Origin of the sequence: Marivirga sericea (assembly GCF_900177665.1) — a bacterium.
Taxonomy (GTDB): Bacteria; Bacteroidota; Bacteroidia; order Cytophagales; family Cyclobacteriaceae; genus Marivirga; species Marivirga sericea.
Map to the genome: position 1 here is coordinate 461,371 of NZ_FXAW01000002.1, position 57,671 is coordinate 519,041.

Annotated in this window: 45 protein-coding genes and 1 tRNA gene (2 of these 46 only partly in view); 25 read left to right on the plus strand and 21 right to left on the minus strand. The window is 35.7% G+C overall.

Annotation, left to right across the window (positions count from 1 at the left end; all coding sequences use genetic code 11):
- On the minus strand, nucleotides 1–492 hold the 5' portion of the coding sequence (locus B9Y84_RS07345) for a HupE/UreJ family protein (RefSeq protein WP_085516431.1). It extends 96 nt beyond the left edge of the window; only the first 492 of its 588 coding nucleotides appear in the window; its start codon is at nucleotides 490–492; its stop codon lies off the left edge, out of view.
- Nucleotides 493–577: 85 nt separating this feature from the next.
- On the opposite strand from B9Y84_RS07345, the gene B9Y84_RS07350 reads away from it, so the two are divergent.
- Nucleotides 578–1,078: a DUF6702 family protein gene (locus B9Y84_RS07350; RefSeq protein WP_085516432.1), complete on the plus strand. Its 501-nt coding sequence runs from the start codon at nucleotides 578–580 to the stop codon at nucleotides 1,076–1,078.
- A 54-nt stretch (nucleotides 1,079–1,132) separates the two neighbouring features.
- Here the strand turns inward: B9Y84_RS07350 and B9Y84_RS07355 are convergent, their stop codons facing one another.
- From B9Y84_RS07355 to B9Y84_RS07365, 3 genes are all read right to left on the minus strand, one after another.
- Nucleotides 1,133–2,011 (minus strand): YicC/YloC family endoribonuclease, encoded by an 879-nt coding sequence (locus B9Y84_RS07355; RefSeq protein WP_085516433.1) that lies wholly within the window; start codon nucleotides 2,009–2,011, stop codon nucleotides 1,133–1,135.
- Nucleotides 2,012–2,100: 89 nt separating this feature from the next.
- The gene (locus tag B9Y84_RS07360; protein WP_085516434.1) at nucleotides 2,101–5,361 is read right to left on the minus strand and encodes a PD40 domain-containing protein; all 3,261 of its coding nucleotides are present in this window, start codon (nucleotides 5,359–5,361) and stop codon (nucleotides 2,101–2,103) included.
- A gap of 1 nt (nucleotide 5,362) precedes the next feature.
- Nucleotides 5,363–6,421 (minus strand): NAD(P)/FAD-dependent oxidoreductase, encoded by a 1,059-nt coding sequence (locus B9Y84_RS07365; protein ID WP_085516435.1) that lies wholly within the window; start codon nucleotides 6,419–6,421, stop codon nucleotides 5,363–5,365.
- 166 nt (nucleotides 6,422–6,587) lie between these two features.
- On the opposite strand from B9Y84_RS07365, the gene B9Y84_RS07370 reads away from it, so the two are divergent.
- From B9Y84_RS07370 to B9Y84_RS07395, 6 genes are all read left to right on the plus strand, one after another.
- Complete coding sequence (locus B9Y84_RS07370; RefSeq protein WP_085516436.1) at nucleotides 6,588–7,232, plus strand: MBL fold metallo-hydrolase; 645 nt, start codon at nucleotides 6,588–6,590, stop codon at nucleotides 7,230–7,232.
- A gap of 7 nt (nucleotides 7,233–7,239) precedes the next feature.
- Nucleotides 7,240–7,935 (plus strand): CDP-diacylglycerol--serine O-phosphatidyltransferase, encoded by a 696-nt coding sequence (gene pssA, locus B9Y84_RS07375; RefSeq protein WP_085516437.1) that lies wholly within the window; start codon nucleotides 7,240–7,242, stop codon nucleotides 7,933–7,935.
- Nucleotides 7,936–8,079: 144 nt separating this feature from the next.
- Nucleotides 8,080–11,457, plus strand: coding sequence for a type IX secretion system sortase PorU (gene porU / locus B9Y84_RS07380; protein WP_085516438.1), 3,378 nt, complete (start codon nucleotides 8,080–8,082; stop codon nucleotides 11,455–11,457).
- A 26-nt stretch (nucleotides 11,458–11,483) separates the two neighbouring features.
- The gene (gene porV, locus B9Y84_RS07385; protein WP_085516439.1) at nucleotides 11,484–12,656 is read left to right on the plus strand and encodes a type IX secretion system outer membrane channel protein PorV; all 1,173 of its coding nucleotides are present in this window, start codon (nucleotides 11,484–11,486) and stop codon (nucleotides 12,654–12,656) included.
- 41 nt (nucleotides 12,657–12,697) lie between these two features.
- A complete protein-coding gene (locus B9Y84_RS07390; protein ID WP_085516440.1) occupies nucleotides 12,698–13,957 on the plus strand; it encodes a M16 family metallopeptidase in 1,260 nt (419 codons plus the stop codon).
- Between the two features lie 84 nt (nucleotides 13,958–14,041).
- Nucleotides 14,042–14,647, plus strand: coding sequence for a YkgJ family cysteine cluster protein (locus tag B9Y84_RS07395; RefSeq protein WP_085516441.1), 606 nt, complete (start codon nucleotides 14,042–14,044; stop codon nucleotides 14,645–14,647).
- Between the two features lie 82 nt (nucleotides 14,648–14,729).
- On the opposite strand, the gene lpdA is transcribed toward B9Y84_RS07395, so the two are convergent.
- The 3 genes from lpdA to B9Y84_RS07410 all read right to left on the minus strand — a co-directional run bounded on the left by lpdA (nucleotide 14,730) and on the right by B9Y84_RS07410 (nucleotide 20,555).
- Nucleotides 14,730–16,133: a dihydrolipoyl dehydrogenase gene (lpdA, locus tag B9Y84_RS07400; protein WP_085516442.1), complete on the minus strand. Its 1,404-nt coding sequence runs from the start codon at nucleotides 16,131–16,133 to the stop codon at nucleotides 14,730–14,732.
- 68 nt (nucleotides 16,134–16,201) lie between these two features.
- Nucleotides 16,202–17,794, minus strand: a complete 1,593-nt coding sequence (gene odhB, locus B9Y84_RS07405; RefSeq protein ID WP_085516443.1) for a 2-oxoglutarate dehydrogenase complex dihydrolipoyllysine-residue succinyltransferase — start codon at nucleotides 17,792–17,794, stop codon at nucleotides 16,202–16,204.
- A gap of 28 nt (nucleotides 17,795–17,822) precedes the next feature.
- Nucleotides 17,823–20,555, minus strand: a complete 2,733-nt coding sequence (locus B9Y84_RS07410) for a 2-oxoglutarate dehydrogenase E1 component (RefSeq protein WP_085516444.1) — start codon at nucleotides 20,553–20,555, stop codon at nucleotides 17,823–17,825.
- A gap of 374 nt (nucleotides 20,556–20,929) precedes the next feature.
- On the opposite strand from B9Y84_RS07410, the gene B9Y84_RS07415 reads away from it, so the two are divergent.
- From B9Y84_RS07415 to B9Y84_RS07455, 9 genes are all read left to right on the plus strand, one after another.
- Nucleotides 20,930–21,547, plus strand: coding sequence for a 30S ribosomal protein S16 (locus B9Y84_RS07415; RefSeq protein ID WP_085516445.1), 618 nt, complete (start codon nucleotides 20,930–20,932; stop codon nucleotides 21,545–21,547).
- A 12-nt stretch (nucleotides 21,548–21,559) separates the two neighbouring features.
- Entirely contained in the window at nucleotides 21,560–22,105 is a 546-nt protein-coding gene (rimM, locus tag B9Y84_RS07420) for a ribosome maturation factor RimM (RefSeq protein ID WP_085516446.1), read from the plus strand.
- Complete coding sequence (gene trmD / locus B9Y84_RS07425) at nucleotides 22,095–22,775, plus strand: tRNA (guanosine(37)-N1)-methyltransferase TrmD (RefSeq protein ID WP_085516505.1); 681 nt, start codon at nucleotides 22,095–22,097, stop codon at nucleotides 22,773–22,775. Before rimM ends, trmD begins: the two co-directional genes overlap by 11 nt.
- A 101-nt stretch (nucleotides 22,776–22,876) precedes the next feature.
- A complete protein-coding gene (gene rplS / locus B9Y84_RS07430) occupies nucleotides 22,877–23,227 on the plus strand; it encodes a 50S ribosomal protein L19 (protein ID WP_085516447.1) in 351 nt (116 codons plus the stop codon).
- Between the two features lie 124 nt (nucleotides 23,228–23,351).
- Nucleotides 23,352–24,191: a UbiA prenyltransferase family protein gene (locus tag B9Y84_RS07435; protein WP_085516448.1), complete on the plus strand. Its 840-nt coding sequence runs from the start codon at nucleotides 23,352–23,354 to the stop codon at nucleotides 24,189–24,191.
- The gene (locus B9Y84_RS07440; RefSeq protein WP_085516449.1) at nucleotides 24,184–24,786 is read left to right on the plus strand and encodes a class I SAM-dependent methyltransferase; all 603 of its coding nucleotides are present in this window, start codon (nucleotides 24,184–24,186) and stop codon (nucleotides 24,784–24,786) included. The genes B9Y84_RS07435 and B9Y84_RS07440 overlap by 8 nt, the downstream gene beginning before the upstream one ends.
- Before the next feature lie 75 nt (nucleotides 24,787–24,861).
- Complete coding sequence (carB, locus tag B9Y84_RS07445; RefSeq protein WP_085516450.1) at nucleotides 24,862–27,675, plus strand: carbamoyl-phosphate synthase large subunit; 2,814 nt, start codon at nucleotides 24,862–24,864, stop codon at nucleotides 27,673–27,675.
- A 65-nt stretch (nucleotides 27,676–27,740) separates the two neighbouring features.
- Nucleotides 27,741–29,156 carry a Kelch repeat-containing protein gene (locus B9Y84_RS07450; protein WP_085516451.1) on the plus strand — a complete coding sequence of 472 codons (1,416 nt, stop codon included), beginning with the start codon at nucleotides 27,741–27,743 and terminating at the stop codon, nucleotides 29,154–29,156.
- Between the two features lie 213 nt (nucleotides 29,157–29,369).
- Nucleotides 29,370–29,612, plus strand: a complete 243-nt coding sequence (locus B9Y84_RS07455) for a hypothetical protein (protein ID WP_085516452.1) — start codon at nucleotides 29,370–29,372, stop codon at nucleotides 29,610–29,612.
- Nucleotides 29,613–29,617: 5 nt separating this feature from the next.
- Here B9Y84_RS07455 and B9Y84_RS07460 read toward each other — a convergent pair whose 3' ends face one another.
- From B9Y84_RS07460 to B9Y84_RS07500, 9 genes are all read right to left on the minus strand, one after another.
- Entirely contained in the window at nucleotides 29,618–30,517 is a 900-nt protein-coding gene (locus tag B9Y84_RS07460) for a bile acid:sodium symporter family protein (RefSeq protein ID WP_085516453.1), read from the minus strand.
- Between the two features lie 113 nt (nucleotides 30,518–30,630).
- Nucleotides 30,631–33,495 carry an excinuclease ABC subunit UvrA gene (uvrA, locus tag B9Y84_RS07465; RefSeq protein ID WP_085516454.1) on the minus strand — a complete coding sequence of 955 codons (2,865 nt, stop codon included), beginning with the start codon at nucleotides 33,493–33,495 and terminating at the stop codon, nucleotides 30,631–30,633.
- A gap of 197 nt (nucleotides 33,496–33,692) precedes the next feature.
- Entirely contained in the window at nucleotides 33,693–34,499 is an 807-nt protein-coding gene (gene lgt / locus B9Y84_RS07470; RefSeq protein WP_085516455.1) for a prolipoprotein diacylglyceryl transferase, read from the minus strand.
- Between the two features lie 26 nt (nucleotides 34,500–34,525).
- Nucleotides 34,526–35,962, minus strand: a complete 1,437-nt coding sequence (locus B9Y84_RS07475) for a TlpA family protein disulfide reductase (RefSeq protein WP_085516456.1) — start codon at nucleotides 35,960–35,962, stop codon at nucleotides 34,526–34,528.
- A 12-nt stretch (nucleotides 35,963–35,974) separates the two neighbouring features.
- On the minus strand, nucleotides 35,975–36,445 hold the full coding sequence (locus B9Y84_RS07480) for an Lrp/AsnC ligand binding domain-containing protein (RefSeq protein ID WP_085516457.1): 471 nt from the start codon (nucleotides 36,443–36,445) through the stop codon (nucleotides 35,975–35,977).
- 810 nt (nucleotides 36,446–37,255) lie between these two features.
- Complete coding sequence (locus tag B9Y84_RS07485; RefSeq protein ID WP_139827976.1) at nucleotides 37,256–37,519, minus strand: hypothetical protein; 264 nt, start codon at nucleotides 37,517–37,519, stop codon at nucleotides 37,256–37,258.
- Between the two features lie 414 nt (nucleotides 37,520–37,933).
- Nucleotides 37,934–40,528: an ATP-dependent Clp protease ATP-binding subunit gene (locus B9Y84_RS07490; protein WP_085516459.1), complete on the minus strand. Its 2,595-nt coding sequence runs from the start codon at nucleotides 40,526–40,528 to the stop codon at nucleotides 37,934–37,936.
- A gap of 90 nt (nucleotides 40,529–40,618) precedes the next feature.
- The gene (locus B9Y84_RS07495) at nucleotides 40,619–41,248 is read right to left on the minus strand and encodes a WbqC family protein (protein ID WP_085516460.1); all 630 of its coding nucleotides are present in this window, start codon (nucleotides 41,246–41,248) and stop codon (nucleotides 40,619–40,621) included.
- A gap of 18 nt (nucleotides 41,249–41,266) precedes the next feature.
- Nucleotides 41,267–41,890: an L-threonylcarbamoyladenylate synthase gene (locus tag B9Y84_RS07500; RefSeq protein WP_085516461.1), complete on the minus strand. Its 624-nt coding sequence runs from the start codon at nucleotides 41,888–41,890 to the stop codon at nucleotides 41,267–41,269.
- Nucleotides 41,891–41,983: 93 nt separating this feature from the next.
- On the opposite strand from B9Y84_RS07500, the gene mltG reads away from it, so the two are divergent.
- The 9 genes from mltG to B9Y84_RS07545 all read left to right on the plus strand — a co-directional run bounded on the left by mltG (nucleotide 41,984) and on the right by B9Y84_RS07545 (nucleotide 53,460).
- Nucleotides 41,984–43,018: an endolytic transglycosylase MltG gene (mltG, locus tag B9Y84_RS07505; protein WP_085516462.1), complete on the plus strand. Its 1,035-nt coding sequence runs from the start codon at nucleotides 41,984–41,986 to the stop codon at nucleotides 43,016–43,018.
- A 2-nt stretch (nucleotides 43,019–43,020) separates the two neighbouring features.
- Nucleotides 43,021–43,425, plus strand: coding sequence for an acyl-CoA thioesterase (locus B9Y84_RS07510; RefSeq protein WP_085516463.1), 405 nt, complete (start codon nucleotides 43,021–43,023; stop codon nucleotides 43,423–43,425).
- On the plus strand, nucleotides 43,422–44,354 hold the full coding sequence (locus B9Y84_RS07515) for a YihY/virulence factor BrkB family protein (protein ID WP_085516464.1): 933 nt from the start codon (nucleotides 43,422–43,424) through the stop codon (nucleotides 44,352–44,354). Before B9Y84_RS07510 ends, B9Y84_RS07515 begins: the two co-directional genes overlap by 4 nt.
- 85 nt (nucleotides 44,355–44,439) lie before the next feature.
- Nucleotides 44,440–44,524, plus strand: a tRNA-Ser gene (locus B9Y84_RS07520).
- 163 nt (nucleotides 44,525–44,687) lie between these two features.
- Nucleotides 44,688–45,998, plus strand: coding sequence for an AAA family ATPase (locus B9Y84_RS07525; protein WP_085516465.1), 1,311 nt, complete (start codon nucleotides 44,688–44,690; stop codon nucleotides 45,996–45,998).
- A gap of 10 nt (nucleotides 45,999–46,008) precedes the next feature.
- Complete coding sequence (locus tag B9Y84_RS07530; protein WP_085516466.1) at nucleotides 46,009–46,695, plus strand: RloB family protein; 687 nt, start codon at nucleotides 46,009–46,011, stop codon at nucleotides 46,693–46,695.
- A gap of 404 nt (nucleotides 46,696–47,099) precedes the next feature.
- Complete coding sequence (locus tag B9Y84_RS07535; protein ID WP_139827977.1) at nucleotides 47,100–47,831, plus strand: hypothetical protein; 732 nt, start codon at nucleotides 47,100–47,102, stop codon at nucleotides 47,829–47,831.
- A 12-nt stretch (nucleotides 47,832–47,843) separates the two neighbouring features.
- Nucleotides 47,844–52,223 carry a cadherin repeat domain-containing protein gene (locus tag B9Y84_RS07540; RefSeq protein ID WP_085516468.1) on the plus strand — a complete coding sequence of 1,460 codons (4,380 nt, stop codon included), beginning with the start codon at nucleotides 47,844–47,846 and terminating at the stop codon, nucleotides 52,221–52,223.
- A 1-nt stretch (nucleotide 52,224) separates the two neighbouring features.
- The gene (locus tag B9Y84_RS07545) at nucleotides 52,225–53,460 is read left to right on the plus strand and encodes a caspase family protein (protein ID WP_085516469.1); all 1,236 of its coding nucleotides are present in this window, start codon (nucleotides 52,225–52,227) and stop codon (nucleotides 53,458–53,460) included.
- A 251-nt stretch (nucleotides 53,461–53,711) separates the two neighbouring features.
- Here the strand turns inward: B9Y84_RS07545 and B9Y84_RS07550 are convergent, their stop codons facing one another.
- From B9Y84_RS07550 to pheT, 5 genes are all read right to left on the minus strand, one after another.
- Complete coding sequence (locus B9Y84_RS07550; protein ID WP_085516470.1) at nucleotides 53,712–54,413, minus strand: energy transducer TonB; 702 nt, start codon at nucleotides 54,411–54,413, stop codon at nucleotides 53,712–53,714.
- A gap of 374 nt (nucleotides 54,414–54,787) precedes the next feature.
- Nucleotides 54,788–56,350: a ribonuclease Y gene (gene rny / locus B9Y84_RS07555; RefSeq protein ID WP_085516471.1), complete on the minus strand. Its 1,563-nt coding sequence runs from the start codon at nucleotides 56,348–56,350 to the stop codon at nucleotides 54,788–54,790.
- Between the two features lie 53 nt (nucleotides 56,351–56,403).
- Nucleotides 56,404–56,688, minus strand: a complete 285-nt coding sequence (locus B9Y84_RS07560) for a cell division protein ZapA (protein ID WP_085516472.1) — start codon at nucleotides 56,686–56,688, stop codon at nucleotides 56,404–56,406.
- Nucleotides 56,689–56,702: 14 nt separating this feature from the next.
- Nucleotides 56,703–56,999, minus strand: a complete 297-nt coding sequence (locus B9Y84_RS07565) for a hypothetical protein (protein WP_085516473.1) — start codon at nucleotides 56,997–56,999, stop codon at nucleotides 56,703–56,705.
- Nucleotides 57,000–57,001: 2 nt separating this feature from the next.
- A protein-coding gene (gene pheT, locus B9Y84_RS07570; RefSeq protein ID WP_085516474.1) for a phenylalanine--tRNA ligase subunit beta crosses the window boundary here: on the minus strand, nucleotides 57,002–57,671 show its final stretch. 1,748 nt of this gene lie beyond the right edge of the window; the window shows 670 of its 2,418 coding nt (coding positions 1,749–2,418); the start codon falls outside the window, past its right edge — the gene reads right to left on this strand; the stop codon is at nucleotides 57,002–57,004.

The following is a 57,671-nucleotide window of genomic DNA, read 5'->3' on the forward strand; positions in this document are numbered from 1 at the left end:
GTCTATAAAGATAAAAGATAAAATTAAAAAGCATACGACAATGATGATTTGCCCTATTTCCAGACCTACGTTAAAGGCTAATAACTCCATTACAATTGAACTGTTTTTACCTAGGATGGCTTTGAGATAATTGCTGAACCCCAATCCATGGATAAGTCCAAAAAGCAAGGCAAATATGTAGTTTAATTGCATGCTTCCTGTGCTTTTCAAATCCCGTTCTTTTTTGAACAGATTTGCAAATGCTGTAATGAAAATGGTGACAGGAATTAAAAACTCTATTAGCTCTGGTTTAATCACTACATAATTTAGTGTGGAAAGGGCTAGCGTAATAGAGTGGCCAATTGTAAAGGCAGTTATTAAAATCAAAACCTTTCTCCAGTCTCGTATCAAATATATTGCAGCAAGTGCCAACACGAATAAAATATGATCATATCCGTTAATATCCAGTATATGGTCAAGTCCTTCTAGAAAGTAGGCTTTAAAAGTTGACATATTCTTTTATGTAAAATTTAGAATTTTATAGTAACAAACCATAATATTACCATAATTTTGCAAAACAGTCACTAGACTTTTAGAAATGTTATATAGCAATTTTATTATCGGTTTTTTATGGGTGTTTAGCGGAATGCTTCATCCCTTTTACGTTTCCATCACTGATCTGGTGTATAAGGAAGATACTAAATCCGTTCAGATTATGCATAAAGTATTTGTGGACGATTTTGAGCAAACGTTGAACAAACATTATAAAGTAAATCTGGATATTCTAGCTATGGAAAGCACTGCTGAAATTGATGAGATGGTGAAGGACTACTTCTCAAAGCGCTTTGCTGTAGAAATTGATGGAAAACAAGAAGAAATTATTTATATCGGAAGCGAATTGGAAGAAAACGTACTATGGATATATCAGGAGATCTATAAAGTGAGAAAACCCAAGAGTTTCAAAATCACAAATACGGTTCTATTTGATGAATTTGATACGCAATCTAATTTGGTTCATACCGATCTAGGTGGGAAAATCAAGACTTTGAGACTGACAGAAGGTGATGGTACGCAGCTGGTGGAGTTCGAGGTCTACTGAAAATGGAAATTGGTAAGAAGAAGTATACGACTCTTCTTCTTACCAAAAAATCCCTTATAGGACATTCAATGTCTGCTCCTTAATTTTCTCTAGTTCTTCCTTCATTTGAATAACCTGCTCCTGCAAATCAGAATCATTGGCTTTAGAACCTAAAGTGTTGATTTCTCTCCCTATCTCTTGGCTGATAAAGCCTAGTTTTTTACCGTGCGACTCGGCTTTGCTTTTTAATGTATCTAAGAAATATTTTAGATGAATTGATAATCGCTCCACTTCTTCATTTACATCTAATTTTTCTGAATAGTAGATTAACTCCTGCTCCAATCTTTCCTGGTCATAATCTACAGATTGAGTCAGTTCTTTAATATTATTTTGCAGTCGTAATCGAATTTTTTCCATTCTCTTTGGTTCGATTTCCTTGGCTTTTTCCAGTTTATCAGAAATAGCAGTAATGTAGCCGGCTAAAATATCGCTCACTGTCTTGCCTTCCGCTTCTCTAAACTCACTGCAACTATCTAAGGCATCTTTCAGGGTATTAATTATCAATATTTGATCTTCCTCCTTTAGTTGATCATCTTCATATTTAACGATTTCTGGTGCTTCTAATGACATTTTCATAATGTCATGGAATTTTCTGCCATTCATTTCCTCTAACTCGGAAAGTTTTTCCAAATAAGCGGAGAAAAGCTCCTGATCTATATTCGGTAGCGCCAACTGTTTGTTTTTCTCAGAGACTTTAAGAGACACTGATGCTTTTCCTCTTATCAGCTTTGTGGTAATTAGGTTTCTGACCTCAATTTCTTTTGCATTTAAAACCTTTGGAAGTTTTAAGGATAAGTCTAAAAATTTTGAATTGAGTGTTTTGACTTCTACCTCAACTGAAATGTTATCGTTTTGTGCTTCAGCAATGCCAAAGCCAGTCATTGATTTGATCATGAAATTCTAATGTGTGTTTTTATATTTTCACCTAAAAATGTATGTATTGATTACCAGTCTAGTCTATTATGTTTCCTGAATAAATTCTTTTAAAAATCATATCCAATACTTAGACTTAATTTGGGGTCCTGAACAATGTAATCTTCTATAGGATATGCGTAATCAAGTCTAACATAATAGCCTAAGATAGTGGTGCGTAAACCTAAGCCAAGCGAAGATAGCCAAGGGTTTTTGTAATTTCTAATGACAGCCTTAAAATTATCAGTTTCTATGTTCTGGCGGTTGATGCTATTGTCTTGATCCCAGGGGCTTCCTCCTAACCAAGCTGTCCCTATATCATAGAATCCGATCAGTTGAAAATTTCTAGCAAAGTTTGAACTCATTGCATTATTACTCAATACTCTGAAGATTGGGAATCTTAATTCATTACTTAATAGGACTACGTTTTTACCACTAAATTCATTTAGTTGAAAGCCTCTTAGGCCCGTAACAAATTCATGAAAAAGAATATTAGAATTAGTTATTGGACTTTCTGCAGATGTTAATGCCAGGGGATTTTCCTCAGGTGTAAGTTCAGCGCCAGGCGCAGGGTCGTTCACTCTTCTAAACACCCAATTATCAACTCCGCCCAACATATAGTAAGGAGAGTTTTGGCCAAAAAAGCCACCTGCATAAAGTCTACTGGCAAACGTGATCTCACGAAATACTTTTTGATAATTCCTTATATCAACATACAGTTTGCTAAAAGATTCACCGGCATTAAAACCCCCTGTGTAGTTCTCGAACGCAATTTTACCCCTTAGCCCCTGTCTCATATTTAAACCTAGTGGCTCAGAGTTATCATAGATATATTCTATTTTACCACCAAATAACCAGTCATTTTGAAGTGGGTTTTTAGCTAAGTTATTGCTTTGCGTTAGAACGTTAAAACTACTCTCTACATATTGTTGATAGATAATATGGGGCTTTACACTGATTCTGCTGTTGTTCGAGAATGGAAAAGCACCTCCAAAACTAAAATTATTAAGTGCATAAGTTTGATCCGTAAATCTATCGTCTAACTTCGTAGCGTATACTTCTCTTTCAAATCTAACACTATAATCCACCAATCGCTCAAGATATTGATACTCTCCAAAAATGGAACCACTCTTGAAATCTTGCAAAGAAACATCGAACCCACCATAGAATTTATTGTTTTCTCTGAGATCATTCATTTGGTATCTTGAATACATTGAAAGCCCAATTAGTGGATCTATTTTCCAAGATGCTGTAACATTATTAGTGGTGAAAGCAGGTTCATAATCAAAAGGACCCATAAGACTAGCCGTGTTTCGAAGTTTGCTTAAGTTCTTAAGAAGGGAGCTTTCTTCTTTTTCTTGAGCAAATTGTTGCTCTTCAAATTCAAAATTATCAGCATCGAGTTTTGTGGTTGATAGATCCTCTTCATTTAATTTCTTTTGAAGACTAGAGATCGAAGAATCTTGTTTGAAATTCTTATTCGGATTATCTAGGTCAACTTGATTACTTCTACCCGTACTCTGTTTCTTAATGGGTGCAATATTATTTAGTTTTCTACTAAGCTGTACTTGTTTCCTAAGCGTTGAAGGCAAAAATTTAGCCTCATTTGCATCAAAATCCTTTCTGAAGTAAAAATTTTGATCTCCATTTTGGTCTAATACTACTGAAAAGTAATTCAATTCAGGTCTAATATCAAAATTGTGAATTCCACTACCGTAGGAAGTAATTTGCTTTGACGTCTTCTTTTGAAGGTCAAAACGGTAGAGGTTGAAAATCCCAGACTTATCACTCACATAAAATATTGTTGTGCTATCAGGAATTACAAGCTTAGAGCTATGTCCAAAATCTTTGGTTAATTGATTTAGTATATCTGGTTGATCAATATCAAGCTCAAAGAGATTGAAATTCTTAGCTATATCTTCGTAGGTATATTCGGTGGATATGCTATCCTGGTTTCTATTGGAGGAAAATACAATTCGCTTAGTTTCTGGGATGAATGCAGGATGTAGGTCATCAAAAACATCATTTGTTAAGCGCCTGATATTGGGTCTTCCAGTACTAATTAAAAACAAATCAGATTGGGCGTTAATATTGGCACTAACTACAGCAGTTTTACCGTTTGGGTAGATGTCTATTTGATTTACTTGATCAAATCTTCTTAAATCTCTTTTTTGAAATTTATTAGTGTAAGGATCATATAAATATAGAAAATTGACGCCTCGCTCATAGCTTACAATTCCCAAAGTAGTACTATCTCCCCAGTCCATGGCAGGGGCAAAAGTGTCTTCAAATTCTTCTAGACGCCTTTGGCCGCCTTTAAAGATAGTCTTTTCTTTTCCAGTGCTAATTTCACGTAGCTTTATTTTAAACCTCCCTCTATTATTGATAGAGTATGCTAGAAAATCACCGTTCGGACTTATCTTGGAAAAATAATCTAATCCGCTTTGCCAAGGCTTTGATAACTGATTTTTCTTAGAAGGTTCCTCTGTCTTCATATCAGTGTAATCATTGATATAAAAATATCTGTACTCACTTAGAAAAGCTTTAAAAGGAATTCCCAGCGTGTTGGTGATACTTTTTTCCTCGTTTCGAATAATCCTTGTCAAATTCAAGGTGTTGGATATATTTATACGACCGTATTTTTCGGATATAAAATTCCAGATAGATTGCCCTGCTAATTCGGCTTCTTTTCCTTCAAGCTTATCAATGTTTTTTGCAGTATTGTCTACTAAGAAATTCCTAACGAAATCATCCATTTCAGCACTCCATCCATAAGCAATGTAGGCTGCCACTCCACTGATAAACCAATCAGGAACTGTGAATAAAGAGTTGGATTGAAAAACTTCAGACACCAAACCTCCACCAAAAAGCATGTCTTTAACGTAGAGCTTAGATATTTTGTAAATTAGTTCTTCTTTGAAATCTTGATATGACCCAGAGAATGCCAATTCTACATGAGTTTTGAGGAAATTTGTTTGACCACTAATGTCAAATTGAGCCTCGTTTAGGCCAACATTACTTTGGTTATAGTCAATATTACTATTAAACAAAAAGACTTTCGTCTTATTATATGGGGCATAACCCATTATGTCCGTGATGCGCAGGAAGTCTTCCTCTATGTTTTCGGCGAGCTGTTTCGCTAATTTTTGACCACCATAGTAATAATAGATATCAAAATGTGGTGTGCTATAATATTTCCACTCAAAATAGCGGTATTGAATTCTACTTTTACCGTAATTTTCCTCACTATTTTGAGCAAATGTCGAGTAAGGCGTAATCATAAAGATTATACCTGCAATAACTACAAGGCTTTTGAAAAACTTCCAATTCATACTAATTTGAATATAATGGATAATAACGATTTATGTTTACTTCATCGTTCAATTTTTTTGAATTAATTATATATTCAACGAATTGTAAAGCAAAATATGGGGCTAATGATACTCCTTTGGTGCCTAAACCATTGAAAATAAATACGTTCTTCCATTCAGGATGTTTTCCTATTAGAGGTCTTCTATCCTTTGAAGCAGGTCTAATGCCTGCCACTTGATCAATAATCTGATATTTTACCTGAAGCAGTTCATCTAATTTTTCCGTTAATTGTTGTTTCGCTTTTTCTGTGGGTTGGTAATCTAGATTTTTCCATTCGTAGGTGGCTCCTACTCTATAATACTCTTGTTGTGGATTTTTCACAATAAAAACTCCCCTATTAAATATAATATCGTCAGGAAGTGGTTTTTCAGTTTTGATATGAAGAATTTCTCCCTTAACCGGTGCAGTTGGTAGCCAATCGAAAAATGGATTCTGACTTAACGGGCCATCGCAAAATATAATGTTTTCGCTTTCAACATCCCCATAAAGAACGTGGCTGTCATTCCGAACTAATTTTTCATAGTTAAAGTCTTCAATAATAAATTGATTTTTTTCGATCAATTTGTTTTTATGATGATGAAGCATCTCTTTCACATCCAAGAAACCACTTTTATCAAGTAGAATTCCACCAAAGTCATCATTAATGAATGCTTTGAAATTAGTATTTGTGAATGTCTCTTTGATAAACATTTTGTTTTTGTGCTCTCTTATCATCCAATCATTTTGATCTTCTAAAGATAAGAAAGGCCTATAGATTGATTTTTTATACAAAAAAGTAGCATTCAAATTTTTTTCTAAATCACTATAGAATGCTTCTAGATAACTAAAAAGGTGTTCAGCCATCCATGTTTGCTTCATTTTCCTGCCGGTAATGGGATTATATAATCCTGCAGCTACCTTAGAACTTGAATTCGGATTTTCATTTGAAAAAACGATAAATGATTTATTGAATCTTCTTAAATGTTCAGTGACTGCAACTGATGCCAAACCATGGCCAACTATGATAAAATCAACTTTCATAAGTCCTTTCGATTCCTAATGTAAATAATGCTGTAATCATAAGTGATGATGACTTGTTGTTTTGAATCAATAATTATGTGGTATTCACCTTAGATTACGTATTTAGTAATCCTTATTTTAGGCAAACAGTTTTAATTTCAGCAAATTTGCATCAAACTTTAATGATATGATAAACATAAAGCAATTTGTTTTTAATCCATTTATGGAAAACTCTTATGTGGTTTATGATGATGATAAAAATGCTGCCATAATTGATCCTGGATGTTATGAAGGTTATGAGCAAGACGAGCTAGTGAAATTTATTAAAGCTGAAGGCTTAAATGTTCAGCAATTGATAAATACGCACTGTCACATTGATCATGTTTTAGGCAATGCTTTTGTGAAGGATACATTCGGTGTTGAATTATATATGCACGAAAAGGATTTACCCATTTTGGAAGCAGTTCCAAGCTATTCTTCTGCCTATGGTTTTGCTAATTATCAGCCGACACAGCCGAATCATTTTATAAAGGAGGGAGATATTCATAAAATAGGAAATATTGAATTTGAGGTGCTGTTCTTGCCAGGGCATGCTCCAGGCCATATCGGATTTATGAATGAAGACGAAAGGATTTTTATCGGTGGCGATGTTTTGTTTGATGGTAGTATTGGTAGGACCGATCTTCCTGGGGGTGATCATGATACTCTTATTAGCAGCATTCAAAATAAGCTCTTTAAATATCATGACGATGTAAAAGTCTATTGTGGTCATGGGCCAGAAACTACATTAGGTAAAGAAAAGGCAAGCAATCCATTTTGCGCTATAAAATAAGGGAGGTATGATCAAAAAGAACATTCCAAATATCATTACTGCTGCGAATCTTTTCACTGGTGCAGTGGGTGTTTATTTTGCTAGTCAATTCAATTTTGAAGCCGTAGCAATCTGTATTGTGCTAGCGGCTTTTTTCGACTTTTTAGATGGAATGCTCGCACGGCTATTAAAAGTCCATTCAGAAATTGGAAAGCAGCTCGATTCTTTGGCTGATATGGTGACTTTTGGCTTTTTACCTTCTTATATACTTTTCCAACTTCTGGAAATGAATGACGCAGGTGTTTTAAGTTTTGTAGCCTTTTTAATTGCAGTTTTTTCAGCTTTTAGGCTGGCGAAATTTAATATTGATACTCGCCAATCAGAGGAATTTATAGGATTGCCAACACCTGCTAATGCCTTATTTATAGGTTTTTTATTCTCCCTAGAAGAAATTGAAATGCTAAGTTTTTTATTTTCAACTCCAACTTTACTAATTATTTCAATAGTGTTTTCTTTATTGCTGGTTGCTGAATTGCCCATGATTGCTTTAAAGTTCAAGAATTTCAATTTTAAGGAAAATCTTTTCAGATACTTAACAATTATAATGGCTATCATTTTAATTAGTATATTTCAATTTTCTGCAGTACCAGTCGTTATCCTCCTTTACTTATTATTGTCGATGATTAAATTTGCGTTTTTCTCAAAAAATGAAGTCCAAGTTTAGTCCATATATGTTGTATAAAGCCCAAGAGGATGGTAATAAACTAGCTAAATGGAAATCAGTGATAAATAATATTTATTAAACTATACTCGTAATTAGAAATTAATTTGAATAAAAAGCTGTTAGGTCAGTTATCTATATTATTTAATGAAGTACTTCCTTAGTATTATATTGTCCATTTTTGCTTATCATTTCCTCTACAGTCAATCTATTTTTGAAAATGGGGGAATTTTCAAGGTAGCGACTGTCCATGAGGGAGTACATAAGATCGATTTATCTTTAATAGAATCCATCGGTCTTAATGCCCAAAATATCAATCCTAATCAAATTCAGGTTTACGGAATAGCAGGTGGTCACATCCCTCAAACTAATGCCATTGATTACCCTTATGATCCTAGCCCCATTCCAGTAAAAATAGATGCAAATCAAAACAATAGTTTTGAAGCTGGAGAATCTGTTTTTTTTTACGCTGATGCTGTCCAAAATATTGATTTTAATTTTGAAGATGAAGCGTATCAATACAGCAATAATCTGTACAGTGATTCTTTATATTTCTTTATTGATTTTAATGCAGCAAGCGTAAAACCGATAGTACCTATAGCTTCAAATCAAAACCAAGCTGATAGAGTAATTGATTACTTTGAGGCAGTTTTTTCCCATGAAATTGATGAAACTAATCTCCTTCGTTCAGGTCGGGAGTGGTATGGAGAGTCATTTAGTATCAATAAATCGCAAACCTTTGGGTTCGAACTTACTGGTGAATTAGCACAGTCAAGAGAGATTTCTCTATCGACTCGATACATGGCGCAAACTTATGATCCAGCCAACTTGCATATTGCATTAAATGATTTTGATTTAGCTTCTGAAGAATTAAAAACGGTATCTGATTTCACCATTTTTCCATACAGGCAAAAAGGGGAGATTCTAAAAAATCGGTCAACAATTTCAACTTCACTTTTAACAAGTAGAAGTCTTGATATTCGAATCAGTCACGAAGCATTGGGTGCTGGTCGCTCTGACGGGTATTTGGATTATCTTTTTCTCACTGTTCCGCATTCTCTGAAGTTATCAAATGAACAAATTGTAATTAGAAATTCGGAGTTCCAAACTGCTGGGAATTATCAATTGAAACTAGAGGGACTGAAGGCTTCTCATAACCTATGGGATGTGAGTGATTTATTGGACTACAAAGAGGTAATCTTACAAGATCAAACCTATAATTTCTCCCAGTTAGAGGATTTAGGGGAGCGAAAGTTTGTGGTTTTTGAAGCGTCCACAGCTCATGAAGTTTTTTTTATGAATGAGGTTCAGCCCCAAGTCGTTAAAAGGAATAATAGTCCTGATTACCTGATCATAGCCTACGATGATTTTTACCAAGTAGCCAATCAATTAGCTGATTTTAGAAGAAATCATAACGGATATCAAGTTGAAGTAGCTCGAATAAGTGAACTTTTTAATGAGTTCGGTTCCGGTCGCAGGGACGTATCAGCAATTCGCAATTATATAAAATACTATTATGAAAAAAATCCCGATAAATTAAAATATGTTTTGCTGTTAGGAGCTTCATCCTATGACTACAAAGACCGTGTAGCCAATAATACTAATTTAGTTCCTGTTTATCAGTCCAGAAATTCATTACATCCTGTGTTTACCTATGCTTCTGATGACTTTTTCGGTTTCATGGATGAATCTGAAGGTGTGTGGGAGGAGGAGTTTAGCAATATTGATGATGTTGACATTGGTATTGGAAGGATTCCGGCAAGAACCGTCAAACAGGCAAAGGACGCTGTTGACAAAATTATTCATTACGAAAGTAGTCCTCAGGTTTTCAATAAATGGAGGAATGATTTGTACTTTATAGCAGATGATGAGGATGGCAATTTGCACCATCGAGATTCAGAAGTATTAAGTAAATATGTGATTGATAATTTTGGTTTCTATAACATCAATAAGCTTTATCTCGGAGCCTTTGAACAAGAGGTATTTGCAAGTACGCAGCGATCGCCAAAGATGCGGGATGCATTAAATGAAATGGTTGAAAAAGGGGCCCTAATTGTGAACTATGTTGGACATGGTTCAGAAAATAGTTGGACTAATGAAGCTATTCTTACCAAAAGTATGGTAGATGAATGGAATAATTTAGATCGATTGCCGTTGTTTGTTACCGCCACTTGCGAATATGGAAGATTTGATAACCCAAACCTGGTATCAGGAGCTCAGGAAATGTTGTTGAATCCAAATGGCGGAGCTATAGCTTTATTGACTACCTCTCGTCCTGTAGAGTCAAGCTCGAATGCTACGCTCAACCGTTCGTTTTTTGAACATGTGTTTAAACCAGAGGGTGGAAGTCCTCAAAAATTAGGAGATATTATCAAGAACACTAAGAATTCGGGTATAGTGGGAGTGAAGAATAGAAATTTTATTCTCTTGGGTGATCCAGCAGTCACTTTGGCGGAGCCTAGAAATAGTTTAAGAATAGAGGAGGTGGTAAATGAAAATGGTGATACAGATACTGTGAACAGTATGTCAAAAATTACAGTAAGCGGGATAGTGGAGAGTCCTTTCGGACAGAAACTAAATGATTTTAGTGGAGAATTAACGGCCGAGTTTTATGATAAGGCAGTAGAGAGTGGGACAATCGACCCTGCTGAAAATACCTTTAACTTTTTGACTTATGATCAGATCATTTATAGAGGTAAGTCTTCGATCAACAAAGGAGAGTTTAGTTTTACTTTTTATGTCCCTAAAGAAATTGATTATAGAATGGACAATGGGAAATTCAGCTTATATGGAAGTAGGGACAAAAGACTTAGTGATGCAAGCGGATTTAATAATAGTTTTGTGATTGGAGGCAGTAGCGAATTAAGTAGTCAAGATAATGTGGGGCCTGATATTACAATATTTTTGAATGATCGCAGTTTCGAAGCAGGTGATAGAACTGGAAGTAATATCGAATTAATTGTAGATCTTTTTGATGAACATGGCATCAGCATTTCAAATAGTAATGTGAACCCGGGAGTTACATTTTCCCTTGATGGCCAAGAGTCAGTTAAGTTGAATGATTTTTTCTATTACAACTTAGATTCCTACCAGGAAGGTTCAATTAGCTATGATATAGCTAATTTAGACGAGGGGCGACATTATCTTACTATTACTGCTTTTGATGTGTTCAATAATAAATCAACATCTACTTTAGAATTTGAAGTAGTAGGAGAAGAGAAATTATCTATTTTAGATTTTGTAATGTTTCCTAATCCTGCAAATTCAGAAGTACATTTTAGGTTACGGCAAAACAGAAAAAATGAAGTGATGGAATTTAGTTATCATGTACTCAATAACCAAGGCCAAACGATTTACACTCACAGCTATCAGTCGCAGGAAGACTTCCGAGAAGACGTTTGGAATTTAAGAGATAAAAACGGAAGAAAACTTTCTCCTGGAATATATTTTGTCAGGGTTTTCCTTCGTTCTGTAGAAGATAATGCAAAAACTAGCCAATTTGAAAAGCTAATTGTAATCAATTAAGTATATTTGAAGTAAACCAAGATAAAATGCGAGCAGCAAGATTAATATTTATTACCGCTATAACATTTTTTTCAAGTGCGGCTATTGGACAAATCACTGGTCCTCCGTCTACAGTTTCAGGACAGGACGCTGAAAGAAATGTAATTACAACCGCAATGCCTTTTCTTTTAATTTCCCCTGATTCGCGATCAGCAGGAATGGGTGATGTCGGGGTAGCGCTTTCACCAGATGCCAATGCCATGCAGTGGAATGCAGCACGTTTGGCATTTGTAGAAAATGAAATAGGTGCTTCTATTTCATACTCTCCATGGCTAATGAGTATTGGAGTGACAGACATGTCCATATCCTACTTAAGTGGTTATTATCGATTAGATAAACAGCAGGTGGTGGGAATTTCCATGAAGTATTTCGATCTAGGAAATATCTTTTTCACTGATGATGGAAGTTCCGGCACTGATTTTTCTCCAAAGGATTTTTCAATTTCGGCCGCTTATTCAAGAAAACTGAGCGATAACCTTAGTGCTTCGTTAACTGGTAAATTTGCGAGATCAAATTTATTTGGAAACTATACCAATAATAATCAATCAAACCCCAGCCCAGCTACTGCTCTGGGGGTCGATTTAGGTTTATTTTACACAAAAGAGTTGCTTTTTAATGGGAAAGAATCCGATTTTTCATCAGGACTGCAAATCGCAAATATCTCAAATAAAGTTTCATATAGCGGTGATGACAATGAGCAGTTTTTACCTATTAATCTGAAGGTAGGATCAGCTTTTACAACAAATTTAGATCCTTATAACAAACTAACAGTCTCTCTTGATTTCAATAAACTAATGGTGCCAACACCTAGTGAAGGCGACAGTATTCCGGCAACTTTGCTTGAAGGTATGTTTGGTTCTTTTGGTGACGCCCCTGGCGGTTTTCAAGAAGAAATTAGAGAAATCACAATTTCTTCTGGTGTAGAGTATTGGTATAATAACGTATTTGCTGTACGTACCGGTTACTTTTATGAGCATTTAACGAAAGGTGGTCGTCAATACTTTACTGCAGGTTTAGGCTTTCGCTATCAAATACTCGGCTTAGATTTTTCTTATTTAATTCCTACAAAACGAAACAATCCGTTAGCAGAAACACTTAGATTCACGGCTGTTTTTAAGTTTGAAAGCCTTGGGCTAGCCAAAGCTTCTGTAGCAGAATAAATAATACTAAATCTTTTAATTTTTTAATTTTTTACCAACATATGCCAAATAGACAAGTAGCTCCTGATTCTTTTATGTTAAAAGATTTGTCCTTGACAAAACCGAAAGTAAAAGAATTGTCAAATGGATTGTCTGTCCATATTCTTCAGGATGATACCAATCCGGTGCTGAAAATTGATGTGCTATTCCCTTCTGGTAAGGTGAATGACGAGAAATCAGGTCAGTCCTTGATTTGTGCAAAAGTAATGGTAGAAGGAACAAGAAGTTATCCTGGTAGTGAATTGCAAGAGCTATTAGATCATTATGGTGCTCATTTAGATGTTTCTGTAGATTATGATCATTCTACTGTAAGTTTATTGTGTTTGAAGGAGCACATTCATTCTTTATTACCTGTTTTAAAAAGTGCTATTACAGAGCCTTTGTTTGACGAGAAAGATTTTGAAAAAATCAAGCTGCAGCAGCTCCAGAAAATCCAAGTAAATAACCAGAAGAATGCATTAATAGCAACAAAGAATTTAAGGAAGAATCTTTTAAACGGCACTCCTTATGCTAATACTTTAGAGGAGGAGTACATTAAACAAATTAGTATAGAAGATGTGAAATCCTATTTCCATCAATTTTTCACAGTGGCTCCTGACTTTATCGTGGCTGGCGATTTTGATGATGGAATTTTTGACTTTTTTGAAGAGCATTTTGGAATGCTTGAATATTCTGTACTTAATGAGGATTACAAGAGCGAATTGTCTCCTATAATCGATGATAATCTGATAAAAAGAGAAGGGTCGGTACAAGCCTCAGTGAGAATGGGCTGTATTTCTATTCCGCGAACCCATCCGGATTATTTTGATCTATCCATTACAAATGAGATTTTTGGAGGTTATTTTGGTTCTCGATTGATGAAAAATATCCGAGAGGACAAAGGCTATACGTATGGTATTTATTCGGTTTTGATTAACTATAAGCATTTAGACTACCAAATTATAGGGGCGGATGTTAAAATTGATCACGTTGAAGATACAGTTCGTGAAGTTTATAGGGAAATGGAGGAATTAAAAGTAAATCCTGTTCCTGAAGCAGAAATTGAAACCATCAAAAACTATATGCTAGGTAAAATTGCAAGTAGTCTTGATACAGTTTTTCACCAATCGGAAAATTATAAATCTAAGCTAGTTGAAGGAGCTGACTATTTAGATTATTTTGACGATTATATAAATAGTATTCGAAGTATAACAGCGCAGCGAGTTCTGGAAATAAGTAATAAGTACTTTTCTGAAAGCTATTGTGTAGTGAAAGTAGCTTAGGTTAGGCGTATTGATTATGTTAAAAATTATTATTGCAGAATTGAAATCAGTGATGGGTATTCCAGCTACATTTGTAGCAGAAATATGACAATCAAACAGAAGGTTCTGGCAGTTGAAAAATTATTCAAAGGCTTAGATGATGAGATTACTGAATTCAGGAAAGAGTCAGGTATATATTGCTTTACTGGTTGTGGCAAATGCTGCAATAAACCAGATATTGAAGCTTCCCCTCTCGAGTTTTTACCATTAGCTTATCACTGGTTTTCCCAAGGAAGGGCAGAAGCAATGTATCTGAAATTAGAAACAAATTCGTCTCTCAATTGCCTAGTTTACCAACCACTTTCTGTAAATGACAAGAATCATGGACATTGCAGTGAATATGAACATCGAGGCCTGATTTGCAGGTTATTTGGATATGGCGCTGGTAAAGATAAATATGGTCAGCTTAGAATGGTCACCTGTAAGTTGATAAAAGAGCAGCAAGTCGACAATTACGAAAAAGCAGTGGAAATGCTTAAATCTAAATCGACCGTTCCGGTTTTTGCTGATTATTATCAAAAATTAATGCAAATTGATTTTAGGTTGGCAAAGGATATGTTGCCTATTAATGAAGCTATTCAAGCTGCCTTAGAAGCAGTAATGCAGTATTATTCTTATAGACCTTTTCCAGTTGTTAAAGGGGCAGCATAATTTGAGCTTGCTGATAATAAAAAAAGCCCGAAAGGGTCAGCTTTCGGGCTATGTATTATAATTGAGTTACTTTTCTATTTGATTACATGTGAATAGGTCTATTATCCGTAGCTGCTAAACATGCTTCTTTAACAGCTTCCATATAAGTAGGATGAGCATGAGACATTCTCGAAACATCCTCTGCAGAGGCGCGGTATTCCATAGCAGTAACACCAGCAGCAATCATATCAGCTGCTCTTGCACCGATAATATGAATGCCTAGGATCTCGTCCGTCTTTTTATCAGCAATTACTTTTACTAGCCCTTCAAGATCACCACTTGCTCTAGCTCTACCTAAGGCTTTGTAAGGGAAGGAACCGGTTTTTATTTCTTTACCCTGTTCTTTAAGCTCTTCCTCAGTGTGTCCTACTCCTGCAACTTCCGGCCATGTGTATACTACATTTGGAATGAGTTTATAGTGGATATGAGGTTTCTGACCTGCCATAGTCTCAGCAACAAAAGTACCTTCCTCTTCCGCTTTATGAGCTAACATTGCACCTCTCACTACATCACCTATAGCATAAATACTGTCAACTTCTGTCTGTAAATGTTCATTAACATCAACTTTACCTTTGTCATCAGTTTTTAAGCCTGCGGCTTCGAGATTTAAGCCCTCCGTATAAGGTTTTCTGCCGACAGCAACTAAGCAATAATCTCCGGTGATAGTTTCTTCTTTACCTTTGTCGGTTTCAAAGGTAACTTCTACTTCTTTTCCCTTATTTTCGACTTTCGTTACTTTATGTTTTAGTTTAACATCCATTCCGAGCTTTTTCATGCTCTTTTTCATTTCTTTGCCCATAGAGCCATCCATTGTTGGGATAAGGCTGTCAGCAAATTCTAAGACAGTAACTTTAGCACCTATTCTTTTATAGACAGATCCCAATTCGAGTCCAATAACACCACCACCAATCAAAATCATGTGTTTTGGTACTTCCTTTAATTCTAAAGCTTCAGTACTACTGATAATTCTTTTCTTATCAAATTTTGCAAATGGTAATTCAATAGGTTTTGAGCCAGTTGCAATAATCACTTTATCAGTATTTAGTTCTTCCTTCTTGCCGTCAGACTTCGTTACAACTACCGTATTTTTGTCTTTGAATGACCCAACTCCAGTATGTACATCAATCTTGTTTTTCTTCATTAGAAAAGCTATGCCATCTACGTTTTGCTTTACTACATCTGACTTTCTAGTGATCATCTGCTTGATATCTACTTTTAAGTTGCTTAGGTTAATACCATGCTCTTTAAAAGTAGTTTCTGCATTATGGTAATGTTCAGAAGAATCTAACAAGGCTTTTGAAGGGATACATCCAACATTTAGACAAGTGCCACCTAATGTGTCATATTTTTCAATGATGGCTGTTTTCATACCTAATTGCGCACATCTAATTGCAGCAACATATCCGCCAGGCCCCGAACCAATCACCGTTACATCGTATTTGCTCATTTTTTTATTTTTTATTTTTCAATACTGACTCAATCAGTGCATACTCTTAATTTAAAAAGTAATTTCAATTAAATGCCCAAAAGAAGTCTGGTAGGATCTTCAAGTAGTTCTTTTACTCTAACCAAGAAGCTTACAGACTCTTTTCCGTCAATTATTCTGTGGTCATAGCTAAGGGCAACATACATTATAGGTCTGATTTGTACTTCGCCATTGATCGCTACTGGGCGCTCCACTATATTATGCATGCCTAAAATGGCAGATTGTGGAGCGTTGATAATTGGAGTAGAAAGCATAGAGCCAAATATCCCGCCATTTGTGATAGTGAAAGTTCCTCCACTCATTTCATCAATGCTCAGTTTACCATCTCTTGCCTTCTTCGCCAGCCTAATAACTTCCGATTCAACTTCGTTGAATGAGAGCTTTTCAGCATTTCTAATTACTGGTACAACCAATCCTTTTGGAGAAGATACGGCAATAGACATGTCCACATAGTCGCTGTATACCATCTGATTTTCATCAATTTGAGCGTTCACAGCTGGGAATTCCTTTAAAGCCATGGTACATGCTTTTGTAAAGAATGACATAAATCCTAATCCAACTTCATATTTCTCTTTGAATTGCTCCTTATATTTTTTTCGTAAATCCATGATAGGCTTCATGTCCACTTCATTGAAAGTGGTCAACATTGCCGTTTCGTTTTTCACGCTTACCAGCCTTCTTGCTACTGTTTTCCTCAAGCTGGACATTTTTTCTTTGCGCTGCTCACGATCGTTGCTAGGTGCAGGGATTGATTTAGTTTCTATACCAGAATCCGATGGTTTGCTTTCTTGCTCTGCCGATTTAGAAGATTGTTGCTTCTCAGCCTTTTCAGCATCTTCTTTGGTGATTCTGCCATCCTTACCGCTTCCTTTTACATTGGAAGCGTCAATTCCTTTTTCTTTCAAAATTTTGGCTGCAGCCGGAGAAGCATGACCCGTTGCATAAGTTTCTTTGTCTTCATTCTGAGATTCAGAGCTAGATTTACTTTCTGATGAACTTTTCTCTGATGAGGATTCAGAAGGTGCACCACCTTCAGTAACTTCAATTTTACAGATAGTAGCGCCAATTTCTATTGTATCATCTTCCTGCGCAATGATTTGTAGGAATCCGTTCGCTTCTGCTGGTAATTCAAAAGTAGCTTTATCAGATTCAACCTCTGCTATAACTTCATCCATTTCCACATAGTCGCCATCAGATTTCAACCAAGAGCTAATGGTCACTTCGGTAATAGATTCGCCAACGGTAGGAACCACCATTTCATGAATTTCACCTGTCTTTTTTGGGCCACTGTTGGAGGAAGATTCTTCTTTCTTTTCGGTTTTTGGTTCAGAAGATTCTTCTTTCTTTTGTTCTGATTTCTCCTCTGCTTTAGAATTACCACTTTTGGCATCTTCATCTATCTCACAAATGACTGCACCAACTTCAATAGTTTCGTCTTCTTGAGCTCTTATTTTTAATACACCGGAAGCCTCTGCAGGCAATTCAAATGTTGCTTTGTCTGATTCCAGTTCTGCGATTATTTCATCTTGTTCTACAAAATCGCCATCTTTTTTTAACCATGAGGCTATGGTCACTTCAGTAATTGATTCGCCTACTTCCGGTACTTTTATTTCTAAACTCATGTTTCTCTGAATTCTGTCTTAAAAAATTTTATTTCTTGGTGTCAAAAGCTTTTTCTACTAAAGCTTCTTGTTCTGCTTTATGTACTTTGGCATAACCCGTAGCTGGCGAAGCGCTTGATTTTCTTGAAATCAATTGCAATCCTGCTTTATTGGCGATAGTCCTCAGCATAAAGGTCCAGTAACCCATGTTTGATGGCTCTTCTTGTACCCAAAATATTTCCGGGTCTTTAAATTTCTTCAAAGCCTCATCTACCTGCGTCATCGGGAAAGGATGTAATTGTTCGATTCTTATGATGGCAACATCTTTTCTTTTGTCAGCTTGCTGCTTTTCCAGTAAATCGTAGAATACTTTTCCAGTACACATTAAGACTCTTTTCACGTTTTTATTTGTCACGTAATCATCTTCGTATATTTCTTTGAATTTGCCTTCGGTAAAATCTTTTACAGGGGAAATTACCTTCGGGTGGCGAAGTAATGATTTAGGGGCAAACTGCACTAGTGGCTTTCTGAATTCCCATTTCACTTGTCTTCTAAACATATGGAATAGATTCGCCGGTGTAGTAATATTAGTTACAACTAAATTTTCTTCTGCAGCCAACTGTAAAAATCTTTCTGGTCTCGCATTGGAGTGTTCTGGGCCTTGGCCTTCATATCCATGAGGAAGTAACATTACAAGTCCATTCATTCTTTGCCACTTACTTTCTGCCGAAGTTATAAACTGATCAATCATAACTTGAGCTCCGTTGGCGAAGTCACCAAATTGTGCTTCCCAAACAACTAATGCATTTGGAGTTGCCATGGCGTAACCATATTCAAAACCCAAAACTCCAAATTCCGATAAAAGTGAGTTGAAAATTCTAAATCTCTCTTTTTGACCGTCTTCAATGTGATCCAGATTGCAATAAGGCTCATTTGTCTCTGCATCAAATAAATATGAGTGTCGGTGGGAGAAAGTCCCTCGCTTCACATCTTGGCCTGACATTCTAACAATATTACCGTCATACAGTAGAGATCCGTAAGCTAATAACTCGGCATCTGCCCAATTAAGCATTTTTTCATCAAAGAAATTCTTCTTTCGTTCTTTAAGAAGTTTATCAATTTGCTTAAGTGGCTTAAACCCTTTCGGAAGAGTTATTAACGCTTCCCCAACTTTCTCAACCAAATTTTGTGATATTGAAGTGTCAGGCGAAGCAATAAAGTCTTCTGATTTTGCTCTTCTTAACTGTTCCCACTCCTCTTCAATTTTTTGTGGTTTATAGGGAAGAGGCTTTTGCTTGACTTCATTCAATCTGTCTTGAAGCTGTTTTTTGAAATCTTTCTCTAATTTTTTGACTGAGTCGTTATCTAAATCACCCCTTTCGGTCAATTTTTTGACATAAACTTCTCTAGGGTTAGCGTGTTTAGCGATTTTGTTGTAAAGCTTAGGCTGGGTGAATTTTGGTTCATCACTCTCATTATGACCATGTCTTCTGTAGCATAATAAATCTATGAAGATATCTTTTTGGAATTTGCTCCTGTATTCTACTGCTAAATTAGCAGCGAAATTAACAGCTTCCGCATCATCGCCATTAACATGTAAAACAGGAGCGTCAATCATTTTGGCGATATCAGTACAATAGATTGATGATCTAGCATCATCGTAATCGGTAGTAAAACCAACCTGATTATTAATTACAAAATGAATGGTTCCACCTGTAGAATAGCCTTCAAGCAGTGACATTTGGGTTGTTTCATAAACAATGCCTTGGCCTGCAACAGCTGCGTCACCATGGATTAAAATCGGTAGTGCAGCATTGACATCTTCATCGTATTCATCATCTATTTGAGCGCGAGCGTAGCCTAAAACCACTGAATTTACAGCTTCTAAGTGAGAAGGGTTAGGCGTTAATTTTACATAAGATTTTTTATCGTTTGAAGTTTCGATGTAACTAGAATATCCCATATGATATTTTACATCACCATCACCCATGGTTAAATCCGGGTCAGTACTGCCTTCAAACTCGGAGAAAATTTGCTCATATGTTTTATTCATAATGTTGGCGAGCACATTTAGTCGTCCACGGTGGGCCATTCCTATGATTACTTCTTTTGTGCCAAGTTCTGATGAGCGATTGATTACTTTGTCCAAAAATGGAATCGTATTTTCTCCTCCTTCAAGGGAAAATCTTTTCTGTCCTAAAAATTTAGTGTGAAGAAAGTTTTCAAATACGACAGCTTCGTTAAGTTTTGAGAGGATTCGCTTTTTCTCGTCTAATTTAGGTTGATAATCGCCTTTTGCGCTTTCGGCTTTATCAATAAACCAATCGACTATTTTTGGGTCACGAATATGCATATATTCAAAGCCGATGGATCCAACGTAAATTTTATCTAAAGCCTCAATAATGTTCTTTAGAGTTGTTTTGCCTAATCCAATATCTTGACCGATAGAAAATTCTTCTTTTAAATCTTCTTGCTTCAGACCAAACTCCTCTAGACTTATCCTTGCATCATGAGGTCTTCTTTCTCTAACGGGATTGGTTTTTGATTTTAAGTGGCCCCGCATTCTGTAGGCTTGAATTAGATTTCGAACCTGTGTCTCTTTCGAAGATACTCTAGTATCAGCTGCTTGACCATTTCCACCAAAATCTTTTTGAGAAAATTCAAAACCTTCAAAGAATTTTTGCCAAGAATCATCTACCGATTGAGGATCGTTCTTGTAAGCTTGGTAAAGCTCCTCAATGTAGTTGCCATGGGCATTGGCTATATATGTGTATTTATCCATTATGGAATTGTTTTATTTTCCGATTAGCAAATATAAACACTTATCAAATACTATGAAAATTGCATATGCGATTAAACAATTTGTAAAGATTATCAATGCTTTAAGTGTTCAGTAACGACTTTAAATTTGATTAGTTGACTATCTTTGGTATTTCATTTTAATATGAATTGAATTCTTCTTTCGTCATTAAATTGACAATCTTTTCGTCCCTTAATTAGATTGAGGTGGCGTGTTTGTGCCAACTATCATTTGTTTTTTAGTGTTCTGATGAAAAAATTAATGCTAATTTACAATTACAATCTTTTTTCACTACCTTTGCAGACTAATTAAAGGAGGGACGTGATCCCTCGTGATTGCTAAAATTAAAATAAAAAATGGCAGTAAAAATCAGATTGGCCCGAAGAGGTCGAAAAAAAATGGCAATGTACGATGTAGTCGTAGCGGATGCCCGTGCACCACGAGATGGTCGCTTTATTGAAAAAATTGGTACTTACAACCCGAATACGCCCGTTGCAGCTATTGAGATGGACAATGAAAAAGCGTTTCAATGGTTAATGAACGGTGCGCAGCCAACCGATACGGTTTGCGCGATGTTGTCATACCGAGGATTGCTTTACAAGAAGCATTTACAAATTGGTGTGATTAAAGGTGCAATGACGCAAGAAGAGGCGGATAAGAAATTAGAAGCTTGGATGAAAGACAAAGAGGCTACTATTGAAGGAAAAGAGAAGTCATTGGCAGATAAGGCAGCAGCTGAGAAGAAAGCTAGATTAGAAGCTGAAACAAAAGTGAACGAAGCTAGAGCAGAAGCTATTAAAAAGCGTCAGGAAGAAGCTGAGGCTGCAGCAAAAGCAGCAGAGGCACCTGCTGAAGAAGAAGCTCCTGCAGAGGAAGCGTCTACAGATGAGGCTCCAAAAGCAGATGCAACTGAAGAGGCTCCTAAAGAGGAAGCTTCAGAAGAAAAATCTGAAGAAGACAAAAAAGAAGATTAATTTCCTTCAATCATGAAGCTTGACCAATGCTTTCAATTAGGTATGGTATTAAAGCCTCATGGGTTAAAAGGAGAGTTATATATTTCTTTGGATACTGACTATCCAGAGGATTATAAAGAAATGGAATCAGTATTCTTGTTGCAAAAAGGAAAACTGGTTCCTTTTTTTATTGAATATATCCAGGTTAAGCATAAAGAGGCTTTACTTAAATTTGAAGATGTTGATGACAAAGATGCAGCTTTAAATTTGCGAGGAGCGTCTTTACATTTACCCTTAACTGAACTTCCAGAATTAAGCGGAAGTCAATTTTATTTTCATGAGATTAGCGGTTTTCAGATAGAAGACAAAAAAAATGGAAAGCTAGGAGTAGTGAAGGAAGTGTTTGAAGCTGGTCATCAAGATTTGATTGGGATGGATTATAAAGGGAGAGAAGTATTGATTCCAATTAATGATGAGGTGATATTGAATGTCGACAGAGCTAAAGCGCTCATCAAGGTCAGTTTGCCAGAGGGTTTATTGGAATTGTATATGGAAGAGGATGAAGGTGATGAGGATTGACATTATTACATGTTTACCTAAACTTTTAGAGGGACCCTTTTCGGATAGTATTTTGAAAAGAGCAAAAGATAAGGGACTGGTTGAGATTCACGTTCATGACTTGAGATTATATTCTACTAATAAGCAAAAAAGTATTGATGATTATGCTTATGGTGGAGGTGCTGGGATGGTCTTGCAGATTGAACCTATCGCTAGTGCTATTGATGACTTAAAGTCAAAAAGGTCTTACGATGAGATCGTTTACATGAGTCCTGATGGTGAACAATTGACACAGGCTTTGGCTAATCAACTTGCATTAAAGGGTAATTTATTGATTCTTTGCGGTCATTATAAAGGTGTTGATGAAAGAGTTCGTCAACATTATATTACGAAAGAGATTAGTATAGGTGATTTTGTGATTTCAGGAGGCGAGTTAGCCGCAGCAGTAGTTACAGATGCTATCGTGAGGTTGTTGCCAGGAGTCTTATCAGATGAAACTTCTGCCCTGACAGATTCTTATCAAGATGGATTATTGGCGCCACCTGTGTATAGTCGTCCAGCAGATTTTAAGGGTTTAAAAGTACCTGATGTATTATTATCTGGACATGCAGCTAATATAGATAAGTGGAGATTTGAACAAGCTGTGAAAAGAACAGAAGAGCGAAGACCTGATTTATTGAAAAAAGATTAAAAAAATATAGTTTAGGGATGCAAAGAATAAAATTATCCTTATATTTGCACTCCATTTTTCGGGCATAGGACCGAAACCATTATCGGAAAAAAGAAAGAGCCATGAGCGATTTGATCAAAGAAATTGAAAAAGAATATCACGAAGCAGTAAGTAAATTTCCTGATTTTAAGGCAGGTGATACTGTGAATGTTCACGTAAGAATTAAAGAAGGAAATAAAGAACGTATCCAGCAATATCAAGGTGCTGTAATCCAAAAAAGGGGTTCTGGTAACTCTGTTACTTTTACTGTAAGAAAAGTTTCCAGTGGAATTGCTGTTGAAAGAATTTTTCCATTAATCTCTCCTGCTATCGATAAAATTGAAGTAGTGAGAAAAGGGTCTGTAAGAAGAGCAAAACTATACTACTTGAGAGGTAGAAAAGGAAAGTCTGCTAGAATAAAAGAGAAAATCTAATTACATAGCTTTTATAAAGCATTGAAGGCGATTATGGGAACATAATCGCCTTTTTTTTTCGATCAAATGTAGATTTAACTCGATAAAATGAATAAATTCTTAGATTTGTTCTACTTTTATATTGATGTTTACTAAGATTTACCAATACATACGAGCCTTCAGTTTGGATGTGGTGGCAGGTGCTGTCATTAGTGCCCGCTGGATCGGTAACTATTTTAATGCAGATATTCCTAGTCAGGCTATTCTAGCTTTGGGTTTAACAGTGTGGTTGATTTATACAATTGACCATTTATTGGATGCTAGAAAAATTAAATCAAAAGATGCCTTGTTCAGGCATATGATTCATTATAAGAATGCCCCTTATATTTTTGGCTTAATTGCATTAGTCGCAATGATTTTAATATTTGTACTTCAAAGTCTCGAGCCATATCTGATTGGTTATGGGATGGTGTTAGGTTTTGCGGTTTTTTGTTATCTTATTTTTGTTCATTTCGTAAGGAAGAAGGTCTACTGGGGAAAAGAATGGTTCATTGCATTAGTTTATGCTATGGGTATTTGCCTGCCAACAGTGGGCTATATTCAGAATGTACCTCCCATCCTAATTTACTTCTGGCTGCAATTGTTTTTGCTTGCTAGCATAAATTTGATTTTGTTCAATATGATAGAGTATAAAGTGGATAAAGCGCAGGGATTTAATTCTTTTGCTACCGTAAAAGGAGTCGACTTTTCTCGAAAGGTTATTTTATTTCTTCTGTTTTGTTTTGTTATTACTTGGTCATCCTCTTTCTTGTTTTTCAAGGCAGAGGAATTACTTGATTATCAAGCTATCTTTATATTGATGGGCTCTGTTTTGGCCATGGTGCTCAGTAAAGAGGTAGTTTTAAGACAGGAAGAGTGGTATCGAGTAATTGGAGATATTGTTTTTGTCCTGCCCGTAATAGAGGTTATATTTATTGATGGCTAATTTTAATAGACTTGCAGGATTTTATGATTTTTTGAAAGGTTTGGTCTTTGGAAATGAACTTCATCAAGCAATTACTTATTTCTTGAGCCATACTCCATTGAATAGTGAAGTTCTCATCATTGGCGGAGGTACGGGTCAACTTTTAGCTAACTTCAAGCCAACGCACAAGATTACATATTTGGAGCTGTCAGAAGCCATGATTATTCGGGCAAGAAAAGTCAGATCAGGAGCAGAAGTAAATTTTGTCCAAGCTGATATTTTGGAATGGAAGTCAGAGGTAGAATTTGATTTAGTTATTACACCCTTTGTTTTGGATTGTTTCAAAGAGAAACAGTTGAATTTAATTTATCCGAAATTGAAAAATTTGTTGAAAAAGCGAGGAAAATGGATTCAAACTGATTTTTATCCGAAGAACAGAGTTCAAAAGTTATTGATCAAAATCATGTATTCTTTTTTTAGATTATCTGCTGGACTAGAAACGAAGCAACTACCAGATTTTAATAAGCTTTTCGATAAGCATAATTTTATTTGCACTGGAAAGGCCTGTTTCTACCATTCTATGGTAGAAAGCAAAATTTATCAAAACATTGAATGACGAACTCCTTTCGATTTCGGAATTATCGTCTTAATTTTGCCCAATTTATTTAGCCCCGAAACAAATAAAAAGCTCATGCCTAAAGACACAAGTATTAAGTCAGTACTCATCATCGGTTCAGGTCCAATTATTATAGGACAAGCCTGCGAATTTGATTATTCAGGTTCTCAAGCCTCTCGCTCTTTGAGAGAAGAAGGAATTGAAGTAACACTCATCAATTCCAACCCTGCTACCATTATGACAGACGAGGTAACAGCTGACAATATTTATTTGAAGCCGCTGACTAAAAAATCAATTATTGAGATTTTAGAGAAGCACGATATCGATGCTGTTTTGCCTACTATGGGTGGTCAAACAGCGTTGAACCTTGCTATTGAATGCGATAAAGCAGGAGTTTGGGATAAGTACAAAGTGAAAATGCTCGGTGTTGATGTAGATGCTATTGATACTACGGAAAATAGAGAACTATTTCGATTGAAAATGAAGGAGTTAGGTGTAGGTGTTTGTGAAGGCGAAACGGCTACTTCTTTTTTACAAGGTAAAGAAATTGCTCAAAGAATCGGTTTTCCTTTAGTAATTCGCTCTTCTTTTACTTTAGGAGGGCTAGGAGGGTCTATAGTAAAAGATCCTGCAGAATTTGACAACGCTTTGAAAGATGGTTTGCACTCTTCTCCAATTCATGAGGTGTTGATTGAACAAAGTATCTTGGGTTGGAAAGAATATGAGCTTGAAATCCTTCGAGATAATATAGGGAATGTAATTGTCATCTGTTCAGTAGAGAATTTTGATCCCATGGGAGTTCATACCGGGGACTCCATTACAGTGGCACCCGCTCAGACACTACCTGATACGGTGTATCAGGAAATGAGAAACCTAGCCATAAAAATGATAAAAGGCATAGGTAATTTTGCTGGAGGATGTAATGTGCAGTTTGCCGTTAATCCGGAAAATGATGATATCATTGGTATTGAGATTAATCCAAGAGTATCTCGTTCTTCTGCATTAGCTTCTAAAGCAACGGGTTATCCAATTGCAAAAATTGCTGCTAAATTAGCAATTGGTTATGATTTACATGAGCTGAAAAATCAAATTACCAAAACCACTTCTGCTTACTTTGAACCTTCTTTAGATTACGTAATCGTTAAAATCCCTCGTTGGAATTTTGATAAATTTCCTGGTTCCGATAGAAGGCTAGGCTTTTCTATGAAATCAGTGGGTGAAGCAATGGGTATCGGACGCAATTTTCAAGAAGCGCTGCAAAAGGCCTGTCAATCTTTGGAGATCAAGAGGAACGGGCTGGGCGCAGATGGAAAAGAACTTAGGAAGCAAGATGAATTATTATACAGCTTAGAAAATCCCAGCTGGAACAGATTATTCCATATATATGATGCATTTAAATTAGGGATTCCTTTCAAAACGATTCAGAAGCTCACCAAAATAGACAAATGGTTCTTGGAGCAAATTGAAGAACTCTTGGTGTTGGAGAAAGAAGTGGAGAAGTATTCCATTGACACTATTCCTAAAGAATTAATGATGGAAGTAAAGCAGAAGGGATATGCCGACAGACAAATTGCGCATTTAGTGAGATGCTTAGAAAGTGAGGTTTATAAAAAACGTCACGAAATGAATATCAAGAGAGTCTATAAGTTGGTTGATACCTGTGCAGCCGAATTTGAAGCCCAAACGCCTTATTACTATTCAACTTTCCAAGAGGAAAACGAGTCTGTAGAAAGTGGTAAAAAGAAAGTAATTATTTTAGGTTCGGGACCTAACCGAATCGGACAGGGAATTGAATTTGATTATTCTTGCGTACATGGTGTGCTAGCTGCAAAAGAATGTGGTTATGAAACCATCATGATAAATTGTAATCCTGAGACCGTTTCAACTGATTTTGATACGGCTGACAAATTATATTTTGAACCTGTTTTCTGGGAACATATTTATGATATCATATTACATGAAAAGCCAGAAGGTGTAATAGTACAGCTAGGTGGACAAACCGCTTTAAAATTAGCCGAGAAATTAAACCGCTATGGCATTAAAATCATAGGAACATCTTATGAAGCCTTAGATTTGGCTGAAGACAGAGGTTCATTCTCTAAACTGTTGGCTGATAATGATATTCCTTATCCGAAATTTACAGTAGTGGAAGATGCTGATAATGCTTTGGAGATGTCGAAGGATATTGGGTTTCCAATGTTGGTAAGACCTTCTTATGTGTTAGGTGGGCAGGGAATGAAAATTGTAATTAACGAAAGAGAATTGGAGGAGCATGTAGTGGATGTCTTGAGAGATATTCCTGGCAACAAAGTTTTGCTTGACCACTTTCTAGATGGTGCTATAGAAGCCGAAGCGGATGCTATTTGTGATGGGGAAGATGTTTATATAATCGGTGTGATGCAGCACGTAGAGCCTGCGGGTATTCACTCTGGAGATTCTTATGCGGTTCTGCCACCTTATAATTTAGGAGATTTCGTACTGACTCAAATCGAAACTTATACCAAAAAGATTGCCTTAGCTCTTGAGACTAAGGGATTGATCAATATTCAGTTTGCGATTAAAAATGATATAGTATACATCATAGAAGCAAACCCAAGAGCTTCCAGAACAGTGCCTTTTATTTGTAAGGCTTATAACGAGCCCTATGTAAATTATGCCACTAAAGTGATGTTAGGTGAAAAGAAAGTGAAAGACTTTAATTTCAATCCCACCCGAAAAGGTTATGCGATTAAAGAGCCAGTTTTCTCTTTCAATAAATTCCCAAATGTCAATAAGGAGTTAGGGCCTGAAATGAAATCAACAGGAGAGTCTATTTATTTTATTGATGATTTGATGGATGATTATTTCCTTAAAATAGTTTCAGAACGAAACCTTTACTTGAGTAGATGATGAAAAGACTATTAATAATTATATGTTGCCTTTATTCGTTTTCTGGGTGTAAAGAAGATGAAGTTATGCTTCCAAGTTCAATTGATATTGTTGAAATTGGTAATATTACTAGTACCAGCGCAATAGTATTTACCTATATTGAAAGTAATGAACCATTATCAGAAGCCAAACTTATTTTGTCAAATAATAATGATGTAGATACTGTTAATATAAAGAGTGATAGATCATTCACTGTAAGTAATTTAAAGCCTGGGGAGGATTATATTGTTAGCGCATTTATAAAAACTAAAAACGATGTTACCTATAGCAGCAATGACAAGACCTTTACAACCGAAGATTTCAATGTTGAATTTGAGAGTGATAGCGTCCTACTGGGAAATGTATTTGGTTATGAATTATTATTAAATAATCCTCCGGAGAAGGAGGAGGAATTTAATATTACGGTAGGTGGACTTGATGTACCATTTGAATTAAAAGCAGATAATCGAATAATTCTTCATTTTAAACTTGCAACTGAACCAGGGATGCAGCCTTTAGCTGTGGCGGTAAATGGAAAAGAGATATTTAGAAAGGATATTTACGTACCCCCTTTTGGTAGGGCTGATCATCCCGGATACCCTCCTTTTGCATTCAGAGTAGGTGGGATACTTGCATTTGATGATGCAATTTTTAATGTCATGAGTGTATATGTCGATAATATTAATGTGGACGGCGGTGAAGTTCATACAAATGATGTTTGGAAATTTGATTTGGAAAAAGAACGATGGACTCGTTTGTCAGGAGAGTTTCCTAATGAGAGAAGAAATTATCCTTTATCAGTCACTGTGAACGGGAAAGGATATCTGGGATTTGGATCTTCTGATGGTGAATTTTTCCAAGATTTTTGGGAATTCGATCCTTCATCTCAAAGTTGGACTCAACTTCCATCACCACCAGTTAATATTGACGATCATCCAAGATATGTAGTTAAAGATAATCTAATATATATCCATGATCAAAATGATAATTTTATTTCTTATAATGTTGAATCTTCTGAGTGGGAAGTCTTGAAATATAAGGAGTTAACTCCTGTCAACCTAAAGCCAAGGTATCAGAGTTACAATCTCCAGTTTGTATTTGACAACAATCTATATTTTTTAACTGAAAATTTAACTTTATCAATATTTAATCCTGCTACAAAGGAATGGATAGCGGAAACGATTTATGACGATAGTTTAAGGTTAACGGGGTATTCAAGTACTAGCAAAAGATTTTTCCACTATGTGATTGGGACAGACCTCTATGTTGGATACGATTATGATCGTAGCAAAAAGGTAAGTACATTATATAAATTAAATTTGGAAACAGGTCTATCCAGTACGAATGTGTATGAATTCAACAGATCAGGAAGCGGAGGAAACTTTGGTGCCACTCAAAATGAAGAAAATGTATTTTTAAATTTTGGAACTTCTTGCTTAATAATCAAGAAGGTTGCGTACTAACCCGTTTCAAATGAAACTGAATAGTGTGATTTAATCAATCTATTTATGGATGATTACTTCCTAAAAATTGTTTCAGAACGAAACCTTTATTTAAGTAGATAGTAAAACTACTATAGCAAATTCCTTTGGTTCGTTAGGAAACTTTCGCCAGAGGAATTTGTTGTTTTTATAGACTAAAAGTAATTTTGGCTTAAGCCATAAGAGATCAGTATTATGTTTAAATTCTTATTAATTCTATTTTTGATAGGATATCTATTCTTCAAGATAGGAGGATTTCTTTTCAGATTATTCTTGGGAAGAACTGCAAAAGCAGCTCAAGAAAGACAGTATCAGCAGAATAACAAAGGTAGAAAAACAAAAGACGGAATCCATATAGACCATGTTCCTAACCAAAAAGGAAAAAGAACTGGCGGGAACTTCAAAGGTGGAGAGTATGTAGACTATGAGGATGTTTAAAAACGCTAAGCAAACACTTTCCTACCTGACCAGACAAAAGCGATAATTAATCCGGCAACAATATGCCAGATTCCCCACCATCCAGCGATTATTGCCATTCCACCAATTCCGTCAAAAAAGTTGAAAATAAGCACTAAGCCTAAGCCAGAATTTTGAATTCCAGTTTCAATTGAGATAGCTTTCCTTTCACTCTCTTCTAAACCGGCAAGTTTAGCCATCCAATAGCCACTTAAGAATGCTAATCCATTATGGAATAGCACAACAACAAAAATAAGGTGAATGTATTCAATGAAGTAGTCAGCATTTTTCATGAAAGCAATAACTACAAAGGCTGCAAAAATCACTATAGACAGAATATTGACAGGTTTTCTGATTTTTTGAGCGATGACTGGTTTATAATGTGCAAAAGTGAGTCCAAATATGACAGGAATTACAATCAAATATATAATCGTTGAGAACATGTCCCAAATATTTAATGAGATACTACTCTTTAGACCTTGAGCTCCTTCAATAAAGGAAGACCAAAAAGCAAAGCTAAATGGTGTCATGAAAATGGCTGCTGAGGTAGTCAAAGCTGTTAAACTTACAGAAAGAGCAGCATTTCCTCCGGCTAATTTACTGATGAAGTTACTAATGTTTCCTCCTGGGCAGCAGGCAACTAGGATCATCCCTAGGGCCATGCTAGGCCTAGGTTCAAAAATAAAAATTAAAACCAGGGTGATGATAGGTAAAATTACCCATTGAGATATCAATCCAATAATGGAAGCTTTCGGATTGAGTAGAACCCTTCTGAAATCCTCTACTTTCAAGTCTAGCGCTACGCCAAACATGATAAAGCCCAACAAAAAATTTAATAGCAATAAACTTTCACTATTGAAGTTAAGCGTTACTTCATCCATATTCATACGTCCAATATATAAAAAAATATGCTTCGCATTTAAAAAAGTTATGGTTTGAATTAGATCTCGTTAACGTCAGCTTCATTTTTTTCCTTCCTATTTCACCATCAGGTCTTTTTTCAAGATTGTAATTCTGCTTTTAGGAATTCACCGGTATAACTATTATCAAGCTTAACAATTTTTTCTGGGGTTCCTGTGAATACAATATTTCCGCCACCAGTTCCCCCTTCAGGTCCCAAATCAATTAGGTAGTCTGCTACTTTGATTACATCCATATTATGTTCGATTACAAGCACTGTGTTTCCTTTATCAACCAATTTCTGCAATACTTCTAACAGGTGTTCAATATCTTGAAAATGAAGACCTGTGGTGGGTTCATCCAAAATGTAGAAGGTATTTCCAGTATCCTTTTTAGATAATTCGGTAGCTAATTTTACCCTCTGTGCTTCACCACCTGATAAAGTAGTAGCATGTTGACCTAAAGTGATGTATCCTAGGCCTACTTCGGACAGCGTCTGGATTTTCCGTAATATCTTAGGTTGATTGGTGAAAAATTCAACCGCTTGCTCTACGGTCATATCCAAAACATCTGAAATTGATTTTCCTTTAAATCGAACCTCCAATGTTTCTCGATTATATCTTTTGCCTTTACATGTCTCACAGGGAACGTGTACATCAGGCAGGAAGTCCATTTCAATTAATTTCATACCTGCACCTTCGCAAGTTTCACATCTTCCGCCTTTCACATTGAATGAGAATCTGCCTGGCTTGTAGCCTCTTATTTTGGCTTCTGGTAAATTGCAAAATAGCGCACGAATGTCAGTGAAAACTCCAGTATAAGTGGCTGGATTTGATCTTGGTGTTCTTCCAATAGGAGATTGATCCACTTCAATCACTTTATCTAAATGCTCCAATCCTTTGATGGATTGATGATCCATAGGTTCTTTTTTGGAGCGATAGAATTTCTGATTAAGTATAGGGTAAAGTGTATCATGAATTAATGTAGACTTCCCACTTCCGGAAACCCCAGTCACACACATCATCGTACCTAAAGGGAAATCTACATTCACATTTTGTAAGTTATTGCCTTTAGCTCCCTTCAATTGTAGTTTTTTGCCGTTGCCCTTTCTTCTTTCTTTTGGGATTTCAATATTTAGCTCTCCCTTTAAATACTTAGCGGTTTTACTTCCCTGCTTCAGAAATTCTTCTGGAGTTCCTGCCGCTACAATTTTGCCGCCATGTCTGCCTGCTCCTGGTCCAATATCTAGAATAAAATCGGAAGCCAGCATCATATCCTTATCATGCTCCACCACCATGACGGTATTGCCTAGGTCTCTTAAGTCTTGCAGAGCAGCGATCAGTTTTGTATTATCTCTTTGATGTAATCCAATACTGGGCTCATCCAAAATATAGAGAACACCCACTAATTGAGTTCCTATTTGCGTAGCCAATCGGATTCTTTGGGCTTCTCCTCCGGAAAGCGTTTTTAATGGTCTGTCTAGCGATAAATAATCCAAGCCCACATCCAACATAAAGCCTACACGCTTTCGGATTTCCTTTAGAACCTCAGCTCCGATCAGGTTTTGTTTTTCAGATAGTCTGTCTTCAATATTTTTAAACCATTCTCCCAAACTGCTAATACTCATTAAAGCAAGTTCAGAAATGTTTTTGCCATCAATTAAGAAATGAAGGGACTCTTTTTTTAGTCGCTGCCCATTACAATCCGGGCATTTTTGGATTACGGTATATTCCTCAAGCCAATCCCGCATTTTGTCTGTACCGCTTTCCTGCTGTTTCTGCAAGAACTTGATAATACCTTCGAAACTAGTACTCCAATTGGTACCTGGATATTTTTTGGAACTCACTTCTACCTTCATTTTGCTTCCATAGAGCAAAATATTGAGAACTTCCTCTGGAAATTTTTCTATTGGAGTACTGAGATTAACATCAGTGTTTTTTAATAAGGCATCTATTTTTTTGAAAATCCAGATGTCTCGGTATTCACCTAAAGGTGCAATTCCACCACGACTGATACTCAATTTTGGATTAGGAATAACTGTTTCTTTGGTAATGTTCTCCAATTCCCCTAAGCCTTTACAAGTTGGGCACGCACCATAGGGCGAATTAAATGAAAAGCTATTGGGAGCTGGTTCATCATAAGCTAATCCTGTTTCAGGATCCATCAAATTCTGTGAAAAGTGTTGGATATTGCCATCCGTATCTCGCACCATCATAATCCCATTGCCATGTTTTAGTGCAGTCTTTACAGATTGGGTAATACGGTATTTATCTTTTTCGTTAACTACAATCCTATCTACAACTATCTCAATATCGTGAGTTTTGTATCGGTCAACCTGCATGCGAGCATCAATTTCCAAAATTACTCCATCTACTCTAGCTTTTGTAAAGCCCATTTTCCTGATTTGCTGGAAAAGCTCACGGTAATGTCCTTTTCGACCTTTTACAACAGGCGCTAAGATGCTTAATTTGGCATCCGGAAATTCGGTTATTAAATGCCCTATTATCTGGTCTTCAGTTTGACGCTGCATTTTCTTGCCCGTTTTGTAAGAAATGGCTTCACCAGCACGAGCATAAAGCACTCTTAGAAAGTCGTATATTTCTGTGAGGGTACCAACTGTTGAGCGAGGGTTTTTAGAGGTGGTTTTTTGTTCAATCGAAATGACAGGAGATAGCCCATTTATTTTATCTACATCTGGACGTTCCATATTACCTATAAAGGATCTGGCATAAGCGGAAAAACTCTCCATATAACGTCTTTGGCCTTCGGCATAAATGGTGTCAAAAGCCAAACTTGATTTACCACTCCCACTAATTCCAGTCACCACAACTAGCTTATCCCGTGGTATTGAAATATCGATATTTTTTAGATTATGCTCTCTAGCGCCAATTACCTCGATATATTCCTCCTGGCTTGCTGTGGTTGTATTTTTGACTTTTTTTCCTGCTTCCTTCGTTAAACTCATCCTCTAAATTTATAACTTGCTAATTTACAAAATAGCATAGAGGATTGTTTGGTTTTGGGAAAGATAATTTTTGAAATAGAAGATATTAACTATCAGTTCTATCAGCGATAAGCATAGTTTTAAGCTTGGCTCAAAAGTAGAATGAAGTCAAACTGTTTTAATGATTTTATTACAAAAGTTGGTATTTGAAGTAAGAGTTAATTTTTTCTCTTTACCCCAACCAAAATTAATACCCAACCGATAATAAAGTAAGGGATACTCAACCACTGCCCCATATTTAAAACCATATCCGCTTCGAAAGCAGTTTGGTCAGCTTTTACGAATTCTATGAAAAAGCGAGCAGTAAATAGTAAAACCAACATAGCGCCAAGTATGAATCCTTTGCCAAGCTTTTGCTTTTTATCTAGCCAAAATAGAATTCCGAAAATTAGCAGATAGGAGAGGGCTTCATATAATTGAGTCGGATGTCTCGGAATATTATCGATACTTTGAAAAATAAATGCCCAGCTTACATTAGTAGGACTGCCAATGATTTCGGAATTCATCAAATTACCTAAACGGATAGAAGCTGCAGCCAAAGGAATAACTAAAGCTATCGTATCCAAAATCCACATCTTAGAGATTTTCTCAACCCTTGCAAAAATAAGGAGTGCGATGATTACTCCAACTCCGCCACCATGACTTGCCAGTCCTCTATAACCAATAAACTCAAAAGAGGGCGAAAAGCTAAAGGGTAATAGTATTTCAAGTAAATGGTTTTGGTAGTAATCCCAGTCATAGAAGATGCAATGTCCCAATCTTGCCCCTATGATGGTTCCTACTACCAAATAAACTGCAAGATTGTCCAGTAATTTTACATTTACCTCATCCCTTTTGAAACGCCATTTTACAAACTGATAGCCCAATACGAACCCTAAACCGAACAGGATTGAATACCACCTTAATTGATAAAAACCAAAATCTATTAAAATTCCATCGGGGTTCCAGATGATGTAGTTGAGCATGATATCTATGTTAAATCGTAAAGATGCTAATTATTTGGTTTTAAGAGTGCGTCTAGTTGAGATTTTACCTTTGGTGCTTTGTTGGCGTAGTTGACTTTCATGATATTACCTTTTCCTAAGATAACGTAATGTGGAAGACCAGTAATCCCAAATTTTGTTTTTATTTGTTCGTGCTTTTCTCCTTTTGGACTAAATAGATTTAACCCTTGTAAATTGAATTTTTCAACGCTTTCTTTCCACTTTTCTTCCTCACTTTTTATGGCTAAGTTGATAAATACAATATTTTCATTTTGGTGATAATCCTTTATTGTTGCATTCAACTGTGGGATATTGGCAATACATGGTTTGCACCATGGTGCCCAGAAGTTTAGGTAAATTATTTTATCTTCAAAATCTCGTATATGAATTTTTTCCCCATTTGGGCTGTACATTTCAAAATCATCGACTTTGGTGTCTTCCTCATAGACTTCTTTAGAAAGAGCTTTTTGGTCTATTATTTCTGTTACTAGCTCTTTATTGATACTAATCTCCCATTTTGTGGCAATGGAGTCTAGTTTAGTTTTGTCATATAACCTTATGATATCAGTTAAATGATGGGCAAGAAAATAGTCTTTGATTTCATTATTTAAATATCTATTCGCATCATCTACTAGATGATTTTTTAGGTAGTTGATTCTTTCTTTACCTTGAAGTTGTTTTAATTTACTCTGGTCGACATCCTTCCAAAAATAGTTAGTTAAAAAGCTGAAATAAGAAACTGAAGAGATAGCTTGCGTATTATTCAGTTCCAATTCATCCACAAAATCGTAAAAGCTACCGGGTAATGGACTTTCTATGATCTGCATGGCTTGATTGAACAATGGGAACTGGACTTTCAGGATTGCAGCATTATAGATCATATGTATTTCTTCCATTTTCCTAAACGCAACAGGTAATTCCTCTTTGTAGTTTTTCAAACAGTTCATTTGTATTTCGGCAAGAGAGTCTACTGCATCTTTTAATTCATTGTAGTTATCAAAGGTTCTCAGCATTTGGTTGACAGGTTCTTTTATACTTAGATATCCAGTGGCTTTTTTCTTAGCCATGAAGTACTCATTTTCGCTGACAAATTTTCCAGAGAAGTTTTTGGGTTTTCCTGTCGGAGATAAATGAATAGCTACTGTATCATCCGGGCTTACCCAAATATTTTGAGCGAAACCATTTATATGGACTGTGGCTCTGGAAGGTCTGTCAACTGGAACATGTAGAAAATTTGCGTTTTGGTTTAGCACATATTGCGCTTTAAAATAATCATCGGGTATGATCGAAACATGACTGATGGATACTTCAATAGAGTCATTTGTATGCCCAGCTTGTTTGACTTTTATAGTTGCGTAGGCTTTTGTTTTAAAATCTAATTTTTTTGCTTCTTTCGAACAGGCACTAAAAATAAGCCATAAGATTAACAGGGAGTAATTTCTCATAAAATGGGACTTTTACTTTTTTCGGTCCAGTTGAACTTGTCTGTTTATACTTTCCTCCAAAGATATAAAAGTCTCTGTTCTTTCAATTCCTTCTATTGGCTGAATGTAGTCGTGAAGAATATTTTTTAAGTGATTAGTGTCTCTACAGACAATCTTAACAAACATAGAATAGGCGCCAGTAGTGTAATGACAGTCCACTATTTCAGGGATCGCTTTTAAAGCTGTCACCACATCATCATACAGAGAGCTTTTTTGAAGGTAAACTCCCAGAAAAGCAGTGACATCTAATCCTAGTTTGGATAAATCTACTTGCAATTGTGAATTCTTTATCAAGCCTAATTTTTCCATTTTCCGCATTCTAACATGCACAGTTCCAGGAGAAACAAATACTTCCTCGGCTACTTCTGTATAAGGCCTGCGTGCATCCTGCATGAGGATATTTAATATGGCTAAATCAGTATTATCAAGTTGATAATTTTCCATGCTTTTTAATAGTTTAAATTATTAATAGTGTAATTTAATATTTATAAAATTATGATATATGTATTTATTAACAAATATAATTGTATAATAGTTAATATATTGATGTTTTTATTACCTTTGAAATATCAGAGAGGCAAAAAGTGCAAAGCTGATTTAATTTTGTAAGGTGATGGAATTGGCAAACATGCCCTCCTGTCTCGGGGGTGGAGAATTGGGATAAAGCGCAGCGCTTTCACGATAATTTGTAAAGCAGTTTATCGTGAGAACTGTAGCCTAACTGCTTCTTGGAGGTTCGAATCCTCCCCTTACAGCAACAAAACCTGATTAAATACTTGGGTGACTATTATTATTCAAACAAGAGGTTTGAGAAGATGACCAACCTACGCTAAAGCTAGGGTGAAGTACCTTGTAAGGTGATGGAATTGGCAAACATGCCCTCCTGTCTCGGGGGTGGGGAATTGGGATAAAGCGCAGGACTTTCACGATAATTTGTAAAGCAGTTTATCGTGAGAACTGTAGCCTAACTGCTCCTTGGAGGTTCGAATCCTCCCCTTACAGCAACAAAAACTGGATAAATACTTTGGGTGACTATTATTATTCAAACAAGAGGTTTGAGAAGATGACTAACTTACGCTAAAGCTAAGGTGGAGTACCTTGTAAGGTGATGGAATTGGCAAACATGCCCTCCTGTCTCGGGGGTGGAGGATTGGGATAAAGCGCAGGACTTTCACGATAATTTGTAAAGCAGTTTATCGTGAGAACTGTAGCCTAACTGCTTCTTGGAGGTTCGAATCCTCCCCTTACAGCTATTTATCGATATAGGTAAATCCCATTAAAATTTGACTTACTCATATTACAAGTCTGAACACCTTGCGCAATAAAATGAAACAATATTTCTTTTGCCTCATCGATTGGACACTTTTGATAATAAATTTCTTCCTTTACTCCTAGAAGAGAAGCTCTTTCTAGAGACGCAATGCCAATTTTCCACTCACGGGCAGAAGCTCCACTTAATTCAATTGTTTGGGTGAATTTATCTATAACGCTGGTTTTTTCCACTGTTGCAATATGCATGATTTTTAGATTTATTGTAATGTAAATATCGCTTCTTTCCACTATATTTCAAATTAATTCAATACTTTATCGTTTAAGTGCAATGTTTTGGCTATCAATTTGATTTATGATAGGACAGGTAAGGTAATTTACAGATGTAAGTTTTACTGAGTCAATCAGGATAATGCATTAGCACATTTAAAGCTGGGGTTGTAAAAATATTCCCGCACTTTGAGATGCAGTAGGAAACAATTTGTAGGTAGATGCTGTATAGACAATATGTATTTCAGATTGAGATTTTATAGAGCTATGATGAAGTAAATTGCTTTAGCTTAATTGAATGAACCAAAATGTATTTGCTTAGCTTTTCCTAATCTTTTTAGATGAAGTTTCCGCCACTAGTGCCTATTTAAAAGGGCAAAAAAAAGAGGCTGATTAATCAGCCTCTTTTTTATTTTCTTGATTGGTATCTTCTTTATCTTGGTCTTTCTTTCCTTTCTTATCTTCCTTTTTCTTTTTCTTAGACTTAATAAAGAGCTTCTCACTCTTACCATCATGATCCGCTATAATAGAATCGCCAATCTTTATATTTTCATTTAAGATTTCTTCTGCTACTAAATCTTCTAGATATTTTTGGATAGCTCTATTCAACGGCCTTGCTCCATACTGCTGGTCGTAACCCTTTTTGGATAAGAAATCCTTAGCTGCATCAGTTAAATCTATATCATACCCTAAAGACAACATTCTATCAAAGACTTTCTTTAATGAAATATCAATGATTTTATGTAGATGTTCTCTTTCCAAGTGATTAAATACTATGACGTCATCCAGTCTGTTCAAGAATTCAGGACTAAATGCCTTCTTCAAAGCATTTTGAATTGTAGACTTCATTACCTCGTTTGAGTTATCGGCTTTTGCACTATTTGAAAACCCGATTCCAGCTCCGAAATCCTTTAAATCACGTACACCAATGTTGGAAGTCATGATGATAATAGTATTTCTGAAATCAACTCTTCTTCCTAAACCATCTGTTAAGATTCCATCATCCAGCACTTGCAGTAATAAATTGAAAACATCCGGATGCGCTTTTTCGATCTCATCTAATAGAACTACAGAATAAGGCTTTCTTCTTACTTTTTCAGTAAGTTGACCGCCTTCTTCATATCCGACATATCCCGGAGGCGCTCCAACCAATCGTGAGACGGAGAATTTTTCCATATACTCACTCATGTCAATTCTGATAAGAGCATCTTCTTTATCAAATAAATAAGTAGAAAGTACTTTTGCCAACTCAGTTTTACCTACACCCGTTGGGCCTAAGAAAACAAAGGAACCTATCGGCTTTTTAGGGTCTTTCAATCCAATCCTAGTTCTTTGAATGGCTTTTGATAATTTACCAATAGCTTCATCTTGTCCAATTACTTGTGTTTGAAGATCATCTCCCATTCCTTTAAGCTTCGCACTTTCATTTTGCGCTACTCGCTTCGTAGGAACTCCAGTCATCATAGCGATAACCTCTGCAACATTTTCTTCCTTAACAGTGTATCTCTTGGCTTTTGTATCTTCCTCCCATTTCCTTTTCTCTGTTTCTAACTCATCGATAAGTTTTTTCTCAGTGTCTCGTAAACGAGCGGCCTCTTCATATTTCTGACTTCGAACTACTTGATTTTTTTCCTTCTTAATGTCTTCAATAGAAGCTTCTAACTTAACAATTGCATCAGGAACATGAATATTGTTCAAGTGCACTCTTGCTCCAGCCTCATCCATCACATCAATCGCTTTATCAGGCAAGAATCTGTCCGAAATATAGCGATCACTTAATTTTACGCATGATTCAATTGCTTCATCAGTAAAATTAACATTATGATGCTCCTCATACTTATCTTTAATATTCATTAAGATTTCCCTAGTTTCTTCAGGAGTAGTTGCATCTACCATTACCATTTGGAAACGTCTGGCTAAGGCACCATCTTTTTCGATATATTGACGATACTCATCTAATGTTGTAGCCCCAATACATTGTATTTCACCCCTAGCTAATGCTGGTTTAAACATATTGCTGGCATCTAAAGAACCTGAAGCACCACCTGCACCTACTATAGTGTGCAACTCATCAATGAACAAAATCACATTAGGAGATTTCTCTAGCTCATTCATGACGGCTTTCATTCTTTCTTCGAATTGACCTCTATATTTCGTTCCGGCTACTAAAGAAGCTAAGTCTAACGTCACTACCCTTTTTCCAAAAAGAACTCTTGATACTTTTCTTTGAACAATTCTTAATGCTAATCCTTCAGCGATGGCAGTTTTACCAACACCTGGTTCACCTATCAAAATAGGGTTGTTTTTTTTTCTTCTGGATAAAATCTGAGCTACTCTTTCAATTTCTTTTTCACGGCCCACGATAGGATCTAACTTATCATCTTCCGCCATTTTGGTCAAATCTCGACCAAAATTATCCAGCACGGGTGTTTTTGATTTTTCACTCGTTTTAGATCCTCCAGAACCTGAGCTTGTTTCTCTTGCTCCGCTTCCAAATATTTTTCCAGAATCCTCATCACCATCTTCTGTATCAGATGAAGCCATAGGATTCTGCGTTTGATATTCCAAAAGCTCTTTGATTACATCGTAGTTCACATCAAATTTCTCCATCACTTGAGAAGCGATATTATCTTCATCTCTTAATATGGATAATAATAAATGTTCTGTACCGATTAATTGGCTTTTAAAAATCTTTGCTTCCAAATAAGTGATTTTTAACACTTTTTCGGACTGCTTTGTCAGCGGTATATTGGCAAGGTTCTTTACGTTATTTGTTGCGGTCCCTCTTGTACTTCGTTCTAATTCCCCTCGAAGTTCATCGAGCGAAACACCAAGTTTTTTCAAAAGACTGATCGCCACTCCTTCACCTTCTCTTACCATTCCTAATAGTAAGTGTTCTGTACCAATATAGTCATGGCCTAATCTGAGAGCCTCTTCACGGCTCAAAGAAATAACCTCTTTAACTCTGTTTGAAAATTTTGCTTCCATATGCTTACTGCTCGATATTCTAACTACATGCCTTTAGGCATATTTAAATGTAACTATTATAAAAACTAAATAAAAAAACTAAGGTTTAATTTATTTCAAAATTGACCTCTGAATGATAGTTTTTGCATTCGGTCCTTCATTCATTAACAAATCTATAATACTTAAGTTCGGTTCAAAAGTGTTGCCAAAACTTTGACTATAGATTGCAGGTTGATAAAATTTAGTTAAAAAAGCTGCTTTTTTAGGGTGTATTAACGACCTAGCATCCATAACGTTTCCAGAAACTTGTTTTTCATAGCTGCCGCTTTCGGTAATTTTGATTTTCTGGGCTGTGATTTTAAGACAGATTGTCAGTAAATCTAGATTTAAGTCCCATAAATAATTATAATTCCTTTTAAAGCATGGATTAAATTCATCTGCAAAGAATTCAAAGAAAGGTGATTTCCCATAACAAGTTTGAATGCTTCGCCAATGTTTCTTATACCAACTTTGGCTGTTGTCTATTTTAATATCCCTTGTTTTGATTTTTTTATTGGCGCCTTGCAGCGGAACTGTTAAAATCTCTATTTGTTGAGAAGATAATAGATGACATCTATTCCTATAAGTTTGCTTCTCAAAAAATTCATTCGCTTCTAGCATTAATTCTTCTTGACCTTTTAGGCTTGTGAAAAATGCTATCGAGGGCAGATATTGTAGTTCTATTAAAATGGAGTTATGCATTCAAAACTTAATTCCTTCTCACAAAATAATTTCTCCTAATCCTTCTCGTATGATCTCTGCAGGTTCTTTCGTACAATCTATAACAGTGGAAGGGTTATTGTTGCCATAACCGCCATCAATAACCACGTCTACTAGATTCTTGAAAGACTCATAAATCTCTTCTGGGTCAGTAGGATATTCCACTATGTCGTCATCTTCCTTTATGGAAGTTGTGATTAGTGGATTTCCTAAGGCCTTTACTATTGCTGTTGGAATATTATTGTTAGGGATACGAATTCCAACTGTTTTCTTATTCGCATTTACTATTTTGGGGACATTACTGTTTGCAGGCAATATGAATGTAAAAGGTCCGGGTAAATTTTTCTTCATCAACTTAAAAGTTGGCGTAGATAGATTTTTAACATAATCGGAAATATGGCTCATATCCTCACAAATAAATGAAAGGTTAATTTTGCCTGGTTTTATGCCTTTAACCCAGCAAAGTTTGTCTATCGCTTTTCTATTGGTAAGGTCACAGCCCAAACCATAGATAGTGTCAGTAGGATAAATAATTACACCTCCATCTTTCAGGATGTCAACTATCTGTTGGATTTTCCTTGGGTCAGGATTTTCTTCGAATAATTTTATAAATTCAGCTGCCATACACAATATTAATCAATTTGAAATTAATTAGAATAGTTCAAGCCCAAACAAAATCCTTAAATTTGCATTTTAAATTAAGTCAAACACAAGTATATGAACAGAAATAAATTTTTAATCGGGTTTGTAGTCGTTTTCTCGATCCTGATCACTTCTTTCGTTTTCTATTTTTATCAAGTTTTTTTCTCCGAAAATATTTTGGTTGAAAAAGGAGATGAAGTGATTTTGATAGAAGAAGCTATGGATTTTCAAGATTTACAGGATATTGTCTACGACAGAGGAATCGTTAATGATATGCTTTCCTTCAGTTTTGTAGCTAAGCTTTTGGATTATCAAGAAAACATGAAGCCTGGTTTGTACCTAATGAAAAAGGATATGACCAATTTGCAGGCAGTTAGAATGCTAAGAGCTGGAGAACAAATCCCAACCACCACTACTTTCAATAATGTTCGTTTGAAGCCTGATTTGGCTGGCAAAATCACTGATAATTTACAGGCTGATTCAGTGACTTTTCTAAAACTCTTAAATAGCGATTCATTAATAAACTCTTATGGTTTTACGCAAGATAATATTTTGAGTATGTTTATTCCAAACACCTATGAGGTGTATTATACCATTTCAGAACAGGCTCTGTTTGATAAAATGTATGCGGAATATCAGAGGTTCTGGAATGCGGAACGGAAAAGTAAGGCAGAAGCGCTTGGACTTTCACCAACAGAAGTGAGTGCGCTAGCTGCCATAGTGCAGGCTGAAAGTGTACAATCAGATGAGCGCCCTAAAATAGCGGAAGTGTACTTGAATAGATTAGAAAGGAATATGAGATTGCAAGCAGATCCCGCCTTGGTTTATGCGGTAGGTGACTTTACCATCAAAAGAGTTTTAAATGTGCATAAAGAAGTAGATTCCCCCTACAATTTATACAAATACAATGGGCTGCCGCCAGGGCCTATTAACTTGCCAGAAATTGAATCGATAGATGCTGTTTTAAATCCTGATGAACACAATTTCATCTATTTTTGTGCAAAGCCTGATTTTTCAGGCTATCATGCTTTTGCAACTAATTTGAGGCAACATAATATTAATGCAAGAGACTATCAAAATGCATTGAACCGCTCAAATATTTACAAGTAATTATGTATCATTTCGAACACAAATTGAGGGTGCGTTATGCTGAAACTGACCAAATGGGCTATGTGTACTATGGGAACTATGCTACTTATTTTGAAGTAGCTAGGGCAGAATCTATTCGTGGATTAGGTCTATCTTACAGAGAAATAGAGGAGGAAGGAGTTATTATGCCAGTTTTGGAAAATTATTCCAAGTATTTGAGACCGGCCCGATATGATGATGAATTGACTATTAAATTATCTATTCCTAAATTCCCCGAAACGAGGATTCGATATGAATACGAAGTATACAAAGAAGAAAAATTAATCCATAAAGGTTATACGGTACTGGTTTTTGTTGATAGAAATACAGGGAAACCTTGTCAAATGCCCAATGTTTTAAGTAAAATTATGGAACCTTATTTCAAATGAAGTTTAAATATTTACGCATCATAATGTCCATTGGCTTTTTTAGAAGTATTATTCACTTCTTGAAAAGAAAGCGTCTGAAAAGGAGTGGAGTCTCATATTTTACCCTAATCAAAATTTTTATAGATGAACTCGGTGATCATAATTTGATTGAAAGAGCCAATAATGTAGCCTTTCAATTTACGTTGGCAATATTTCCTGCTATTATCTTTCTGTTCACGCTTATACCCTACTTGCCTATAGATAATTTACAGCAAGAGGTCATGAGTTTGTTAGAAGAAACTATGCCTGAATCAGTATACGAAGTGGCGCAGTCAACTATCGTTGATATTTTATCGAAGTCACGGGGAGACTTACTTTCTGTGGGTTTCATCTTTGCGCTTTATTTTGCTACTAATGGAACAAGCGCATTGATGACTGCATTTAATCAGACCTATCGAACAAAAGATAGCAGAGGATTTATCAAAGCTAAAGCCATTGCTATAGGTCTAACTTTTCTGTTAGCTTTTGTACTCGTTGCGTCCATTCTTTTATTGATTGTTGCACAGCAGCTGATTTATTTCTTGGAAGATTTTGGGATAATTAATGATACCCTTGAGGTGTATATCTTTGTTGGTTTAAGATTTTTGGTGATATTCTTCCTTTTTCAAATAGCTATTTCAGTAATCTACTACTGGGCTCCAGCTATACATAAGAAATGGCACTTTTTCAATCCTGGTTCCATTTTAGCAACTTTTTTATGTTTAGCGGTTTCATTTGGGTTTTCTATTTACATCAATAATTTCGGGACCTATAATAAGCTTTATGGTTCAATCGGAGCATTGATAGCCATCATGATATGGTTTTCGTTCTTGTCTCTATTCTTAATCATAGGATTAGAGTTAAATGTTAGTTTGGAGAAGGCAAAAGAAAATAAATTGCATCGTCTGTAATATTTTTTAAAATTCAGCTTGTACGAAAAATATTTTCGCATACCTTTGCAATCCAATTCGGGAATAGGATTCCCAAAAAACGAATAGAGGCGTGGCAGAGTGGTCGATCGCGTTGGTCTTGAAAACCAATGTACCGCGAGGTACCGGGGGTTCGAATCCCTCCGCCTCTGCAGAAAATTAAACCCTGATAGTGAACACACTGTCAGGGTTTTTTTGTGTCCTTTTTTGCGGAAAATCTCCCATTTTTGTAAAGTAAAATAAATTTAATTTAAATTCGCACAACCATTTATTATACCTATATTTGCAATATATATGCAAATTTTAATATAACTTATGAAGCTCCAAGAGTTTAGTTTTGGTAATTTCAGGTCTTTCAAAGATGTTAACACTTTGAATATGTCTGCTGCAAAAATCAAATCAAAAAATAAAGATGTTGATAAAACTAATATCATCCACGGACGAAATATAGAGAAGGTTTCTTTCTTGAAATCTAAAGCCATTTATGGTGCTAATGCTAGTGGTAAAAGTAATGTAGTAAAAGCCTTCATCACCTTTATCCGAATTATTGAGCACTCTGTAAAAGATGAAAGAGTTTTAAATATGGTAGATTCATTTAAATTGTCTAGTGAATCTGACCTTGAACCCAGTTTCTTTCAGATTATTTTTTGGGAGAATGATGTTCGATATAGATACGGCTTTGAATTGGATAATAATGAAATCCTATCTGAATGGCTATATGGAAAGCCGGGGGAGAGAGAGTTGATTTACTTTATCAGAGAGGGTAGGAATGTAGACCATGTTGATAAAAAGAATTTTGGCGAGGCTAACATGTTAAAATCACTATTAGTTATTGAAGATGATTCAGATGAAAATGATATCTTCCGTGATAATTCACTGCTATTATCAACTCTAGCAAGTTTTGGCTTTGGAAAAACATCAAAACAACTTGTCAAGTGTTTTAAGTCAATTTATGTAATTAGTGGCCTAGGCGATAAAGGTATGTTTGAGTATGCAGGTGAATCTTTAGAGGATGAAGCAATGAAGGAATACATTCTGAAGTTTCTAAAATTTGGAGATATTGGCATTGAAGACTTAAATCCAATGGAAATTTCACGAGAAGATTTGCCTAAGGATATAGACGAGGATACCAAGAGAGCCTTTGAAAGTCTCAAGGAAAGGAAATATTTACTCTCTATGAGGAAAGTGTATGACAAGAATAAAAAGTTTGTTGGGAATCAAGAGCTATCATTTCAGTTACATGAATCAGAGGGAACACAAAAACTTTTTGAATTAAGTCCATTCATTTATGAGGCTTTGAAAGAAGAGAGGATTATCATTATCGATGAATTCGATGCCAGATTCCACCCATTGTTAACAAAAAAGATTTTAGAATTATTTAACTCCAATGAAAATACGGGGTCGCAATTTATATTCACAACACATGATACAAACCTTTTGTCATCTGACCTTTTAAGACGAGACCAAATTGATTTTACAGAAAAAGATAAATTTGGTTCAAGTCATTTATATTCCTTAGTCCAATTTAAAGGGATTAGAAATAATGCATCTTTTGAAAAAGATTATATTGATGGAAAGTATGGAGCTATTCCTTTCTTAGGAGATTTCAGTAAGATTTTACAATAAAATTAGAGAAATGCCGAAACCTACCAAGTCAATAAAAAAAACAGACCAGTCAAAAGCGTGGAATAGAAAGAAGAGAGCATCTAGTTATCAAATAGAGACTAGGGAGGTAAACAAAGTAATCCTTATTGTCACAGAGGGCCAAACTGAACAGTTATATTTTAAATCCTTCCCAGTTTTAACTCTTACAGTCGAGGCTATTGACCTTGGTGGTCAGAGTAAAACAAAACTGATACAGGTTACGGAGGATATTGTTGAAAATAGTGCTACAAAATATGATGAGATTTGGTGCGTTTTTGATATGGACATTAAACATGGGGCCCAAGAGTTTTCAGATTTTGATAACGGAATTACATCTGGCAAGGCAAAAGGATATAATATAGCGTATTCAAATGACTGCTTTGATTTATGGTTTTACCTCCACTATCATTACAGTGAGCAAAGTAATCATAGAGAATTTTATTACGATTTCTTAAGTAACGCTTGGGGATGTAATTATGTAAAAGAAGGGAAAAAATATAATTTTTGCAACGAGGTTTTTAACTTATTAGAAAAAGATGAAGATGCTTCTCAATTCGAGGCTATAAATAGAGCAAGGAAACTATTTGAGAAGACTGCACATTTGCCTTACCATGATCAAAATCCTGTAACTATGGTTTATGAATTGGTGGAGTTATTAAATGAGAATTGTCGTAAATAACAATTTGTAATTAAAGGGATAAAATGGGCTCCTAAAAAACAATTATAAGTAAAAAAAATCTCTCCGCCTTTGCAGAAAATCAAACCCTGATAGTGAAAACTGTCGGGGTTTTTTTATGGTAAAAAATTCAAGTCTCTTTCGGGAGTAGGAATGATTATTTTCTCATGAAATCAGAAGTATACTGACTGTTGAAAAGAAAATGCATCAGTATGAAATGTATGAGAGAACTCACAGCTCTGATTCCAACTTATTTTTTCTAATATTTTCCTGCCTAGGTATTTATTAATCTACATTAGAACCTGATTTTATAACCTTTTTCTTTAAAAGGCTGTTACAATATGTATTGCGAACAGTTACTGGACTTTAAACTTTAAATGTTGCACTATCTTATAAAAGGCATATTCTTGTCATTATTTTTTATCCAATATTGCCACCAAGGCAAATCTCAAAGAATCGAAATTGAAAGGATGTTTTTCAAAGATTCAAAAGTACATGTGCTTTACAATCTTTTAGATGATTCATTGGGTAGAGCTTATCAAGTACGGTTGTATTGCTCAAAAAACAATTATGCTTCCCCTTTAAAAGAAGTAAAAGGAGCGGTGGGTATAGATTTATATCCGGGCGGTAACAAAGAACTAATCTGGGATCCATTTGCCGAGTATGGTGTAAATTTTAATGACAAAATTGCTCTAGAAGTTAGAGGAAGAGTTTACATTCCTTTTGTGAGGTTGGATGATTTTAATTATGAAAGTCTTAAGAGAGGGAAAGAATATTTATTAAGGTGGTCAGGCGGATCTTCCAGTACTATACTGGATATCGATTTATATAAAGGAGATGTTAAAATAGAAACCTTTCCAGATGTAGCCAATGTAGGCAGCTATGATTTGATATTGCCCAAGAATACCAAACCAGGGGAAGGTTACAGGTTAAGGATCTCAGATCAAGAAAATATTGATGACATTGTTTTTTCCCGGGTATTTGAGGTCAAACGCAAGATTCCCTTAATCTTTCAGATTGCTCCTTTGGCAATTGCTGGTGGTGGTGTGTATTTTTTAATTACCCAGTTTACAAGTTCTTCAGGTGGAGGCCCGGATGAGGTGCAACCAATAGAAGACCCTGTCAATCCGCCCAATTAAATAATATTATTTATGTATAAATTGTACAGATATTTTATAGTATTTATGCTGTTAATCCCTGAATTTGCCTTTTCTCAGTACGAGGGTGGGTTTGTGGATAATATGAGTTCAGATATGATATCGAGGTTATCGATTAAAGATATGCCCATTTCAGATATAATCGAGTATAATGATGGTTTGATCACCTATACTGATGACTCCTTATTTTTTTACAATGTGCTGCAAGAGGAGGCTCAGGCCTTAATTAAGATAGGGTATGCTGAAGCAGAATTTGTAGATCTCAAGATTAACGCAAGCGGCTCGTACCTTTTTTTCAATACTTTCGATGCTTCCGGTAATTTTCAAACTGCACAGACTTATAATTTAACAGACAACACTTTAAGCGATTTAGGGTCAGTAATTTTAGAGGATGTATTTCTTGTTGCCGATGAGATTTACTTAATTGGTAAAGAGTCTCCATTAGGCGACTATGGATTATATTATCAGAGTTCCTCCGGTAAAATTGCTGGTCTCACATTTCAAGAGAATTACCAACTCGAAATAAGTTCTGATGGGAAATTATGGATACTTGCAAATAATCTTTCACAATCAGATATTATTCTCTACTATATCGATACTCAAACAGAACCCGCCAAGCTAAACAACTTCTCTCAGCCGAATGATGTATCATTTACACTTATCAATGACCAGGTTTATTACAGCTCGCAGGATAAGGTAATTAAGGTGGCTCCAGATCTCAATAAAACAGAGGCAGTTACTTTAAGAGGCGAAAGTTTTTTCAAATTAGGGGCTGGTTATATTGGGTTTTATGTTTCCGCAAGCAACAATGTTGAAATCGTAGATACTAATGGTAATATATCTTCATTAAGTGATTTTGTCAATTTAGGCGCATTTTTAGACAGTAACCTTCAAAACGTTTTACAATTGTCCAATGACTATGTCGCCTTGGTCAATGGAAATAATGAGGTGATGATTATTAATTCTTTAGTGGAATTTGTGAATCAGGGAAACTTGTTTTCTTTTACAAATACTCCTTTTTACGGTAAAATTTCCAATCAACGTTATTTAAGTCTATACTCCTCTGAAACTTTGATTCAAAAATCAGATGAGCTTTTGTATTACGATCTTGATGCAAATGAAATCTTAGTGGATAAAGATTTTGCAGATTATGAAGAAGTTGGATATAATTTCAGGCCTGAGTTTGCTACCACTGCTGATAATAATTTTGTGGTAGCGTATACGCCCGCAAATGGCTTTGAACTGAATCTTTTGTCAGAGACTGACGGCTTTCAAGTCGCAGAAGAAGTCACAAATGATGACTTTTCTCAGCAATTCTTGATAAATAAAGGAGTGGGCGAAGTATTAGAAGAGTATTCTACCTACCCTAAAAGACTTATTTCTCTGAATAACACTTTGTATTATTTAGCTCATTTAGCTTCAGGTACTTATGATGGTTACTATTTTTTGTATAAGGTAAATGAGTATCCAACTAACATTGATTTTTCAAATAATACTGTAAGTGAGGCCATAAATTCTGAAATTGTAGTTGCTACTATTTCTTCCACTGATTTTGATGATAGCGAATTCAGCTATAGTTTAATAAGTGGTGAGGGTGATGCAGATAATAATCTTTTCAGTATTTCCCAAGATGAATTGATTACATCAGGAGGATTTGATTATGAAAGTAAGGCAAGCCTAAGCATTAGAATTCAGACAACAGACCCACACGGCCTTACCTATGAAGAGGTCATGAGTATTTCTGTAACAGATGCTAATGATAGCCCTGCAGATATAAAGCTAAGCAATACTTCTATTTTGGAAGGTGAGGCAGAGGAGACCAAAGTTGCAGATTTAAGTGCAGATGATCAGGATACCAATGATACATTTAATTATACACTGATTTCTGGCGATGGCAGTGAAGATAATGGAAGCTTTTTAATTGATAATTCTGTTGATCCATCTGTTTTAAGAACTACTGCTGTTTTAGATTACGAAGTACAGAATTTACTTAATATCAGAATACAAGTTGAAGATGAGACAGGGGCTACATTTAGTAAGAGTTTAGGTATTAACGTAACCGATGCCAATGATCCTCCGGATTCCCTGGCACTCAAGCTCGAAGCCAATGAATTTGCACCAAAAGTAGCAGAAGAGATTATTACTGAAATATTGATTAGAGACCAGGATTTAGATACAAATCTTACAGACACCTATAATAGTGATTATAGTATTTCATTTTCAGAAATCCTCGGCAATAACGGAGCTGAGAATTTCTATATCTCCTATACAGGCGAGGCATACGTTTTAAGAGCGCTCAATGACATTGAATACGATCCAGATAATCAAGAAAATAATATGTTTACGTTTCAGCTGTATCTAGAAGATGCTAATCATTCCTCCGGTAAAATTACCAATTATACACAAGATTTTAGTCTGGAAGTTTATGGGGAAAATAGTCCAACTGCTCCGAAAGGAATAATATTGACCAATAACAGCATGAATGAAAATATAGAGGAGAATCCTAACGGGTTAATTATTGGGGAGTTAAGCACAACTGACCAGAATAATGGGTCTCATTCATACTCAATTGTTGATACCCAAAATGGAGATAGTAAGGATAATTCACTTTTTGAAATTATAGATTCCAATCAGCTTGCATTTAAAAGCTTTGAAAACATAAATCATGAAAAAGATTCAATCTATCAAATCAATCTAAAAACTACGAATAATGAGACAGGGCTTTCGACAGAGGAGCTGTTTGATATTATTATTGAAGAGTATTTAGATGCAGAACAACCCAAAATAGAACCATTCTTTCCTGAAAACAATATTATTTCTGTCTCGGAAGATGGAAACATTGAACTGGATATTAAAATCACTGATTGGGAATTGGATACTGTGAAGGTTCTTTATGGGGGCATTATACAAGAAAATTTTAATAAGGAAGCAGGTGTTTCCTATCAAGAAGTACAGGAAAAAATAGAATTTCCTCTTCCTGATGATCAATTCGATGCATTTGGGTTAAAAGTACAATTTATAGCGGAAGATAAAAGCGATAATGTTGATTCCAGTGATGTTTTTTATTTTTATCGAGAACTACTGGATAACAATCCATATAGTAATTTGCCCGCCGAAAATCTTGGAACAGGCAGATTATCCACAGATTATAAGATGCTTTCCATTCCTTATGATTTAAATAATAATGAAATAAAATCTTTTCTGGAACAACAGCTTGGAGTGGTTTATTCTATCAATGATTTTAGGATATTGCACTGGAATCCTCAGAATGAAGAGTATGAGGGTATTCCTCGCTTAGTAAATTTTAAGCCGGGAGAAAGTTACTGGTTTACTACTACAGTGGAAAATCCGGAGATAACTTTTGGCTCAGGTAAACTCTATCAATATAAAGAAAATAATGCTTTTGTTTGGCAATTAGAAAAAGGATGGAATCAGATTGGTAATCCTTACCCTATAGCTTTGGATTGGGGTAAGATTACAGAGGGTACTGCCCTTGAAGGATCCACACTACACAAATATGACTCAGTTTATGAGGCATCCGAAACGCTTGAGCCTTACGAAGGAGCTTTTGTTTTGGTGGAGGAGGACCTACAACTGAAAGCTTCAATTAATAGCAATAGCAATGAAAGCGATGTAAATGAAGTACCCTTTTCCTGGAAGTTGGATTTTGAAGTGGAGCAAAATGAATTTATTAATACAGGCAGAATTGGAATGCATTCCGATGCATCCGTCAGTTTGGATAAATTTGATTTAGCCAACCCACCGCATTTTTCGAAGTATCTGGAGATAAATTTAAATAAAGAGGAACGATTTTATTCAAATTATAAAAATGATGTAGTAAATAATCAAAGAGAGTATGATTGGGATTTGACAATTAATAGTCATCAGCATGATTCTCCGACTACATTAAGCTGGAATTCGGCAGGAATATTACCCAATCAGCTTTTTCTGGTAGAAATGAATTCTTTAATGATGCTAGACATGGCCTTGCAAAATGAATATTATTTCACCTCCGAGAGGAAGCCGAAATTTAAAATTATCTATCGTAAGTATAATTCGAAGCCTATCAATTTAGGAGCTCTTCAGGTGGGGCAGCCTTATCCAAACCCAATGACAGATTTTGCCATTATAGGAATGAACTTGCCTGATTCTAAAAAACGATATAGAATTTCAGCTGAGATCACAGATTTGAGTGGTAAAATAGTAAAACAGCTAAGAAACAATACGGCTTATAAAAGTGGTTTCCATCGATTGAAATGGGATGGCGTTAATGATGATGGTAATGAAGCTGCTTCAGGAATTTATCTGTATCGTCTATCTATAACTGGGGATAAAAAAGATGTTTTTACAGGTAGAATAATGAAATTGAATTAAAATGATACAGCTTTTTATGTACAGAATAAAAGAATTCTTTTTTTTAGTATTATTCATAGTCCTTTCTTCGATTGGAACAGGACAAATAATTTCAACAAAATCAGTCCATTTTCAGGTAGATAGCTCCATGAAATCAGGAGAGCTGATTGAATTGCCACAAATAGTCTGGATTAATCCAGCCTTAGAATACAGCAACAGCACGAAAAATGATGTTACTTTAAAAGCTGAAGTTAGCGCTACGAGCGATCTCGAAGAGGTGGAAATTCAATTAGTTGAAAAAAGCAATAAACAAATAATAGGCACGAAGATTTACGAGCTAAGAGAAGGCAAAAGAGGGCTGACCATAGAAAAGAATTTTTTTCTACCAGATGGAGATATACTTATTAGCTTAAAAGCTAAAACAAAAAAGGGCGGAACAGTTTTAAGCACACGTTCTATACTTGTGGGTATGGATGCAATGAAAAATGCAGTGTCTATAGATAGAAAAGATTATGCATTAATCTTTGCCACCAACAAATACGATAACTGGAGTGATTTAGTAAATCCGATTTATGATGGGAATTCAATCGCAAAGGAACTGAGGGAGACGTATGGGTTTGAGGTGGAAGTTGTTGAAAATACAACTAAAAAAGAGGTTTTTAGAAAAATTCTAGAATATAATAGAAAGGCTTATAAGCCACAGGATCAGCTAATGATCTTTTTTGCGGGCCATGGCCAGTTTGATGAAGATTTTGGTGAAGGATACGTTGTGGCCAAAAACTCCGTGGCTATCGATAAAAGTAAAACAAGTTACATTTCCCACTCTCGTTTAAAGACTGTCATTAACAATATTCCATGTAAACATATTTTTCTCACCATGGATGTGTGCTTTGGCGGAACTCTTGATCCGGAAATAGCTGCAAGTAGGGGAGGTCCTGATATTACGGATCCTGATAAGGATTTTTTAGCTAAAAAGTTATCCCATACCACCAGAAGATATTTGACCTCCGGAGGTAAAGAATACGTTTCAGATGGAATTCCAGGGGAGCATTCACCATTCGCCCAAAAATTTATTGAAGCACTGAGGACTTACGGTGGTTCCGACAGGATCTTGACTCTCTCGGAAATTAAAACGGAACTAGAGAAATTGGAACCGACACCCAGGATGGGTGAATTCGGCAAAAATGAAGATTTAAGTGATTTTCTTTTTATCAAGAGGGCATTTCAAAAAGACGCCTTAAAAGATGACGAAAAATAATATCTAGTGCAGTATTGGTGTATTTTGTATGGTAGGAGATAGAAATTAGCCAGAATTAGAAAGAAATCAAATGTTCTTCAATGTGGTCTTTTGGTTCAAATCACACTGTGACAGACCCTTCGTTTCATCTTGTTGATATTAAAATATTGTTATACAATCAGTTATGAGTTATTAAAGCAACTGCTTTGTATCTGCAAAAAGTTAAACCCTGATAGTGGAAACTGTCAGGGTTTTTGTAGGGTTTCAATCAGCTATTTTTGTTTCAATACAAAACGAATTGGAATTACTTTCCTTGATCTAACAGCTCGTCCTCTTTGTTTACCAGGAATCCATTTTGGAGAATTTTCGACAACGCGAACGGCTAATTCGTCACATCCTCCACCAATTCCTTTAACAGCCTGAACCTGCGTAATGCTTCCGTCTTTTTCGATTACAAATTGGATGTATACCACCCCTTCTATATTCATTCTAGAAGCGGCAGCTGGATAATTATCTCTCAATTGATCGCCAACATAAGCATAGAATGCTCTTACCCCTCCAACAGGTTCTGCAGCTTGTTCAACAATCATAAAAATTTCATCTGCTTTCTCCTCATCGGGAGCGTCAGTTTCTAAATTATCATCAAAAGCTATCTCTGTAATTCTTGTCTCTTGATTCATTTCAATATCCACATTTATTTCTAGGTCATCAATTATTAATTCCTCGTTTGCAACTTCAATTATTTCAGGTAATTGAATTTTTGGGGGTGGAGGAGGTGGTTGTATGGTCGGTGGTATATCTAGAACTTCATGTGTATGGTCTTTAACATCTCCCAAATCAACTAGTGCACTACTGTCAAAAGTTTTGTATTGAAATACAGCAAAGACTAAAGAAATAGAAACTGCTAATCCGAAGTTAAAAAAAACGTTCTTAAATCGGTAAATGTCAACATTTGGGTTTTTCTTGAGTTCCATGATTTCTAACTTTAAAGGTTTGAAATAATCTACCAGTATATTGTATGCTGTTTAACTAAAATACGATTTACTTTCCTTTAAAATAATTTAAACAACTGGTTTTTAGGTGTTTAGGTATAGAATCAGGATTTAGTATGATCTAAGTCATGTAATATGTACTATGTCCTATAGAAATATTCTCAGTAGTAGTCAGTTGTTGTCTTGATAGGAGCTGCTGAGATTATGTAAAAAACTAGTTTGTAGCAAATAGTCAACTACTAAAATGAATGCAGCGGATTTAAGGAGGGAATAATTGAAGGATACAGTTTGTTGTTTATAAAAAAAGCCCTGATCATTTCTGAAAAGGGCTATCGGGTATAGTGATTCTTTTTTTATTACTTCGCATAGGAAACAGATCTCATTTCACGAATTACCGTTACTTTAATTTGCCCTGGATATTGCATATCCTTTTCGATTTTTTGAGATATATCAAATGACAGCTGTCCTGCTTTTTGATCGGATACATTTTCAGCATCCACCATCACTCGTAATTCACGGCCTGCTTGTATAGCATAACATTTATTTACACCATCAAAGTTTAATGCAAGCTCTTCAAGCTCTTTTAACCTTTTGATGTAACTATCCATGATTTCTCTCCTTGCACCTGGCCTTGCGCCTGAAATTGCGTCACAAGCTTGAACTATGGGAGAGATCAAAGTAGTCATCTCAATCTCATCGTGGTGAGCACCAATTGCATTTAAAACTTCAGGATGCTCCTTGAATTTCTTAGCGAACTCCATACCGATAATAGCATGTGGTTGTTCTGGTTCTTCAGGCCAAACTTTTCCTATATCATGCAGCAATCCCGCTCTTTTGGCCAGTTTAGGATTCAATCCTAATTCTGACGCCATGGTGGCACACATATTCGCAACTTCTCTTGAGTGTTGCAGTAGATTCTGTCCATACGAAGAACGGAATCGTAATCTTCCTACCATTTTAATAAGCTCAGGGTGTAATCCATGAATACCGAGATCGATCACTGTTCTTTCACCGATTTCGACTATTTCTTCGTCAATGTTTTTGGTTGTTTTATTGACGATCTCTTCTATTCTTGCAGGGTGAATCCTACCATCCTGTACCAAGCGGTGTAGAGATAATCTTGCAATTTCTCTTCTGACCGGATCAAAACCGGAAATTATGATGGCTTCTGGAGTATCATCAACAATGATCTCAACGCCAGTTGCAGCTTCTAGGGCACGGATATTTCGCCCTTCTCTACCAATAATTTTACCTTTAATATCATCACTTTCAATATTGAAGATCGATACGCAATTTTCAACGGCATGCTCTGTGGCAGTTCTTTGAATAGTAGAGATGACTATTTTCTTAGCTTCTTTGGTGGCTGAAAGTTTCGCTTCTTCCATGATGTCCTTAATTAAAGAAGATGCTTTTGTTTCAGCTTCATCTTTTAAAGTCTCAATTAGTTGCTCACGAGCTTCATCTGCAGTCAAATTAGCCGCCTTCTCTAAAATATTGACCTGCTGCTCTTTTACTTTTTCCAGCTCTTCCTTTCGTTTAGAAATGACTTCCAATTGAGCGTGGAGGTTTTCTTGTATTTTTTGAGTTTCGTGCTCTTTTCGTTTGAACTGCTCAATCTCTTTGGATAGGTTCTGTTCTTTTTGTTTCAGCTTATTCTCATTCGCAGACATTTGGCTTTTGCGCTGCCCAACCTCATCTTCAAATTCTGATTTCTTTTTAAGATAATGCTCTTTTGCTTCAAGCATCTTATCCTTTTTGGTATTTTCTGCATTTACCTCAGCTTCACGAATAATCAAAGCTGCTTTGTCTTGAGCCTCTTTTTCTAGCTTACTTAGTAGGCTTTTTTGAGCAATTTTGCTTAGAAAAAAACCCAAAAGTAGCCCTACTACTCCGGAAATGATTATGTATATAGTTCCCATTTTTATTTATCATTTAATGGGAAGTGGTGATATTTGTCCTGAATGGAAAGGTTTTAGATTGATTGATTAATTAAATGTTCAATAGATTTTATTTTATTCAAAACCGATTCATCATTGCTTTGCAAATTATCTTCAATGCCAAATCTATCAACGATTGCGTCAAAAGCTACCATCGAAAGTAAGTCCTGCTTATCATCAATACCAAATTTTTCTCTATAAGATTTCAATCTTTCATTGATTAATTTCCCGGCTCTTCTCACTCTTTCTTCTTCCTCCGCCTGCACTGTCATAGGATATTCCCTGTCGGCAATTTTAATCTTGATTGAAAGTTCTCTCATAAACCGGTTATTATCTATCTTGTCAAGTGCAATATGCACTTATCAATCTCTTTAATGTAATCGTCAATTTTACCCTTCATCTCAGAAGCCTCAGCTTCACTCTTCCCAATACTTCCTACAATTTTACTAATTTTATCTTGATTTTGAAAGTTGTTAATTTTCTCGTCTTTTTGTTTTAAAGCAGTCTTTAACTCTTCGTTTTCTGCCCTTAAGCCATTCAATTCATTCTTTGCATTTTGAAATTCACTCAAAAGCAATTGAACTTTTCGCTCTAGGGCATTCAATTCATTATGTGTTGCTGCTTGATTCATTTTTATTTTCTGATTATTGCCCCAATTTCGTTTTCAAAAGCTTTCATCAGTTTTTCCATTGTTTTATCTATAATTTTATCTGTCAATGTTTTTGTCTTGTCTTGCAAGGTAAAGGATAAAGCATACGCTTTTTTTCCTTTTTCAATTTTATCTCCTTGATAAACATCAAAAACATCTATATTACTGATTAAGTATTGTGCTTGTTTCATACTGATCTTCTTAATTTCTTCGTATGAAACATTGTCATCTATCACTAAAGATAAATCCCTTTTTACTTCAGGGAATTTGCTTACTGGCTCAAATTGGATGTTTGTATTGACTAACTTCAATACTGCATTCCAATTAATGTTAGCATAGAAAACATCTTGTTTTAAAGCACTCAATTTCAGGGTTTTTTTACTTAATTTCCCCAGTTCAGCTACTTCAATTTGCTTGATTTTTAACTTCAAGCCATAGTCGAAGCAATCATCTTGAAATTCTTCATTTTCAATACTTTCCGCATTAAATTTATTGAAAATTTTTAGAACTGCCGAATAGAGATCATGAAATTTTACAGATTCATTTTTTCGAATCCAATTTTCTGTCTCGTTTTTCCCAGTCAGATAAATCCCAAGGCGTATTTCCTCCTTATATTTTGAATTTATTTTTTTATAAACTTTTCCGAATTCGTAG

What these genes read in the sequence shown, in the direction of transcription:
- B9Y84_RS07350 (WP_085516432.1), top strand. Translation starts at nt 578, where the DNA reads ATGTTATATAGCAATTTTATTATCGGTTTTTTATGGGTGTTTAGCGGA.
- B9Y84_RS07355 (WP_085516433.1), bottom strand. Translation starts at nt 2,011, where the DNA reads ATGATCAAATCAATGACTGGCTTTGGCATTGCTGAAGCACAAAACGAT.
- B9Y84_RS07360 (WP_085516434.1), bottom strand. Translation starts at nt 5,361, where the DNA reads ATGAATTGGAAGTTTTTCAAAAGCCTTGTAGTTATTGCAGGTATAATC.
- B9Y84_RS07365 (WP_085516435.1), bottom strand. Translation starts at nt 6,421, where the DNA reads ATGAAAGTTGATTTTATCATAGTTGGCCATGGTTTGGCATCAGTTGCA.
- B9Y84_RS07370 (WP_085516436.1), top strand. Translation starts at nt 6,588, where the DNA reads ATGATAAACATAAAGCAATTTGTTTTTAATCCATTTATGGAAAACTCT.
- pssA (WP_085516437.1), top strand. Translation starts at nt 7,240, where the DNA reads ATGATCAAAAAGAACATTCCAAATATCATTACTGCTGCGAATCTTTTC.
- porU (WP_085516438.1), top strand. Translation starts at nt 8,080, where the DNA reads ATGAAGTACTTCCTTAGTATTATATTGTCCATTTTTGCTTATCATTTC.
- porV (WP_085516439.1), top strand. Translation starts at nt 11,484, where the DNA reads ATGCGAGCAGCAAGATTAATATTTATTACCGCTATAACATTTTTTTCA.
- B9Y84_RS07390 (WP_085516440.1), top strand. Translation starts at nt 12,698, where the DNA reads ATGCCAAATAGACAAGTAGCTCCTGATTCTTTTATGTTAAAAGATTTG.
- B9Y84_RS07395 (WP_085516441.1), top strand. Translation starts at nt 14,042, where the DNA reads ATGACAATCAAACAGAAGGTTCTGGCAGTTGAAAAATTATTCAAAGGC.
- lpdA (WP_085516442.1), bottom strand. Translation starts at nt 16,133, where the DNA reads ATGAGCAAATACGATGTAACGGTGATTGGTTCGGGGCCTGGCGGATAT.
- odhB (WP_085516443.1), bottom strand. Translation starts at nt 17,794, where the DNA reads ATGAGTTTAGAAATAAAAGTACCGGAAGTAGGCGAATCAATTACTGAA.
- B9Y84_RS07410 (WP_085516444.1), bottom strand. Translation starts at nt 20,555, where the DNA reads ATGGATAAATACACATATATAGCCAATGCCCATGGCAACTACATTGAG.
- B9Y84_RS07415 (WP_085516445.1), top strand. Translation starts at nt 20,930, where the DNA reads ATGGCAGTAAAAATCAGATTGGCCCGAAGAGGTCGAAAAAAAATGGCA.
- rimM (WP_085516446.1), top strand. Translation starts at nt 21,560, where the DNA reads ATGAAGCTTGACCAATGCTTTCAATTAGGTATGGTATTAAAGCCTCAT.
- trmD (WP_085516505.1), top strand. Translation starts at nt 22,095, where the DNA reads ATGAGGATTGACATTATTACATGTTTACCTAAACTTTTAGAGGGACCC.
- rplS (WP_085516447.1), top strand. Translation starts at nt 22,877, where the DNA reads ATGAGCGATTTGATCAAAGAAATTGAAAAAGAATATCACGAAGCAGTA.
- B9Y84_RS07435 (WP_085516448.1), top strand. Translation starts at nt 23,352, where the DNA reads ATGTTTACTAAGATTTACCAATACATACGAGCCTTCAGTTTGGATGTG.
- B9Y84_RS07440 (WP_085516449.1), top strand. Translation starts at nt 24,184, where the DNA reads ATGGCTAATTTTAATAGACTTGCAGGATTTTATGATTTTTTGAAAGGT.
- carB (WP_085516450.1), top strand. Translation starts at nt 24,862, where the DNA reads ATGCCTAAAGACACAAGTATTAAGTCAGTACTCATCATCGGTTCAGGT.
- B9Y84_RS07450 (WP_085516451.1), top strand. Translation starts at nt 27,741, where the DNA reads ATGCTTCCAAGTTCAATTGATATTGTTGAAATTGGTAATATTACTAGT.
- B9Y84_RS07455 (WP_085516452.1), top strand. Translation starts at nt 29,370, where the DNA reads ATGTTTAAATTCTTATTAATTCTATTTTTGATAGGATATCTATTCTTC.
- B9Y84_RS07460 (WP_085516453.1), bottom strand. Translation starts at nt 30,517, where the DNA reads ATGAATATGGATGAAGTAACGCTTAACTTCAATAGTGAAAGTTTATTG.
- uvrA (WP_085516454.1), bottom strand. Translation starts at nt 33,495, where the DNA reads ATGAGTTTAACGAAGGAAGCAGGAAAAAAAGTCAAAAATACAACCACA.
- lgt (WP_085516455.1), bottom strand. Translation starts at nt 34,499, where the DNA reads ATGCTCAACTACATCATCTGGAACCCCGATGGAATTTTAATAGATTTT.
- B9Y84_RS07475 (WP_085516456.1), bottom strand. Translation starts at nt 35,962, where the DNA reads ATGAGAAATTACTCCCTGTTAATCTTATGGCTTATTTTTAGTGCCTGT.
- B9Y84_RS07480 (WP_085516457.1), bottom strand. Translation starts at nt 36,445, where the DNA reads ATGGAAAATTATCAACTTGATAATACTGATTTAGCCATATTAAATATC.
- B9Y84_RS07485 (WP_139827976.1), bottom strand. Translation starts at nt 37,519, where the DNA reads ATGCATATTGCAACAGTGGAAAAAACCAGCGTTATAGATAAATTCACC.
- B9Y84_RS07490 (WP_085516459.1), bottom strand. Translation starts at nt 40,528, where the DNA reads ATGGAAGCAAAATTTTCAAACAGAGTTAAAGAGGTTATTTCTTTGAGC.
- B9Y84_RS07495 (WP_085516460.1), bottom strand. Translation starts at nt 41,248, where the DNA reads ATGCATAACTCCATTTTAATAGAACTACAATATCTGCCCTCGATAGCA.
- B9Y84_RS07500 (WP_085516461.1), bottom strand. Translation starts at nt 41,890, where the DNA reads ATGGCAGCTGAATTTATAAAATTATTCGAAGAAAATCCTGACCCAAGG.
- mltG (WP_085516462.1), top strand. Translation starts at nt 41,984, where the DNA reads ATGAACAGAAATAAATTTTTAATCGGGTTTGTAGTCGTTTTCTCGATC.
- B9Y84_RS07510 (WP_085516463.1), top strand. Translation starts at nt 43,021, where the DNA reads ATGTATCATTTCGAACACAAATTGAGGGTGCGTTATGCTGAAACTGAC.
- B9Y84_RS07515 (WP_085516464.1), top strand. Translation starts at nt 43,422, where the DNA reads ATGAAGTTTAAATATTTACGCATCATAATGTCCATTGGCTTTTTTAGA.
- B9Y84_RS07525 (WP_085516465.1), top strand. Translation starts at nt 44,688, where the DNA reads ATGAAGCTCCAAGAGTTTAGTTTTGGTAATTTCAGGTCTTTCAAAGAT.
- B9Y84_RS07530 (WP_085516466.1), top strand. Translation starts at nt 46,009, where the DNA reads ATGCCGAAACCTACCAAGTCAATAAAAAAAACAGACCAGTCAAAAGCG.
- B9Y84_RS07540 (WP_085516468.1), top strand. Translation starts at nt 47,844, where the DNA reads ATGTATAAATTGTACAGATATTTTATAGTATTTATGCTGTTAATCCCT.
- B9Y84_RS07545 (WP_085516469.1), top strand. Translation starts at nt 52,225, where the DNA reads ATGATACAGCTTTTTATGTACAGAATAAAAGAATTCTTTTTTTTAGTA.
- B9Y84_RS07550 (WP_085516470.1), bottom strand. Translation starts at nt 54,413, where the DNA reads ATGGAACTCAAGAAAAACCCAAATGTTGACATTTACCGATTTAAGAAC.
- rny (WP_085516471.1), bottom strand. Translation starts at nt 56,350, where the DNA reads ATGGGAACTATATACATAATCATTTCCGGAGTAGTAGGGCTACTTTTG.
- B9Y84_RS07560 (WP_085516472.1), bottom strand. Translation starts at nt 56,688, where the DNA reads ATGAGAGAACTTTCAATCAAGATTAAAATTGCCGACAGGGAATATCCT.
- B9Y84_RS07565 (WP_085516473.1), bottom strand. Translation starts at nt 56,999, where the DNA reads ATGAATCAAGCAGCAACACATAATGAATTGAATGCCCTAGAGCGAAAA.